Source organism: Ferruginibacter sp. SUN106 (assembly GCF_050611765.1).
Classification (GTDB): Bacteria; Bacteroidota; Bacteroidia; order Chitinophagales; family Chitinophagaceae; genus Ferruginibacter.
Genome location: NZ_JBODJC010000004.1, coordinates 691,712 through 749,382, shown reverse-complemented (window position 1 = coordinate 749,382; position 57,671 = coordinate 691,712). Strand labels below are relative to the sequence as shown.

General features: G+C 38.6%; 51 protein-coding genes (2 of these 51 running past the window's edge). 23 read left to right on the top strand and 28 right to left on the bottom strand.

The window, feature by feature from the left end; genetic code table 11:
* The 8 genes from ACQ334_RS19360 to smpB form a co-directional block, all read left to right on the top strand.
* Positions 1–729, top strand: the 3' portion of a protein-coding gene (locus ACQ334_RS19360) for a pyridoxal-phosphate dependent enzyme (RefSeq protein ID WP_430989911.1). The gene continues 627 nt to the left of window position 1, outside the view; the window shows 729 of its 1,356 coding nt (coding positions 628–1,356); the start codon falls outside the window, past its left edge; the stop codon is at positions 727–729.
* A gap of 1,462 nt (positions 730–2,191) precedes the next feature.
* Entirely contained in the window at positions 2,192–2,959 is a 768-nt protein-coding gene (locus ACQ334_RS19355) for a helical backbone metal receptor (RefSeq protein ID WP_430989910.1), read from the top strand.
* Positions 2,960–3,060: 101 nt separating this feature from the next.
* Complete coding sequence (fbaA, locus tag ACQ334_RS19350) at positions 3,061–4,128, top strand: class II fructose-bisphosphate aldolase (protein WP_430989909.1); 1,068 nt, start codon at positions 3,061–3,063, stop codon at positions 4,126–4,128.
* Between the two features lie 141 nt (positions 4,129–4,269).
* A complete protein-coding gene (gene accD / locus ACQ334_RS19345; protein WP_430989908.1) occupies positions 4,270–5,187 on the top strand; it encodes an acetyl-CoA carboxylase, carboxyltransferase subunit beta in 918 nt (305 codons plus the stop codon).
* A gap of 183 nt (positions 5,188–5,370) precedes the next feature.
* The gene (locus ACQ334_RS19340) at positions 5,371–5,991 is read left to right on the top strand and encodes a hypothetical protein (protein ID WP_430989907.1); all 621 of its coding nucleotides are present in this window, start codon (positions 5,371–5,373) and stop codon (positions 5,989–5,991) included.
* 53 nt (positions 5,992–6,044) lie between these two features.
* Complete coding sequence (locus tag ACQ334_RS19335) at positions 6,045–6,494, top strand: hypothetical protein (protein WP_430989906.1); 450 nt, start codon at positions 6,045–6,047, stop codon at positions 6,492–6,494.
* A 66-nt stretch (positions 6,495–6,560) separates the two neighbouring features.
* Positions 6,561–7,535, top strand: a complete 975-nt coding sequence (locus ACQ334_RS19330; RefSeq protein WP_430989905.1) for a lipid A deacylase LpxR family protein — start codon at positions 6,561–6,563, stop codon at positions 7,533–7,535.
* Positions 7,536–7,629: 94 nt separating this feature from the next.
* The gene (gene smpB / locus ACQ334_RS19325; RefSeq protein WP_430989904.1) at positions 7,630–8,067 is read left to right on the top strand and encodes an SsrA-binding protein SmpB; all 438 of its coding nucleotides are present in this window, start codon (positions 7,630–7,632) and stop codon (positions 8,065–8,067) included.
* Between the two features lie 97 nt (positions 8,068–8,164).
* Here smpB and ACQ334_RS19320 read toward each other — a convergent pair whose 3' ends face one another.
* The 3 genes from ACQ334_RS19320 to ACQ334_RS19310 are packed head-to-tail and all read right to left on the bottom strand — an operon-like array spanning position 8,165 to position 10,533.
* Positions 8,165–9,592 (bottom strand): L-serine ammonia-lyase, encoded by a 1,428-nt coding sequence (locus ACQ334_RS19320; RefSeq protein WP_430989903.1) that lies wholly within the window; start codon positions 9,590–9,592, stop codon positions 8,165–8,167.
* A gap of 27 nt (positions 9,593–9,619) precedes the next feature.
* Entirely contained in the window at positions 9,620–10,102 is a 483-nt protein-coding gene (locus ACQ334_RS19315) for an FKBP-type peptidyl-prolyl cis-trans isomerase (RefSeq protein ID WP_430989902.1), read from the bottom strand.
* Positions 10,103–10,128: 26 nt separating this feature from the next.
* A complete protein-coding gene (locus ACQ334_RS19310; RefSeq protein WP_430989901.1) occupies positions 10,129–10,533 on the bottom strand; it encodes a hypothetical protein in 405 nt (134 codons plus the stop codon).
* An 81-nt stretch (positions 10,534–10,614) separates the two neighbouring features.
* On the opposite strand from ACQ334_RS19310, the gene ACQ334_RS19305 reads away from it, so the two are divergent.
* From ACQ334_RS19305 to ACQ334_RS19295, 3 genes are read left to right on the top strand one after another with little or no spacing between them, the layout of a single operon-like run.
* Positions 10,615–11,520: a hypothetical protein gene (locus ACQ334_RS19305; protein ID WP_430989900.1), complete on the top strand. Its 906-nt coding sequence runs from the start codon at positions 10,615–10,617 to the stop codon at positions 11,518–11,520.
* A 21-nt stretch (positions 11,521–11,541) separates the two neighbouring features.
* Positions 11,542–12,222: a lysoplasmalogenase gene (locus ACQ334_RS19300; RefSeq protein ID WP_430989899.1), complete on the top strand. Its 681-nt coding sequence runs from the start codon at positions 11,542–11,544 to the stop codon at positions 12,220–12,222.
* Positions 12,215–12,622, top strand: coding sequence for an SET domain-containing protein (locus ACQ334_RS19295; RefSeq protein WP_430989898.1), 408 nt, complete (start codon positions 12,215–12,217; stop codon positions 12,620–12,622). Before ACQ334_RS19300 ends, ACQ334_RS19295 begins: the two co-directional genes overlap by 8 nt.
* Here the strand turns inward: ACQ334_RS19295 and ACQ334_RS19290 are convergent.
* The 5 genes from ACQ334_RS19290 to ACQ334_RS19270 form a co-directional block, all read right to left on the bottom strand.
* On the bottom strand, positions 12,619–13,140 hold the full coding sequence (locus tag ACQ334_RS19290) for a class I SAM-dependent methyltransferase (protein ID WP_430989897.1): 522 nt from the start codon (positions 13,138–13,140) through the stop codon (positions 12,619–12,621). The two genes, ACQ334_RS19295 and ACQ334_RS19290, sit on opposite strands and share 4 nt — an antisense overlap.
* Before the next feature lie 14 nt (positions 13,141–13,154).
* On the bottom strand, positions 13,155–13,856 hold the full coding sequence (locus ACQ334_RS19285) for a basic secretory protein-like protein (RefSeq protein ID WP_430989896.1): 702 nt from the start codon (positions 13,854–13,856) through the stop codon (positions 13,155–13,157).
* 124 nt (positions 13,857–13,980) lie between these two features.
* Complete coding sequence (locus tag ACQ334_RS19280; protein WP_430989895.1) at positions 13,981–14,541, bottom strand: helix-turn-helix domain-containing protein; 561 nt, start codon at positions 14,539–14,541, stop codon at positions 13,981–13,983.
* 414 nt (positions 14,542–14,955) lie between these two features.
* Positions 14,956–16,590: a chaperonin GroEL gene (gene groL, locus ACQ334_RS19275; protein ID WP_430989894.1), complete on the bottom strand. Its 1,635-nt coding sequence runs from the start codon at positions 16,588–16,590 to the stop codon at positions 14,956–14,958.
* Positions 16,591–16,734: 144 nt separating this feature from the next.
* Positions 16,735–17,019 carry a co-chaperone GroES gene (locus tag ACQ334_RS19270; RefSeq protein ID WP_430989893.1) on the bottom strand — a complete coding sequence of 95 codons (285 nt, stop codon included), beginning with the start codon at positions 17,017–17,019 and terminating at the stop codon, positions 16,735–16,737.
* Positions 17,020–17,286: 267 nt separating this feature from the next.
* On the opposite strand from ACQ334_RS19270, the gene nusB reads away from it, so the two are divergent.
* The 8 genes from nusB to ACQ334_RS19230 all read left to right on the top strand — a co-directional run bounded on the left by nusB (position 17,287) and on the right by ACQ334_RS19230 (position 26,273).
* Complete coding sequence (nusB, locus tag ACQ334_RS19265; RefSeq protein WP_430989892.1) at positions 17,287–18,219, top strand: transcription antitermination factor NusB; 933 nt, start codon at positions 17,287–17,289, stop codon at positions 18,217–18,219.
* Between the two features lie 25 nt (positions 18,220–18,244).
* Positions 18,245–18,775: a DUF1573 domain-containing protein gene (locus tag ACQ334_RS19260; RefSeq protein WP_430989891.1), complete on the top strand. Its 531-nt coding sequence runs from the start codon at positions 18,245–18,247 to the stop codon at positions 18,773–18,775.
* Positions 18,776–18,801: 26 nt separating this feature from the next.
* Positions 18,802–19,146: a preprotein translocase subunit YajC gene (gene yajC, locus ACQ334_RS19255; protein WP_430989890.1), complete on the top strand. Its 345-nt coding sequence runs from the start codon at positions 18,802–18,804 to the stop codon at positions 19,144–19,146.
* Between the two features lie 160 nt (positions 19,147–19,306).
* On the top strand, positions 19,307–19,891 hold the full coding sequence (gene coaE / locus ACQ334_RS19250; RefSeq protein WP_430989889.1) for a dephospho-CoA kinase: 585 nt from the start codon (positions 19,307–19,309) through the stop codon (positions 19,889–19,891).
* Positions 19,892–20,052: 161 nt separating this feature from the next.
* Complete coding sequence (locus tag ACQ334_RS19245; RefSeq protein ID WP_430989888.1) at positions 20,053–21,549, top strand: NAD(P)H-hydrate dehydratase; 1,497 nt, start codon at positions 20,053–20,055, stop codon at positions 21,547–21,549.
* A 153-nt stretch (positions 21,550–21,702) separates the two neighbouring features.
* Complete coding sequence (locus ACQ334_RS19240) at positions 21,703–24,141, top strand: sodium-translocating pyrophosphatase (RefSeq protein WP_430989887.1); 2,439 nt, start codon at positions 21,703–21,705, stop codon at positions 24,139–24,141.
* 257 nt (positions 24,142–24,398) lie between these two features.
* Positions 24,399–24,788, top strand: coding sequence for a BlaI/MecI/CopY family transcriptional regulator (locus ACQ334_RS19235; RefSeq protein ID WP_430989886.1), 390 nt, complete (start codon positions 24,399–24,401; stop codon positions 24,786–24,788).
* A 33-nt stretch (positions 24,789–24,821) separates the two neighbouring features.
* Complete coding sequence (locus ACQ334_RS19230; RefSeq protein ID WP_430989885.1) at positions 24,822–26,273, top strand: M56 family metallopeptidase; 1,452 nt, start codon at positions 24,822–24,824, stop codon at positions 26,271–26,273.
* 210 nt (positions 26,274–26,483) lie between these two features.
* On the opposite strand, the gene ACQ334_RS19225 is transcribed toward ACQ334_RS19230, so the two are convergent.
* From ACQ334_RS19225 to ACQ334_RS19205, 5 genes are all read right to left on the bottom strand, one after another.
* Positions 26,484–31,673 (bottom strand): PKD domain-containing protein, encoded by a 5,190-nt coding sequence (locus ACQ334_RS19225; RefSeq protein ID WP_430989884.1) that lies wholly within the window; start codon positions 31,671–31,673, stop codon positions 26,484–26,486.
* 252 nt (positions 31,674–31,925) lie between these two features.
* The gene (locus ACQ334_RS19220) at positions 31,926–32,954 is read right to left on the bottom strand and encodes a PorP/SprF family type IX secretion system membrane protein (protein WP_430989883.1); all 1,029 of its coding nucleotides are present in this window, start codon (positions 32,952–32,954) and stop codon (positions 31,926–31,928) included.
* Between the two features lie 114 nt (positions 32,955–33,068).
* Positions 33,069–39,551, bottom strand: coding sequence for a PKD domain-containing protein (locus ACQ334_RS19215; protein WP_430989882.1), 6,483 nt, complete (start codon positions 39,549–39,551; stop codon positions 33,069–33,071).
* 700 nt (positions 39,552–40,251) lie between these two features.
* The gene (locus ACQ334_RS19210) at positions 40,252–40,419 is read right to left on the bottom strand and encodes a hypothetical protein (protein ID WP_430989881.1); all 168 of its coding nucleotides are present in this window, start codon (positions 40,417–40,419) and stop codon (positions 40,252–40,254) included.
* Positions 40,420–40,892: 473 nt separating this feature from the next.
* Complete coding sequence (locus ACQ334_RS19205) at positions 40,893–42,158, bottom strand: T9SS type A sorting domain-containing protein (RefSeq protein ID WP_430989880.1); 1,266 nt, start codon at positions 42,156–42,158, stop codon at positions 40,893–40,895.
* A gap of 1,127 nt (positions 42,159–43,285) precedes the next feature.
* On the opposite strand from ACQ334_RS19205, the gene ACQ334_RS19200 reads away from it, so the two are divergent.
* The gene (locus tag ACQ334_RS19200) at positions 43,286–43,690 is read left to right on the top strand and encodes an LEA type 2 family protein (RefSeq protein WP_430989879.1); all 405 of its coding nucleotides are present in this window, start codon (positions 43,286–43,288) and stop codon (positions 43,688–43,690) included.
* 58 nt (positions 43,691–43,748) lie between these two features.
* Here the strand turns inward: ACQ334_RS19200 and ACQ334_RS19195 are convergent, their stop codons facing one another.
* Both ACQ334_RS19195 and pyrE read right to left on the bottom strand, forming a co-directional pair.
* Positions 43,749–44,117, bottom strand: coding sequence for a heavy-metal-associated domain-containing protein (locus ACQ334_RS19195; RefSeq protein WP_430989878.1), 369 nt, complete (start codon positions 44,115–44,117; stop codon positions 43,749–43,751).
* A 28-nt stretch (positions 44,118–44,145) separates the two neighbouring features.
* Positions 44,146–44,778, bottom strand: a complete 633-nt coding sequence (pyrE, locus tag ACQ334_RS19190) for an orotate phosphoribosyltransferase (RefSeq protein WP_430989877.1) — start codon at positions 44,776–44,778, stop codon at positions 44,146–44,148.
* Positions 44,779–44,821: 43 nt separating this feature from the next.
* On the opposite strand from pyrE, the gene ACQ334_RS19185 reads away from it, so the two are divergent.
* Entirely contained in the window at positions 44,822–45,451 is a 630-nt protein-coding gene (locus tag ACQ334_RS19185; protein ID WP_430989876.1) for an NUDIX hydrolase, read from the top strand.
* 46 nt (positions 45,452–45,497) lie between these two features.
* Here the strand turns inward: ACQ334_RS19185 and ACQ334_RS19180 are convergent, their stop codons facing one another.
* From ACQ334_RS19180 to ACQ334_RS19125, 12 genes are all read right to left on the bottom strand, one after another.
* Positions 45,498–45,929, bottom strand: coding sequence for a hotdog fold thioesterase (locus tag ACQ334_RS19180; RefSeq protein ID WP_430989875.1), 432 nt, complete (start codon positions 45,927–45,929; stop codon positions 45,498–45,500).
* Positions 45,929–46,408, bottom strand: a complete 480-nt coding sequence (gene coaD / locus ACQ334_RS19175; RefSeq protein ID WP_430989874.1) for a pantetheine-phosphate adenylyltransferase — start codon at positions 46,406–46,408, stop codon at positions 45,929–45,931. Before coaD ends, ACQ334_RS19180 begins: the two co-directional genes overlap by 1 nt.
* Positions 46,409–46,495: 87 nt before the next feature.
* Entirely contained in the window at positions 46,496–47,422 is a 927-nt protein-coding gene (locus tag ACQ334_RS19170) for an aspartate carbamoyltransferase catalytic subunit (protein ID WP_430989873.1), read from the bottom strand.
* A gap of 293 nt (positions 47,423–47,715) precedes the next feature.
* A complete protein-coding gene (gene pyrR, locus ACQ334_RS19165; protein ID WP_430989872.1) occupies positions 47,716–48,225 on the bottom strand; it encodes a bifunctional pyr operon transcriptional regulator/uracil phosphoribosyltransferase PyrR in 510 nt (169 codons plus the stop codon).
* 20 nt (positions 48,226–48,245) lie between these two features.
* On the bottom strand, positions 48,246–48,875 hold the full coding sequence (locus ACQ334_RS19160; RefSeq protein ID WP_430989871.1) for a GLPGLI family protein: 630 nt from the start codon (positions 48,873–48,875) through the stop codon (positions 48,246–48,248).
* Positions 48,876–48,919: 44 nt separating this feature from the next.
* Positions 48,920–49,543, bottom strand: a complete 624-nt coding sequence (locus tag ACQ334_RS19155; protein WP_430989870.1) for a GLPGLI family protein — start codon at positions 49,541–49,543, stop codon at positions 48,920–48,922.
* 10 nt (positions 49,544–49,553) lie between these two features.
* Positions 49,554–51,188: an L-glutamate gamma-semialdehyde dehydrogenase gene (pruA, locus tag ACQ334_RS19150; protein ID WP_430989869.1), complete on the bottom strand. Its 1,635-nt coding sequence runs from the start codon at positions 51,186–51,188 to the stop codon at positions 49,554–49,556.
* Positions 51,189–51,190: 2 nt separating this feature from the next.
* The gene (locus ACQ334_RS19145) at positions 51,191–51,799 is read right to left on the bottom strand and encodes a hypothetical protein (RefSeq protein ID WP_430989868.1); all 609 of its coding nucleotides are present in this window, start codon (positions 51,797–51,799) and stop codon (positions 51,191–51,193) included.
* On the bottom strand, positions 51,799–53,196 hold the full coding sequence (locus ACQ334_RS19140) for an AAA family ATPase (RefSeq protein WP_430989867.1): 1,398 nt from the start codon (positions 53,194–53,196) through the stop codon (positions 51,799–51,801). The genes ACQ334_RS19145 and ACQ334_RS19140 overlap by 1 nt, the downstream gene beginning before the upstream one ends.
* 112 nt (positions 53,197–53,308) lie before the next feature.
* Positions 53,309–54,404, bottom strand: a protein-coding gene (gene prfB / locus ACQ334_RS19135) for a peptide chain release factor 2 (protein WP_430989866.1) whose coding sequence is annotated in 2 segments (ribosomal slippage) — positions 53,309–54,343 and positions 54,345–54,404 — 1,095 coding nt in all. Because the reading frame shifts where the segments join, the coding sequence is not laid out codon by codon here.
* A 113-nt stretch (positions 54,405–54,517) separates the two neighbouring features.
* On the bottom strand, positions 54,518–55,066 hold the full coding sequence (locus ACQ334_RS19130; protein WP_430989865.1) for a YceI family protein: 549 nt from the start codon (positions 55,064–55,066) through the stop codon (positions 54,518–54,520).
* 31 nt (positions 55,067–55,097) lie between these two features.
* Complete coding sequence (locus ACQ334_RS19125) at positions 55,098–55,562, bottom strand: OB-fold protein (RefSeq protein WP_430989864.1); 465 nt, start codon at positions 55,560–55,562, stop codon at positions 55,098–55,100.
* Positions 55,563–55,813: 251 nt separating this feature from the next.
* Between ACQ334_RS19125 and ACQ334_RS19120 the strand changes: the two genes are divergently transcribed.
* Entirely contained in the window at positions 55,814–56,428 is a 615-nt protein-coding gene (locus tag ACQ334_RS19120) for a pseudouridine synthase (RefSeq protein ID WP_430989863.1), read from the top strand.
* Positions 56,429–56,542: 114 nt separating this feature from the next.
* Positions 56,543–56,821, top strand: a complete 279-nt coding sequence (locus ACQ334_RS19115; protein ID WP_430989862.1) for a hypothetical protein — start codon at positions 56,543–56,545, stop codon at positions 56,819–56,821.
* A 77-nt stretch (positions 56,822–56,898) separates the two neighbouring features.
* Here the strand turns inward: ACQ334_RS19115 and ACQ334_RS19110 are convergent, their stop codons facing one another.
* On the bottom strand, positions 56,899–57,671 hold the 3' portion of the coding sequence (locus ACQ334_RS19110) for a dienelactone hydrolase family protein (RefSeq protein WP_430989861.1). Its footprint extends 52 nt past the window's final position; the window shows 773 of its 825 coding nt (coding positions 53–825); its start codon lies off the right edge, out of view; its stop codon occupies positions 56,899–56,901.

Below are 57,671 nucleotides of genomic sequence, written 5' to 3'. Positions count from 1 at the left end.
TTATTAAAAAAATATTTTGAAACCGGGGAACTGGATCAGAAAGAAGTATACCCTTACATCAGCGAAGGTTTTGGTGAAGATTTTGTACCGGAGAATTATGATATGAGTGTAATTGATGAGTTTACAAAAGTTACGGATAAAGATGGTGCTATCATGGCCAGGCGTATTGCTAAAGAAGAAGGCTTGTTTTGCGGATACAGCGCCGGCAGCTGCTTACAAGGTGTATTGCAATTAAAAGATCAGCTTAAAAAAGATGATGTAGTAGTTGTAATATTTCATGATCATGGCAGCCGCTATGTAGGCAAAATATATAATGATCAATGGATGATGGAAAGAGGTTTTTTAGAAGTAAAAACTTTTAAAGACCTGGTTAGTGGAAGAGGTAATCAGAAATTGGTGACCATCAGCAGCAATCAGACTGTATTACAGGCAATAGAATTAATGAAGAAGTATGATATTGAAAACATTCCTGTACTGGATGGCGATAATAATATAGGCTCTATATCAGAAAGTGGTTTGTTTAATAAGATATTGAACAATGCAGAGATAAAGAATGATCTGATAAGTATAGTAATAGAAAAACCATATCCTGAAGTGGCTTTTGATACCCCTGTGGAGCGCTTAAGTACTTATATTACAAAGGAAAACGGGGCAGTTTTAAGCAAAGACGAGAGTGGTTCATATCATATTGTTACCAAATACGACATTATCCAAAGTCTTGCCAAATAATGTTAAAGGCATTTTTACGATAGGGCTCAAACCCTTGTCAATGCTGCATTGTAACAATGCAGCATTTTTCATATTTACCCCTGTTTACATATAAAAATCGTAAAACTACGATACTTTTTCACGTAGCTCTCCTATTAAAATAACAGCGCATTTACTATAGCAGCAGTAATTACAGTATGTTAAAAAAAGGGCAATAACGCTATTGTACAGCAACCGATTACATTGCATCTTTGTGTCAGAAGTTGATTGATAGGAATTAAATATCAATCATTATCCAAAAATCCTGAAGAAGCCAAAAGAATTCAATCCAATGTTTGTGAATAACCTAAAAGATCCAATATCAGTCAACTTCTAATTTTTTAAATAATAACATAAAGATCTAAACCTATAGAAAACCAAAGTCCAAAGAAAACAAAAAGCAGAATCTAAATCCTAAAGAAGAACGAGAACACAAGTATCCAATTATCCAATGCCTATGCTGTAAAAAGCGATGATGGCGAGAAAGACCGAAAGAAACCAATATCCAATGCCTATGCTGTAAAAAGCGATGATGGCGCCAAAGACCAAAGTAGACCAATATCCTAAACCTATGCTGTAAAAAGCGATGATGGTTAAAATGAAAAGACCACTGAAACCGGATTACATTATTTAAAGTTGTTCCACTAAACCTGGAGTAACGAAGTGAAGATCCAAGACAATCCTGTTTAAAACCGACTAGTGCTTGGTTGGTTCTCAAAAAACTTACTTCCATAAGTATTTGACTCGTCAAATGTTTATGGAAGTTTTTTATTTATGTAAACCGTTCTTTCTCATTGTAAAATCGTAAAACTACGTTTAAGAAATGCGTAGCTCTCCTATCCTAAAACCTGAACATCTACGATTGCAGCAGTAAATACAGTAGTGGTAAAAAAGAGCAATAACGCTCTTGTACAGCAACCGATTGCATCGCATCTTTGTGTCAGAAGTTGATTGATAGGAATTAAATATCAATCATTATATCCAACAATCCTGAAGAAGCCAAAGAAATCAATCCAATGTTTGTGAAGAACCTAAAACAAATCCAATATCAGTCAACTTCTAATTTTTTTAATTAATAGAAAACATTATAAATCTGATCCTGTAAAAGACCAAAGAGAATTCAAAGAAAACAAAATATCCAATTATCCAATGCCTATGCTGTAAAAAGCGATAATGGCGACAAAGACTAAAGCAGACCAATATCCTAAACCTATGCTGTAAAAAGCGATGATGGTTAAAATGAAAAGACCACACTGAAACCGGATTACATTATTAAAGGTGTTTCATTAACCTGGAATACCTTAAAAGATCCAAAAAGTCCCTGTTTAAACCGACTAGTGCTTGGTTGGTTCTTAAAAAACTTACTTCCATAAGTATTTGACTCTGTCAGATGATTATGGAAGTTTTTTATTTACACCAATACTTATGCTCCCTACTTTTGCATATGATCTTGCAGCCGCCTTACACACTTGCTTTTACTCCCCAACGAATTGTTTCGCTGGTACCTTCACAAACAGAGTTGCTGCATTACCTGGGCCTGGAAGAAGAAACAGTGGGCATTACCAAATTCTGCATTCATCCCAAAGAATGGTATAGGAATAAAACCAGGGTGGGCGGTACTAAAACGGTAAACCCGGCTGCTATTAAAAAATTACAGCCCCACCTCATCATTGCCAATAAAGAAGAAAATGTAAAAGAGCAGATTGAGGAACTGGCCAATGAGTACAATGTTCTGGTAACCGATGTAAACAATGTATCCGAAGCCTTGCAAATGATCAGCTGTATCGGAACACTTACCGGCAAAGACAAAGAAGCCACACAGCTAATAACAAGAATTGAAAATAATTTTTCAACGATCCATCAGCCTGCAATACCAATAAAAACCGCCTATCTTATCTGGAATAACCCTTACATGGCCGCAGGTGGAGGTACTTTCATCAATGATATGATGGATAAAGCCGGATTAAAAAACATTTTCCAGGATAATAAACGATACCCCGGAATAACAATTGCCGATTTGCAAATTGCCGGTTGCCAACTGCTAATGCTTTCCTCCGAGCCCTACCCTTTTAAACAAAAACATATTGATGAATTACAACAACATTTACCCAACACAAAAATAATTTTAGCAGATGGTGAAATGTTCAGCTGGTATGGCAGCCGCATGTTGCTGGTACCGGAATACCTGCATAGCATGAGACGTGAGTGGTGATACGTCAAACGTGAGAAGATGCAACTGCCAGCAGCGTGCCACTTACGCCTCACGATAATTCCCCACAGTTCCTTACATTTGCAAAAAATAAATCCATAATTATGAGCAAGTACGGTTCAGGCGTTTTACACGGCGCAGCATTGGAGGCTTTATACAACGATGCTAAAGACAATCAGTTTGCATTACCAGCAGTTAATGTTATTGGTACCAATTCTATCAATGCTACGTTAGAAACAGCAGCAAAAGTTAACTCCCCTGTTATTATTCAGTTCTCCAATGGCGGTGCACAGTTTATGGCCGGCAAAGGAATGCCTAACGATAAATTACAAGCCAATATTGCCGGTGGTATTTCCGGCGCTTTGCATATTCATAATGTAGCCAAATATTATGGCGTACCGGTGATTATACATACCGATCATGCGGCTAAAAAATGGTTGCCATGGGTAAGCGGATTAATAGATGCCGGAGAACAATTTTTTAAAGAAAAAGGCCAGCCGCTTTTCAGTTCGCACATGCTGGATCTTTCTGAAGAACCGATTGAAGAAAACATTGCTACTTCTGTTGAATTTTTTAAACGTATGCAGCCGCTGGGCATGAGCATTGAAATTGAACTGGGTGTTACCGGTGGTGAAGAAGATGGTGTGGACAACAGCGATGTTGACAATGAAAAATTATATACACAACCTGCACACGTTGCTTATTCCTATACCGAATTAAGTAAAGTTGGTAACCTGTTTACTGTAGCTGCGGCATTTGGTAATGTACACGGTGTTTACAAATCGGGGAATGTACAATTAACGCCAATCATTTTACACAACAGCCAGGTATATATCGAAAAAGAATTAAAGACCGGACCTAAACCAGTGTACTTTGTATTCCATGGTGGCAGCGGCTCTCCGCAGAACCAGATTCGTGAAGCCATTAGTTATGGTGCTATCAAAATGAATATTGATACCGATATGCAATGGGCTTTCTGGGAAGGTATTTTAAATAACTACAAAAAGAATGAAGCTTATCTACAAGGCCAGTTAGGTAATCCAGATGGACCGGATGCTCCAAATAAAAAGCACTACGATCCAAGAGTTTGGTTACGTAAAGGCGAAGAAAGCTTTATTAAAAGATTAGAAGTAGCTTTTGAAGATTTGAATTGTATTAACCGGAATGCATAATAAAAGTTACGGGTTTTAAAAGTTACGGTTATTTGATTGTTAGTTTGATAATAAGAGCTCAATTCTCCGCAAACAATCAAATAACACGTAACCCGTAACTCATAACTTTGTACTTTTAACTTTCAACTTTCAACTATTACTATGAGCCAGAAGAAAGAAGAAGATTTTGAACTCAATTTAACCGGCGAGGAAGGTGATTCGGAAGAAACGAAATCCAGCTGGTTCAAGCGTATAAAAAAAGGTATCCTTACTTCTACCAAAGATAAAAAGGATGCTCCGGAAGGCTTGTGGAGTAAATGCCCCAACTGCAAGTACACGTGTACGGTATCAGAGCTGAGAGAAAATAAATTTGTTTGTCCCAAATGCGAACACCATCACCGTATTGGCAGCGAAGAATATTTCGAGATCCTTTTCGACGATAATCATTATACAGAATTGTTTGCCAACATCAGGTCGAAAGACATGCTGAATTTTACCGACCTGAAGCCTTATCATAAACGCCTGGAAGAGACTTATTCCAAAACAGATATTCATGATTCAATAACTGTTGCCCATGGCAAAGTGAACGACAACGACCTTGTGGTGGCCTGTATGGATTTTGAATTTATCGGGGGTAGCCTGGGTAGTGTAATGGGAGAAAAAATAAGCCGTGCCTGCGACTATTGTATTGAGCACCACATTCCTTTTATGATCATCAATAAAAGTGGTGGTGCAAGAATGATGGAAAGTGCATTCTCGTTAATGCAGCTGGCAAAAACTTCCGGCAAACTATCTCAGTTAAGCGATCACCAGGTTCCATATATCTCTTTGTGTACCGATCCTACATTTGGAGGTACCACTGCATCTTTCGCCATGCTGGGAGATATTATTTGCGGCGAACCCGGTGCCCTTATTGGCTTTGCCGGCCCGAGGGTAATTAAAGAAACCATTAAAAAAGACCTGCCCGAAGGTTTTCAACGCAGCGAATTTTTACTGGAACATGGCTTTTTAGATTTTATTATTCCAAGAAAAGAATTGAAGGAGAAGCTGAGTACTTTGTTACTGTTGTTTAAAAGTTGATGCTTAAAAAAAATATTTTGCATCCCATTGGCTGAAGAGTTGATGGGATTTTTTTGTGAGTTTATATGAACTTCTTTTTAAAAAAAATATTGACCATTTGTTGCGCTGCATAATACAAATGCCATAAAAACAGATATCTTTAAGTAGAAAGGTTTTGTATAATTATAAATTCCTTTTCATAAAATGTTTAAATCTCTGCCTATATTTTTAATTTTTCTTTTACTGTTAACTTCCTGTAAAAGCCAAAAAGAAAAAACACCTCCATACATTTATAATCCCTGTACTAGCGGGCATGACACTACATTACATTTAGATTTTGAAAAAGATACCACAACAAAAGACTTTTATCAATTGCTTGACTTTATCGAACACAAGGGAGAATTCAGCCGCTTTGATAAAAAGCATAAAATTGATAGCAGCATACATAATTCCATGTGGCTGCAAAAATTGATATGCCAGGAAAAAGGCTTTGATTCGCCCAAAGAAACCTGGGTGTTGTATAATGTTTTTTCCATTCGGTATTATATGACTTCCAATAAACCTGTCAAAGGAGAAAAAGATTATTTCCCTAAATTCGATATAACACAATTCAATTTTACCACTGAAGCACAAAAGAATAAAGCACTTAATAAAATAAAAGAAATTGGCTGGGGCGACCCATTAAAAAAATGGAATGACTATTATATTGTGACGAGTAAAACAAGAATTATAGTATTACAATCTTATGTTGCCATTTTTTCTGAAACCAAAAACAGGTATGGTAAAATGCTACAGAAAGAATGGGCAGATAAAAACAATTACTAAATGTTCAATGAAAAATAGCATCTCTATAAACTAAATTTTATCCCCCAATGCTTATGCGTAATTTAACTTGCCTCCCTTTTTTATTACTTATAACAATCCTTCCCGGCTGTATCCAATGCATCACCGGCGGCAACCTACACGTCCGTAAGAAATATATTGGCAATGTTTGCGGCCTTGCCAATGGCATTGATATCGAAGAAATAAAAGTAGACAGCTTTAAAAATGAAGTGCCGGTTACCTATACCAAACTCCGCTCTGCTTATCTGTACAAACAAAGTAATAATCCAATGCGCCTTTATTTTGCCAGGGATTGTAAAAATGTTTTGGTGTGGGAGAAAAATAAAATTGTTGACACTTTGCATCAGCCTTTAGCATTCAATAAAAATAACTGGTACGTATTTTACAGCAGCGATGCACATATGACCATCTTTATGTTTGTAGATGCCAAAGGCAAAAGGCATTTTAAAGAAGTAGAGGGTAAATCCGGGCTCGTCAATTTCTAAAAAAGAGAGGTATGAAGACTTATAAAACTACACATCTGCCTGAACAATTTTTCCGTATGTGTAATTGTGATAAAATTCATTTTTAAAACAGGCCTGGTAATTGTATTTATTTGTTGTGCTACTGCAACAAAAGCACAACTTATAGATAACAGTTCCACTTTCAGGACTATCAACCACAACAGTTATTTCCGTTTTCATTACGACAACGATTTTTTTACCAAGTCGGATGAATATTACAGCCAGGGCATTACGCTGGATTTTGTGCACCCTGGTATAAAAAAATTTCCTCTATCAAAATTATTATGGAAGCCATATTCAACTACACCGCAGTATGGCATTACATTTAATTTATTTGGCTACACCCCCACCAGCATTGCCAGCGATAGTATTTTATATGGCGACCGTCCTTTTAATGCCAACATATCTGTAAAAACATTTTTGATACAGGTTGATCCCGTAAAACAACAACAAATATCTACTGCTTTCAGCATTGGTATAATGGGACCAAACGCTTTAGGCTACCAGATTCAGGACAATATTCACCGCTGGTTAAAAAATCCTTTGCCGCACGGCTGGCAATACCAGACAAAAAATGATATCATTCTTAATTACCAACTGAATTACGAAAAGCAATTATGGAGTGCCGGTAATCATTTTTTATTGAACGGTACTGCAGAGGCAAGAGCAGGTACTTTAAACGATAAACTCAGCGGCGGTTTTAATTTTATGGCAGGCAGCTTTAATAAAAGATTTACTCCGGTTACTTATAAAAAAAGAAAAGCCGAATATTATTTTTACGGACAAAGCCGCATGAATTTAATTGGCTACGATGCCAGCATGCATGGCGGCATTTTTAATCGCAAAAATCCTTACATCATTCCTGGCAGCGATATAACAAGAGTCACCTTTGAGGCCGATGCAGGCATAATAGTGAACTTTAAAAAGTTGTACCTCTCTTACACTCAATCTTTTCTTACCAAAGAATTCCGTACCGGCCATTACCATCGTTGGGGCGGTATAAGCGTTGGTTTTGCTTTGTAAGCGTCGGCACACTAAAGCGGCCTGAAACCTTCATATCATAAATCATAAATCAAACATCACAAATCCCTTTTATCTTTGCAAAAATTGAACAGCATTGGAAATCAGTAACCGCAAAGCATACCACGAATATTTTTTTGAAGACAAATACATTGCCGGGCTTGTATTACAAGGCACCGAGATAAAAAGTTTGCGTGCCGGTAAAGCCAGTTTTAATGATAGCTATTGCTTATTTGAAAATGGTGAACTCTTTGTAAAAAGCCTGCATATTTCCGAATATTCTTTTGGTACCTACACCAACCACGAGCCTATGCAGGAAAGAAAACTGCTGTTAAACAAACGTGAACTGCGTAAATTAGAAGGTAAGATAAAAGAGAAAGGTTATTCCATTATTCCTTTAAAAATATTTTTAACCGAAAAAGGTTTTTTTAAAATGGAGATCGGCCTGGGTAAAGGCAAAAAATTATACGATAAAAGAGAAACGATAAAAGAAAGAGAGAACGACAGGGATATTAAGAGGAAGTATGGAATTTAATAAGCTGCAAGGGAAATAGCCGCAAGGGAGAAGCAAGAGGTTTGAAATCGTATGCCCCCCTTGAAGCTTGAGGCTTGTAGCTTGACTCTTGTTCTACTCAACACTCACTCAAACTAATCGGCACGTTAACCGCCAAACCACCATCAGCAGTTTCTTTGTATTTACTATTCATATCAAGCGCAGTATCCCACATGGTTTTAATTACACCATCTAAACTTACTTTAGCATAATCAGGCGTACTTTGTAAGGCAAGCTGGCAAGCGGTGATTGCTTTTATAGCCCCCATTGTATTTCTTTCTATACAGGGAATCTGTACTAATCCGCCAATGGGATCGCAGGTTAAACCTAAGTGATGTTCCATAGCAATTTCTGCAGCCATTAAAGTCTGGCGCTGTGTACCTCCCATGCATTCAGTTAATGCAGCAGCAGCCATTGCACTGCTTACACCAATCTCTGCCTGGCAGCCACCCATAGCTGCAGATATAGTGGCGCCTTTTTTAAATATGCTGCCCACTTCAGCAGCCGTTAATAAAAATTGAATTATTTTTTCGTTGCTGTTACCATCACAAAAAGCCACATAGTATTGCAGCACCGCAGGTATCACTCCAGCTGCCCCGTTAGTAGGTGCAGTAACAACCCTTCCAAAGCTGGCATTCTCTTCATTTACTGCTAAAGCAAAGCAACTCACCCAATCTAAAATATATTTAAAATCGTTACCCCCTTGCCGTATAGTGGCCAGCCAGCTATTGTAATCGGTATAGCTACGGCCATTCATTAATTTTTTATTCAATCCTGCACCACGTCTTTTTACATTCAATCCCCCTGGCAGCATACCTTCGGTGTGGCAGCCACGATAAATGCAGGCCGTCATGGTGTTCCATATATTCAGCACTCCCGCTTTGGTATCTGCTTCTTTTCTCCAGCTGCTTTCATTTTCCAATACCACATCACTTACATTTAGCCCTGTCTTCATACACCAGTGCAGCAACTCATCTGCAGTATTTACAGGAAAGGGAAGCACTACTTCATCTGTGGTAGTACTATCTTCTCCTTCTTTTTTTACAAAACCACCACCAACAGAATAATACGTTTCTGCTATGGTATCATCGTTATGAAATTTAGCTAAAAAAGTTAAGGCGTTAGGATGAAAAGGCAAACTCTCGCTGAATAAAAATTCAATATCTTCTGCAGGATCAAAATCAATTTCATGTTTACCGGCCAGCAATATTTTTTTCATTGCTTTAATGTCATCAATCTTGGCGGTAATATTATCTACATCAAATGTAACGGGATCATCACCACTTAATCCTAATTGCACCGCCACATCAGTACCATGGCCCACACCGGTTTTAGCCAGTGAGCCATATAATAATACTTCAATGCTTTTTACATCTTGCAAAATATTTTGCCGCTGCAGGGAACTGGTAAAACGTTGTGCCGCACGCCATGGCCCCAGTGTATGGCTGCTGGATGGGCCAACACCTATCTTAAACATATCAAACACCGAAATAGCTTCGTGGCTCAATGATTATTTTTTAGGCTGCTGAAAATATTATTGCACGTCTAATAACTGTATATAAAATATCAGGATTGAATTAGCAGGTATAGAACCTACCGCATTACTGCCATAGCCTAATGATGGAGGAAGATATAAAGTGATTGTTCCCCCTTTTTTAATCAGGGGAATACCTTTTTGCCAACCTATTATTAATCCTCCCAAGACAAAGTTGATGCCACTAAGGTTTTCATCAAACTTAGTTCCATTGGTTAAATAACCTGAATATCTTACTGTAACAGAAGAACAAACTCCCGGGGTAACAGAGCCTGTACTGGGAGCCGTAATTTTATAGTAAAAACCGCTAGGGTGCAGTATAGCCGCAGGATCGTTGGCATTAACATAAGTCTGCAAAGTGGCCTGTTCAGAAGCAGGTGCCACCACTGTAGATTCTTTATACTGGCAACCTGTATCTTTCGATTTAACGCAAGAGCTCAACAAAACAACTACGGAACTAAAAACTAATAATTTCTTTATCATAATTTATAAATATTGAAAGGTTAAAGTTAAGAGATATTGGATGCCTGTAATGCTGCATCTCTCTCTTTTTTTTGTACACTTTTTAATTCCTTGTACAATTGTTCATTGTTCTCCCATTTATAATGCATACGAAAATAAGAGAAGAAAAGTATCACAATAAACACAGCCACCAATGCAGCAATAATATCTCCTGTAGAAAGCTGCATAAACTTTGCCGACCATTCGGCTGATGCAATTTCTGTTTGCTTATGCGATGCAGTAGTAAACCACGAAGGAAAAAAGATCTTTACAATACCAAAAAAGATAAGGATAGGAAGGCCAAACATAAATGCCATTGGTAAACCTGCTAAAAATTTATGGCGGAAAGTACTCTCCTTTTCACGTACTTTTTCCCAGTAAATAATGAAATTTTCCTCTTTTTCTGAAAGCATAACGCAAAACTATAGCATTGTAGCTACAAGTTTGCCATATTTTAAATATCTTGTTGGTTAATTATCCTTTAACCATCTATAATGAAGATAGAACAACTGCTGGTACAGCATTTTTATATTACCAAACAGGTTACATTACAAGGCATTGGCACTTTTACATTATCGCCCGATTTTATTATGCCTGCCGAAACGGATAAGGATATTGTATTGCCCGAAAATGCAGTTTCATTTCAATACAATCCTAAAGCAACGGAAGACGAATCGCTCATCACCTATATTGTACAACAAAGCCGCAAAATGAGGCCACTGGCTTCTGCCGACCTGGAATCTTACCTCATGCTGGCCAGCCAGTTTTTAAACATTGGCAAACCCCTGAAAATTGAAGGCATTGGCATGCTGGAAAAAAATCAGTTGGGAGAATACCAGTTTTCTCAAGGCCAGTATATTAATACCAAGGTAGAAGATGCTGAAGTAAAACTGAAAGAAAAGGTAGAAGAAAATATTTCATTTGGTAATGAATCCAGGCCGGCTGCCATAAATAAAAAACTGGTTGCTGTAATTGCTGCTATCCTTATAGTAGGGGCTATCGGTTGGGCCGTATGGTATTTTTTAAGCAACAAAAAAACAGCAGCGCCTGTTGCGGAAAATACCACAGAGCAGGTTGCCCCACCTGTTACACCGGCAATTGATACCACAAAGAAAGATACCACTGCGTTAGTACAACATAAACCTGATAGCATTGCGCCTGCAGTTACTGCTATCCCCGGTACATTTAAAGTAGTGATAAAAAAATACCCTTCTTTATTATTGGCCCAGAATGCCTATAACAGGCTTTCTAAATACGGTTATAAACTCCAGGTATATACCGCAGATTCTGTAACCTTTAAACTGGCAATGCCAATGGCTTTACCCCTTACCGATACCATTCATGCTAAAGATTCAGTAAGAATTTTATTCGGGGGCAAACCTGCAATTGATATTAAGTAAATGACGGGCTAATTTTTGCGGATGAAAAACAAGATACCAATACAATTAGCCATTCTTTTTTGGGTAGTGGTTGCCGCAGATATTATTGGCATTGCTGCTAACATTGCGGTATTGCACTTCATTGCAAAACCATTACTGATTCCTGTACTGCTGTTTCTATTGGGCACAACAAAAGCTGCGGTTCCCCGAAAGCATTTATTATTGATAGGCTTATTCTTCTCCTGGCTGGGTGATATATTTTTATTGTTGGAGAGCAGCTATAAACTCTTCTTTATTTTTGGCCTGGTTTGTTTTTTAACCACACATATTTTCTACATCATTTATTTTTTAAAGATTCAACCTGCAGCAGTTTCATTATTAAAAAAACAACCGCTTTTATTTTTATTAGTAGTCGGTTATGGCATATCGCTGGTGTATTTTTTATATCCGCATTTAAACGAATTGAAAATTCCGGTGATGGTATACGCAGCTGTTATTTGTACCATGTTGCTTTGCAGCCTGCATATCTTTTTAAAAGTGAATACACCTGCTAACATATTTTATGTAGCTGGCGCTGCTTTATTTGTACTCAGCGATTCTTTACTGGCAACAGATAAATTTTACCAACCCTTTGCCTATGCAGGCGTATGCATTATGCTTACCTATTGCGCTGCACAATTTTTTATTGTTACGGGATTTATTAAACAACTACCACATGACTAAAGCGGAATTACTGGCCGAATTAACCAACAATACTTATGTAATGCTAAAGCCCTCTCCCATCGAGGGCGTTGGCGTATTTGCCATTACTGATATCCCCAAAGGCTGCCGCAATATGTTCAGCAAGCCCGATGCCAGTGAGGAATGGATAACAGTACCTAAAACAGAAGTTGAAGCTTTGCCAGCTCATGCGCAATTTATTGTAGGCAATTATTGTTTGTATGATGAAGACAATTATTTTATACCTGGAAATGGTTTTAAAAAAATCGACCTGTCGCTTTTTTTAAACCATGCTGATATACCAAATGTAATTTCAATAAATGATGGAGATTATTTTGAAGCGGTAAGAGATATTAAAGCGGGAGAAGAATTGCTGGTAGATTACGGGGAGATCGTGGATTAATTTTTTATGATCACCGAATACATTTCTGCGCCATAAACGGAACTTTGCCTTCCGATCAATTCTATACTTAAAAAATCCTGTTGCTGAAAAAGCAGTACTAATTTATTATAATTAACAGGATAAGGCACCCATGGATTGGATTTATCAGTATCGTACTCTACAATAACAATACTCCCCTTTTCTTTTAGCAATGTTTTTAAATGGCCTGCAAAATTCTGTTGGTCGGCTACATAATGCAGTGCATTGGCCATTAATATACCATTGAGAGGTGCAGAAAATTTTGCTGTAGTAAAATCTTCCTGCAATGTTTCAATTGTAACGCCATTAAAAACACCATTTAATTTTTTTAAGCTGTCGCTGTTTTTATCAATAGCCGTTATGGTACTGCCTGTTTTTATTATTGAGGCCAATGCTTTTGTAAACAAGCCCGTGCCACAACCAAAATCTGCCCAGTGTTCTGCCTGGTCATTATTGATCTCTTTATTATCGATTAATTTTATGGCTTCAGTTAACAGCATTTTTTAAAATTCATTTACCTTATCAGCAATACTTCAACGGAGGGGTCTTTACTATACATTTCCCAAAGTGCATCTAAATTTTTACCGGTTAATTGTTCCCATATAGCATCAGTGTAAGTATGTTTTTGTAACGCCGTGTTCAATTTTACCACAATACCGGGATGTACTTTTTTCTCCAGCCAATATAAGAACCTTGCTGTAATGCGGTAACTGTTATCGTAATGTTGAGTGGGTTTATAATCAGGCATGCTCCATTTGGCCCCGGCATTATCTACACCAAATTTATTGCGTGCAAAATCTGCAATTCCTTCTGTAAGCCAGCCCGGGCCTGCACTTTCGCCGTAGTTTTGAACGATATGCATTACTTCGTGTGTTACCACATCCACATCTCCCGGATGCTTCGTCATGTAAGCAGCACTGAATACCACTCTCCCATTATCAGTAGCTGCCACACCATGATAGCTGGTATCAATAAAGAAGGTTACTTTTTTAAGTGTTTTTCTATTGTATTCTTTTGCCAGTTTTGGATACACTATAAAGAATACATCAACCAGTCTTTGCGTAAGCTGCGGCGAAAAACTACTGTCATTACCCGATACATACAATGTGTATTTGCCGTGTTTAATGGTTTGTGCCGGCTGGGCTATTAAATGATTGCAAGAAAAAAACAGGGCTATAAAAAGAACAGTATGGAGAATCTTTTTTTGAATTATCATTTATATGCTGTGTTGATTAAAGAAGAGGCTGCAATATAAAGCATAAAAATTTTCTTTTGTTTTTTGCAGTAATAATAAAACTGGAAGCTGGAGCTTCCAGATACAAAATTTCTACAGTGCTATATTACAGCTCCTGTATCGCAAGCCTCCGCTTCTTTTTCAGTTGTTTAAAATGTGTTGGTGTTAAGCCGGTAACTTTTTTAAACTGTGCCGACAAATGTGCTACGCTGCTGTAATGCATTTTATCTGCTATTTCGGTAAGTGTATCCTCTCCAAAAATGATCAGCTCTTTTATGCGTTCAATCTTCATGGCAATAACATATTGCTCAATGGTAGTAGCCTCTACTTCCGAAAAGAAATTAGCCAGGTAAGAATAGCTGTAATTTAATTTCTGGCTCAGCAGGTCAGAAAAGTTGATGATCTCTTTTTCATCTGTATTATACACATAATCCACAATCACTTTTCTTATTTTTTCAATTAATACGCCTTGTTTGGTCTCCAGCAATTCAAGCCCCACCTTTCGTATTTTTTTATTCAGTTCTTGTTTTTCTTCTTCACTCACTTCTTCTTTGGTTTCAACTTCTCCCAATTCAACTTTTACAGAGTGTATATCCATTTCTTCTAAAGCTTCTTTTACTACTACTTTGCAACTAAGGCAGGCCATATTTTTTATATACAATTTCATCTATACTTATTTTTGGGTTAAGGTAAAGTGTAAACTAACACTTTCTCCCGTTTATTCAAAAATCAAACCAAAAAGAAATAGCTGCACATTTTAACTGATCGTTTTAAGGTGTGGTAAACGTTTGCAAAACAAGGCTGGAAGCTCGAGCTTCCAGGTACAAAAAAAATCCTCTTACTTTTCAGTAAGAGGAATCAGCTTTAAAGAATTACAAAAGGATTATCTCCCCAGTAATCATCTCCCTTGCGGGACTTACACATTTTCTTGAAATAACAATACAAAAGTTTCAAACTTAATTTCATAGGTTCCTCCATTTTTAATTGTTAAACAATTGATGTATCATTTAATTTAAAATTCCCTCTTACTTTTCAGCAAAAGGGAATTTTAATTATCCATTAATTCATTATCAATTATTCATTAATACCCCATTCCACCCATATCAGGAGCACCATGGCTATGCGGCGCTTCGTCTTTAGGTTTATCAGCAATTACACATTCTGTTGTTAATAACATACCTGCAATACTTGCTGCATTTTCCAATGCTACACGGCTAACTTTAGTTGGATCGATAACACCTGCTTTAAACAGGTTTTCGTACACTTCAGTTCTTGCATTAAAACCATAATCACCTTTACCTTCTTTAATTTTCTGTACCACGATAGATCCGTCGATACCAGCATTTGAAGTTAAAGTGCGGATAGGTTCTTCCAATGCACGGCGTACAATTGCCATACCGGTTTGCTCATCAGCTATCTGGCCTTTTACTTTTGGTTCTAAAGCTTCAATAGCACGGATATAAGCAACACCACCACCTGGCACAATACCTTCTTCAACAGCAGCACGTGTTGCATGTAATGCATCATCTACCCTGTCTTTCTTTTCTTTCATTTCTACTTCGGTAGCAGCACCTACATACAATACCGCAACACCACCGGCTAATTTAGCCAGGCGTTCCTGTAATTTTTCTTTATCGTAATCAGATGTTGTATTTTCTACCTGGGCTTTAATTTGATTTACACGTGCAGTGATATCAACTTTTTTACCTTTACCACCTACAATTGTAGTATTGTCTTTATCAATAGTAATTGATGCAGCCTGGCCTAAGAAAGTTAAGTCGGCAGCTTCTAATTTATGGCCTAATTCTTCGCTGATAACTGTACCTGCAGTTAAGATAGCAATGTCTGTCAGCATTTCTTTTCTTCTGTCGCCAAAGCCCGGTGCTTTTACTGCTGCTACTTTAATAGTACCACGTAATTTATTTACTACTAGTGTTGCTAAAGCTTCACCTTCTAAGTCTTCAGCAATAATTACTAAAGGACGGCCGCTTTGCGCCACTTTTTCCAATATGCTCAGGATATCTTTCATTGCAGATATCTTCTTATCATAAATTAAAATGTAAGGGCTCTGTAATTCAGCCTGCATTTTTTCGCTGTTAGTAACAAAGTACGGAGAGATATATCCTCTGTCAAATTGCATACCTTCTACGATATCAACAGTAGTGTCCGTTCCTTTTGCTTCTTCCACAGTGATCACGCCTTCTTTACCCACTTTTACAAAAGCTTCAGCAATTAATTTACCGATAGTTTCGTCGTTGTTGGCAGAGATAGTGGCTACCTGCTGAATTTTTTTAGCATCATTACCAACTGTCTGGCTCTGGCCTTTTAAATTTTCAACTACAATAGAAACTGCTTTATCAATACCACGTTTCAAATCCATTGGGTTTGCACCGGCAGCTACCATTTTCAAACCTTCGCTGATAATAGATTGAGCTAATACAGTTGCAGTAGTAGTACCATCACCGGCAATATCTGCAGTTTTACTAGCTACTTCTTTCACCATCTGTGCGCCCATATTTTCAATAGGGTCTTCCAGTTCAATTTCTTTTGCAACAGTAACACCATCTTTAGTTACCTGTGGTGCACCAAATTTTTTCTCAATCACCACGTTGCGGCCTTTTGGGCCAAGCGTTACTTTAACTGCGTTGGCCAAAGTGTCAACGCCTTTCTTCATTTTATTTCTTGCTTCAATATCGAAGTATATCATTTTTGCCATTGTGTTATAATTTTTTTGATTTTATAAAATTGTTACTAGCTCCAAGGAGAAAAGCTACAAGGGATAAGTTTTTTACTTGTGGCTTGCAGCTGATTACTTGCGGCTTTATTTCTTGTGGCTTGTATCTAATTGCCTACAGCTTTCTTACACTATCGCAAGTATATCACTCTCTCTCATGATCAGGTAATCCTGTCCTTCCACGCTGATCTCTGTGCCTGCATATTTGCCATATAAAACAGTATCCCCTGCTTTTACAGTAACCGGTTCATCTTTTTTACCTGGGCCTGCAGCCAGTACAACTCCACGTTGTGGTTTTTCTTTTGCTGTATCAGGAATAATAATACCACCAGCAGATTTTTCTTCTGCAGCGGCTGGTTTCACAATTACCCTGTCGTGTAATGGGGTAATGCTTAACTTCTTAGTTGCCATAACTCTATTGTTTTTGATTTTGTTAAATAATTCGGTCGGCAAAGGTATGCTAATTCTATGCCATTCAAAATTTAAAGCAATGATGGCAGTTTTTCTATGGAATTGGGAATCAGGTATAAGGAATAGGCACAAATTCGGCAGTTTTAACCTGTAGAGGGCACGAATTTTTGGCAGACCCACAAAAAGAATTGGCGCCCTGTGGGAAAGCAATTCATAAATCATCCATCATAATTCATAATTCATAGTTACCTTTGCCGCCACATTATTATGATCAGCAGAAGAAATATCAGGGTAAAAGTGATGCAAACACTTTATACTATCGACAGCATGAGCGGTGAAGTAAAGCCCGGCGAACCACTTGTAATCTTAAACAAAAAGTTAGACCTCAGCCGTCACCTTTTTACTTATTTAACCTATTTTATTACAGAAGTAGCCCGCTATTCCGAAACTTCGGCTAAACACCGGGCATCTAAAAATCTGCCCAGCCAGGCCGATCTTACGGTAAATACCAAAATAGCAGGCAACGAAGTATTGTGGAAAATACTGGAACAACCCGGTTTTAATGCAGCAGTAAATGAGTTTAAATTAAAACACATTATTGATGCGGAATTATTAAAGAAGATCTACCTGCAATTAGCTGCATCAGAAGAATATAAAGAATATATAGAAGTACAGGCAAGGGATAAGAAATCTGAAAAAGAAATTTTAGAATATATTTTTGGCACACTCCTTTTACCCAACGAAGATTTTATCAGCCACCTGGAAGAATATTTTATTAACTGGGATGACGATGCCGAGATGATGGAGCAACTGGTATTAAATTTTTTACAAAAGCCCAACAGCTACGATTTTGGCCCGATATTGAGTAAAGAAAAATTAGAATTTGCCAAAAGCCTTTTGCAAACCACATTGGAAAAAAGTGAAGTTACTTTAGAACTCATCAAACCAAAATTAAAGAACTGGGATGCTGATCGTATTGCAGCTTTGGATCTGATCATTTTACAAATGGGCGTGTGTGAATTTTTATTTTTTGAAACTATTCCTACCAAAGTTACCATCAATGAATATATCGACCTGGCAAAAGAATACAGCACCGTACAAAGCGGGCAATTTGTGAATGGCCTTTTGGATAATATTCATAAAGAACTTACCCAGGAAAATAAAATTCATAAGAAGAGCCACAAAAACAGCACCTTGTAAATATCTTTGAATAAATATTTTATCAATGACAAAAAACATTTTATTTATCCTCGTTTCTGTTTTACTTTTTTCATGTGATGTAAAAAGAAAGGATAAAATTTCTGACGATTCTAATCTTGACTCTGTGCAACTGGTACAGAAAATGAAAGAAGATTCAGTGGAACTGGCTAAAAAAAGGGTGGAAGATTCTATCAAAATGGATGAGCAAAAAAAGGTTCAGGATGAAGCCATGAAAAGTACCACTACTGTACAACTGATAGATAGTGTATACAATTTTGGCACTATTACCGATGGTGAAAAAGTAGAATACAGCTATCGTTTTAAAAATACCGGCAGCAATCCATTAGTGATTTTTGAGGCCCACGCCAGTTGTGGTTGTACCGTACCGGAAAAACCCGAAAAGCCTATTCTTCCCGGAGAAACCGGCTTTTTAAAAGTGGTGTTTAACAGCAGCGGTAAAAAAGATCATGTTGAAAAAGAGATCAATGTTTCATCTAACGTAACACCTAGCTTCCCGGTATTAAAATTAATGGGCGATATTAAACCAAAGCAATAAACTAATTAACCAATAACATACATAACATGCAACTACTAAGTATTTTTTTAATGACCCCCGATCCATCAGGTAAAAGCAGCAGCACCGGCACTTTAGTGATGATGGGTGGAATGATTGCTGTATTTTATTTTTTCATGATCCGTCCGCAGGCAAAAAAAGCAAAACAACAAAAAGCATTTATTAATAACCTGCAAAAAGGCGATAAAATTGTTACCATTGCTGGTATACATGGTAAAGTAAACAAGGTAAATGACGATAACACTTTAGAAATGGAAGTGAGCCCCGGCAGTTACATTAAAATTGAACGTAGCGCTATCAGCATGGAATGGACCACCAACATTAATAAGCCTGCTGTGGAAGCAAAGAAATAATAACTGATTTCAGATTTCAGGTTTGCGATTTTAGATTTACCCAAGATTACGGCTTTCAAATCCGAAATCGTAAATTTAAAATCGCAAATTTATTTCAGGTGCATTTCAAATCCGGAATCTGATATCTGAAATCTGAAATCGCAAATTCATTTTAGGGTATATGATAAAAGTTGGCATCACCGGTGGTATTGGCAGCGGTAAAAGCACCGTGGCAAAAATATTTGAAGTGCTGGGCATACCTGTATATTATGCTGATGATGTAGGCAAACGCCTGATGAATGAAGATGAAGAACTGAAACAGAAAATCAGGCAGGCTTTTGGAGAAGCCGCTTATATAAACGGACAACTGGATAGAAAATATATTGCAGGTATTGTTTTCAATAACCCTGACCGGCTGGCTTTATTGAACAGCTTTGTGCATCCTGCAACAATTGACGATGCCGAAAAATGGATGCAGCAACAAAACACTTCTTACGCTATAAAAGAAGCCGCCATTATTTTTGAAAGCGGCGCACAGGAATACCTGGATTATGTAATTGGTGTTTACACCCCCACTCCCCTTCGTATACAACGCACCATGCAACGTGATGGCATTACCCGTGATGAAGTAATGGCAAGAATGAATAAGCAAATTGATGAAACTATTAAAATGCGGCTTTGCGATTTTGTAATAAAAAATGATGAACAGGAATTAGTGATTCCCCAGGTAATGGCTTTACACAAAAAATTACTTTCCCTGTCCTGACTTCTATGATCAATGTCTTCACTCCCATGGTCGGTGTCTTTGCTCCCATGGTCGGTGTCTTCACCGAACATTCACTCACATCACCGGTGTCTTCACCGGCCACAACTATACCACTAATCAGCATCATTCTTTTGCTCCCCATTCTTTTGTAACTTACCTGCATGAAAATTTTTGCTGCAGCACAAATAAAAAAATGGGACGCTTTTACCATTGCCAACGAACCAGTGCCTGCAATTGATTTAATGGAAAGAGCAGCCGCAAAATGCTGCGCCTGGATAATTGCACAAAATTATACGCAACAACATTTTTCTGTTTTTTGTGGTAAGGGTAATAATGGCGGCGATGGTTTAGCTATTGCCAGGATGTTAATTAAAAAAAATTACACCGTTACGGTTTACATTCTCGAATTCGGCAATATGGGCACTGCAGACTTTCAGGCTAACCTGGCAAGATTACATGAATGCAGCACCGGTATTCATTTTATACAATCACCAGAATTTTTTCCTGTAATAAATGATAACGATATAATTATTGATGCCTTGTTTGGCACAGGCTTAAATAAACCACTGGAAGGCATAAGCGCTGCATTGGTCAGCCATATTAATCAATGTAAAGCTGAAATTATCGCCATTGATCTGCCCAGTGGTTTATCGGCAGACAATTCTTCAAAAAATAATGTTGTTATAAAGGCCACTCATACCCTTTCTTTTCAAAATTATAAACTGGCATTTTTATTGCCGGAAAATGAAAGCTTTTGCGGCAATGTTCACCTGCTCAATATCGGCCTGCACAAAAAATTTGAAATGGAAGAAGCAGCTGCTTTTGAATTATCCAATCAGCAACTAATCAAATCAATTTATAAACCACGCAATAACTTTTCTCACAAAGGTAATTTTGGCCATGCCGCATTACTATGCGGAAGCCTGGGCATGATGGGTGCCGCAGTGTTAAGCGCTCAAGCATGCCTGAGAAGTGGTATCGGAAAATTAACCTGCTTCATTCCGCAATGTGGTTATGGAATTTTGCAAACCACCGTTCCTGAAGCGATGTGCAGGATTGCCGGTGAAGATCATATTACAGTGGCAGATAAAATGGAAACATTTGATGCTGCAGGTATCGGCCCGGGCATGGGTTTACTTGCCAGCCATGCCCTGCTTTTAAAAGAAATCTTTAGTAAGGTGAACAAACCAATGCTCATTGATGCGGATGCACTAAATACAATTTCATTGGATAAAACTTTGCTGGATATAATTCCACAGCATTCCATCCTTACACCACACCCCAAAGAATTTGAAAAACTCTTTGGTACAACTGAAAATAATTTTGACCGGTTGCAACTGGCTTTACAAAAATCGAAGCAGTACAATATTTACATTATATTAAAAGGCCATTTTTCATTCATCAGCACGCCCGAAGGAAAAGGCTTTTTCAACAGCACCGGTAATGCCGGTATGGCCACTGCCGGTAGTGGTGATGTACTCAGTGGAATTATTACCGGTTTGCTGGCGCAGGGGTATACTTCTTTTCAGGCTTGTTTGATGGGCACATACCTGCATGGCATGGCCGGCGATCTGGCAGCAGCCGCACTTTCGCAGGAAGCCATGATTGCCGGGGATATTACGGCACATCTTGGAGCTGCTTTTAAAACCTTGCTTTAAAAGCCAGTAATCAGCCCTTTTTCAGGGCAGAATTCATTGATAAAATCGGGCGCTAAGCTTTATCAGGCCTCACGCTGCCAATTAACCAGGCCAATATGCCTGTTTTTGAACCAATTCCCCTATTTTTGCCGTCCAAATTTCAGAACAACTACTATGGATAATTTGATCTACGCCGTTCCGGCAATGGGTGTTTTAGGACTGCTTTACACCTTATGGAAATTCAACTGGGTTAGTAAACAAGATGCAGGTAACGACCGCATGAAAGAAATCAGCACTTATATCGCTGAGGGTGCCATGGCTTTTTTAAAAGCTGAATGGAAAGTATTGGGCTACTTCGTTGTAATTGTGGGCATATTGCTGGCCGTTATGGCTGGTGCTAATCCGCACAGTCACTGGAGTATTGCAATCGCTTTTGTGTTAGGTGCTGTATTAAGTGCTACCGCAGGTTATATCGGTATGAAAGCCGCTACCAAAGCCAATGTACGCACAGCACAGGCTGCACGTACCAGTCTTGCAAAAGCATTGAACGTGTCTTTTACCGGCGGTGCCGTAATGGGTGTTGGTGTTGCAGGTTTAGCGGTATTAGGATTGGGTGGTTTATACATCGTATTAAAACATTTTTTTGCGCCCACGGCTGCTATCGATTCTGAAGAAATGGTAAGAACAATTGAAGTGCTTACCGGCTTTTCTCTAGGTGCAGAATCTATTGCCTTATTTGCCCGTGTGGGTGGTGGTATTTATACAAAAGCTGCTGATGTGGGTGCCGATTTAGTGGGTAAAGTAGAAGCTGGTATTCCTGAAGATGATCCACGTAACCCTGCAACAATTGCAGATAACGTAGGTGACAACGTAGGTGATGTTGCAGGTATGGGTGCCGATCTTTTCGGTTCTTATGTGGCAACAGTTTTAGCAACAATTGTACTGGGACAGCAAACCACAATCGTAGGTGGTACTGATATCCTGGGTGGCTTCTCTCCTATAATTTTACCAATGGTGATTGCAGGTGTTGGTATTATATTTTCTATCATCGGTACTTTGTTTGTACGCATCAGCGAAACTGCAGGTATTAATACTGCCACTGTTCAAAAAGCATTGAACATGGGTAACTGGGGTTCAATGATACTTACAGCTATTGCTGCAGCCTTTTTAGTAAACTGGTTATTACCTGAACATATGATCTTACGTGGCGTGCCTTTCACCAAATGGGGTGTTATGGGTGCTATTGCAGTAGGGTTGGCAGTAGGTGCTTTAATGAGTATTATCACTGAATACTACACCGCCATGGGCAAACGTCCGGTATTATCAATTATCCGTCAATCTTCTACCGGTCATGCTACCAATGTAATTGGTGGTTTAGCGGTTGGTATGGAAAGTACTTTTTTACCAATTTTAGTTTTAGCTGGTGGTATCTGGGGTAGTTATGAATGTGCAGGATTATACGGTGTGGCTATTGCTGCTGCTGGTATGATGGCAACAACGGCTATGCAATTAGCTATTGATGCATTCGGGCCAATTGCTGATAACGCCGGTGGTATTGCTGAAATGAGTGAATTACCAAGTGATGTTCGTGAAAAAACAGACGTACTGGATGCGGTGGGTAATACAACAGCAGCCAGTGGTAAAGGTTTTGCAATTGCTTCTGCGGCATTAACTGCACTGGCTTTATTTGCAGCCTTTGTTGGTGTGGCAGGTATCAGCGGTATTGATATTTACAAAGCAAATGTATTGGCCTGCTTATTTGTAGGCGCAATGATCCCTTTTATATTTTCTGCCTTAGCTATCCGTGCGGTAGGTGAAGCGGCAATGGCAATGGTGGAAGAAGTGCGCAGGCAGTTCCGTACCATTCCCGGTATTATGGAAGGTACTGGCAAACCAGAGTATGATAAATGTGTGGCGATCTCTACACAGGCTTCTCTTAAAAAAATGATGTTGCCAGGTGCTATTGCTATCATATCTCCGTTAATTATTGGTTTTATGCCGGGCCTTGGTGCCGAAGCATTGGGCGGCTTTTTAGCAGGTGCAACGGTTAGTGGTGTACTAATGGGAATGTTCCAGAATAATGCCGGTGGTGCATGGGATAATGCTAAAAAATCTTTTGAAAAAGGCGTGGAAATAAATGGAGAAATGTTTTACAAAAAATCTGATCCGCATAAAGCTTCTGTAACAGGTGATACTGTAGGTGATCCGTTCAAAGACACTTCAGGCCCTTCAATGAACATCCTGATCAAATTAATGAGTATAGTTTCTTTAGTAATTGCACCTACCCTTGCAACCATTCATGGCAAAGCTTCATCTAAAGAAAACGGGAAGGAAGTGATAAAAGAAATGTTGGTTACAAAAAATGATAGTACTAACACTATGAGTGTAACCGTTAGTTCAGATAAGGAAGTTATCAATACTGCTGCCGATAAATTACTTGATGCATTAGCTGCAGATAATTTGTTGAAGAAAGATAACTATACTCTATCTGTAAAAAAAGGAAAGATCACTGTTGATGGCACAGAGCTTAAAGAAGATGCAGCTGCTAAATACAAAGCATTAGTTGATGCTTTGGGTGGTGCAGATATCGAACTAAAAAATAGCCAGAAATAAAACTTTACGAAGTTTTCAAAAATATCTAATCAGAACCATTATAACCAAGAAGTCCGGATGTTTCCACATCGGGGCTTTTTTATTTTGGGTTACCCCGCAGAGATTCGCAGAAAATACAATTGCTTTATATCTGCGCATTTCTGCGATTTCTGCGGGCCATTTTTCTACGGCAAATGTTATTGTTAATAAAAAATTACATGAACGGATTTGGCATTTACGACTAAAGTCGTATTTTGCATTACGAAAACAATCGTATTATGACATTAATTAAGAACCTGAAACCTACCGAGAGTGAGCTGGAAATACTGCAGGTTTTGTGGAATGAAAAAACGGCTACTGTACGTACAGTGCACGAAGAACTGAGTAAAACCAAAGACAGTGGCTACACTACTACCCTTAAACTCATGCAGATCATGTTTGAAAAGGGCTTGGTTACCCGTGACGACAGCAGTAAAACCCATATTTATCAGCCCGCCGTTAGCAGGGAAAAAACCCAGTCACAGTTTTTAAATAAAATGATTGATACTTTATTTGCCGGTTCATCTGCCAACCTGGTATTACAGGCTTTAGGCGGCCATGATGCCAGTAATGAGGAGCTGGAAAAGATACAGGAACTCATCAATCAGCTTAAGAAAGACAACAAATAAACTAACCAACCAAAAACTAATTAACTAAATAAAATGTCGCATCTCTCTTACAGTTTCTGCATGAGTATGTTGCACAGCCTGTGGCAGGCCGGGTTATTGTTATTGGCTTATATATTGTCCGAAAAGATCTTTCAGCATAAAACCTCCCCTCTTCAAAAACGTAACTGGCTGTTTATATTACTGGTTGCGCAGCTGAGTTTTTTTGTGATCACCTTTTTAATTTACTTTTTAAATATAGAAAATACAGTTACAGAAAACCTTTTAGGTAATACTGTAACCGGAATTTTATCAGCTGACAGCATCACGCTTTTTACGCCCTGGTTATTTGCTTTGTATCTTGTAGCCATCAGCTACAAAATGATAAAAGCATTGTATGAATGGCTGCACTTTAAAAAACTCCATCTTTCTGGATTGCAAAAACCATCTATCGATCTTAAATTATTTACCATTGCAAAGGCTGATCATTTTGGTATCAAAAGAAAAGTGCAGCTATGGTTCAGCAATACTATTAATACACCGGTTACCTTTGGATTTTTTAAACCCATTATCGTTTTACCCGTTGCATTAATTAACCAGTTAAGCATTAAGCAGGCCGAAACGCTGATCCTGCATGAGTTGACACATATCAAAGCAAATGATTTCCTGTTGAACTGGGCTTTAATTATTATTGAAAATATTTTCTTCTTTAACCCGTTCATTATTACGCTGTGCACAAAATTACGCCTGGAAAGAGAAAAGTATTGCGATAGTAATGTAATTGCATTTGCATACTCTCCCATTCTATATGCAGAAACATTATTGCAGGTGCAACAGGTACAGCAATTTATTCCACAGTACCAGCTGGCAGCCGTAACCGGTAAAAAACAATTGCTGCAACGCATCCAGTTTTTTACCAATAAGAAAAATTTCACCTCCCGTAAAAAAAACAGCCTTATTTTTCCTTTACTGAGTTTTTTATTGCTTACTGTTTTTATTGCAACATTCTTTTTTCAATACCAGCTTACAGCAGTGGCAAAACCAGTGCTTGTAAATGCTATAGCGCCATTGAATAACAACAATGTCAGTGATGAGGTAACTCCCTCTTTTGTTTCTAACATTATTGAAAATCTGAATGATGAGAATCTGCAAAAAATTGAAGCAGCTGTGGAAAAACAAAAACCCATGATTGAAAAGCAGTTAAAAAAACTGCAGCCACTTATTAAATCTGTTCAGGAAAAAGCCGAAGTATTCGCACAGCAATTTGACAATATGAATGTAACCCCTGTTGCGTTCAGAGATAGCGTACCTACAAGGCAAATTATAGTTAAAGAAGAACAATCCGGTTCTAAAAATGCAGTTGTAAAAGTGTATACCGTTTCCTTCATTAATGGCCAATGGGTAATTGTTCCCGATTGGATACTGTCGGCAAAAGAAATCCCTACAGACTCATTACTGCTTCCTGTAACGGCAGATTCAGCAGTTATTAATGGAGCACACGATGAATAAGTAAGAATTTCTTTTTAGTCTGATTTTCCCTGTTTCCCAATTACATTTAATAAGTAGTAAAACAATAATGCAACTGCATTTATTCCTGCTACAACCTCAGCAAAAAACCAACAGTCATCATACTATGCCTTTCCATTGAAACTTGAGTATTGAACATTGAGCATTGAGCATTGAACATTTGTTTTCTTCTTGCAGTTATTACCCAAGTGATCATTTAACAATTGTAACATACCCCGTAACCGGCGCTCTTCCATTGCCCGGTTCAATAATGTAATAGTACGTATCAAATGGCAATGGCTTACCATTCAGTTTACCATCCCATGGCGTTTTGTATCCTTTCGATTCAAATACCAATTGCCCTGTTCTTGTAAATACCTGCACCTTATTATCAGGATAGGTATCCAGGTACTGTATCATCCAGGTTTCATTGATACCATCGCCATTGGGAGTAAATGTGTTAGGAACTTTTGGTGCTTTTAACACCTTTACAAACATGTCGTCAGATTTTTTGCAGCCGCCCCTTGCGGTAACCGTTAACCTGTAGGTAATATCATCCTGCATATTACTGGCTACAGGCGACTCAACTATTGTACTGTTTAAATAAGTAGCCGGGCTCCATAAGTATTGCAGGTCATTACCCGTAACTACAGGTTGAATAGTAATGGCTCCTCCCTGTAACACCCACCTGTCTGGCCCGGCATCTACTACCGGGTAGGGATGCACTGTAAACTGTTGCGTAAGTGTATCGCTGTTGCAGCCCTTGCTGTTTATAATAAATAAGGATACGTTATAGGTTTTTACGGAACTGTATAAATGAGGTTCCAAAGCCAGGTTACCTGAACTGCCATCGCCAAAATTCCAGTTCCATTTTACAACCGAACCATCAAGCCCGTTGGTGAGGTCCCTGAAAACAACAATATCGCCGATACATACTTCAGGTTTACTGAAATCAAATGCTGCTTTAGGTTGCGGATGAATAAAATCGATGGGATGCGAAACGGTATTCACGCAATTATTGCCGCTGGTCACTTTCAGTTGTACAGTATAAGGGCCTGTGCCGGTATAAATATGCGGTGGTGGTGTTTTGGCAACCGATGTGGTCAGATCGCCAAGATCCCAGGCATAAATAAACTGCACTTCAGATCCGTCTGCAATGGCAGATGTATTTTTAAATGATACTGAAGCATTCGGTAAACAAACGCTGGTTTCATTAAAAGTAAAATCCGCTTTCGGTATCGGGCTGATGTACACCTGCTGCGCTGTTGCAGCACTCTTACATCCGTATGCAGAAGTATTGTACATCGTAACTGTATAAGTGGCCCAACCCGGGAAAGCATGTGTGAAGGTACTGCCCGGTGCATGTGTTTCCAATGGAGAACCATCTCCAAAATTCCAGGTGCTGTTAGCCAATACCACACCCGATGGTGCTGTGGATATTTCTTTAAATGTTGCAGGAGTTCCCTCACATACAGGGCCCACAAAAATAAACCTGGCGCTTGCTGTATCCAGTACTCTAATATTTTGCCTTATACTATCCACACAGCCGGCCGCTGATGAAGTAAAAGTGTATTTTATAGAATGTACTCCAATACCTGCAACAACCGGGTTGAACAAACCTGTTGGACTAACTCCCGGTCCTGAATACACGCCGTTACCCGGTACGGCGCCAATTTCGCTGCCCTGGGTTATTTGATAGGGCGCTGCATCATAACAAATATCCGGCATTGCTGTAAACTGTACTTTAGGTGCTGCATTAACAGTTATAGTGGATAATTTATCATTTACACAAACACCACCCGAGTAAGCCCTGTAGCGGATCTGGTAGGTTTTGGTAACCTGCGAATTGGGAAGGTATAAATGTTTATATACTTTTCCTGTAAAGGGAATATTGTCTGTTTGTGGTGGACCTGCCGGAAAGTTCAGGTTATCCCAATAAATCTCCACCTTGGTAATACTACCGGGGAAAACAGTAGAGGCTTCTACAATAGCTACTGAATCATTAGCACATAATGCAGCAGCATTAGTAACGGTAAAATTAGCTTGCGGGAAACTACCATTCACAATCAGCGTTTGATTCAAGGTGTCTTTACAGCCCGTAGTGCTGGTAGCAATCAATTGAATATTGTAAGGCCCTACAGCAGTATAACTATGCGTAGGATTTTGTAAAGTGGAAGTATTGGGATTAGGCACTGTAGCATTGGGATCGCCAAAATTCCATTGCCATGCACTGATAGTTGCAGGCGCTGCCACTTTGCTGGTATCTGAAAATTGTGCATAGGTATCGCTCAGACAAACCTCGGGTGTAATAAAGCCTGCCAGCGGCCTTGCATTTATCACCACCTGTTTAATAATATTATTTACACAACCTTTACTGGTGATAACAGTAAGCTTTACACTATAAGTACCTGCCGCAGCAAAAGTATGCACAGGGCTTTGTTGGTTACTTACCGGTGATGCATCGCCAAAATCCCACTGCCAGGTACTTAAACTACCTGCATTAGCAACGGAAGCATCTGTAAAACTGATCACCCTTGTTTCGCAGCTGGGTGCGGTGTACGTATAATTTACTGTGGGCAAGGGATTGATGGTTACAGTCAATACTGCTGTATCACTATAGCAACTCATATTGGTCTTTACCCAATGCCTGATCGTTTTTACACCGGTAGTGGCATAAATATGCGTTGGGTTTTGAGTATTGTCAATTGGTGAACCATCGCCAAAATCCCAATACCATTGTGCTATCGTGTTACCGCTGCCGGTACTATTGTCCGTAAAAGTAGTTACATCGTTTAAACAGTTCTCCGGGTTTACAGTAAAGCCTGCCACTGCCTGTAAATAAATATTAGATAATACTTTCGTCACACTATCCACACAACCTGCGGCACTGGTGGTAATTAGTTTAATATTGAACGGCCCCACATTGTTATAATGGTGTGCAGGGTTGGGAAGTATAGAAGTATTATTAGGCGCACTCGGCGGGTCACCAAAATTCCACAGGTAACCAAAGCCACCGGTTGCATCTGCAATAGTACTGGTACTTATAAAATGCGCCGAATCCCAGGGCAGGCACACCCCTGCCGGTAAACTAAAATCAGAAACAGGATTAGGATGTACCTTAAATGTTTTTATAAAAGGAAGGCTTTTACAACCCGTATTGGTTTCTACAATTAAGCTATCGGTAACGGCAGGATTCCACGGGGTATAAATATGAGTGGTGTCGCTGCCATTAGTTCTCACAACACTGAATCCATCACCAAAATTCCAATACCATTTTACAAGTGTACCCGGAGCAACTAATGCAGACGTATCACTGAATGTAACAGGTTTGCCTTCGCAGATGGGACCTGACATACCGAATTTTGCAGTGGGTACGTTGGTGACCACAATTTGCTTGCTGATTGTATCACTTAAACAACCCGGTGTTGTAATATTGGTATACCGAACAGTATAAGTTCCGGCACTTGCATATTTATGTACCGGGTTTTTAACAGATGAATTATTATTAACGCCACTTGATGGTTCTCCAAAATCCCACCACCAATGATAAATGGGCTTGACCGTTACTGAATTATCAAAAAAACGAACACTATCAGTTACACAACCATTGTTAGTAAATGTAAAATTCGCCACCGGGGGATCAGAGACTTGCAGATCAAAATCAATATCCTGTTCAGAGCCACAGGTAGAAACAGTGGTTGTATAAGTTGTAATAGTAACAGGATAAACCCCTACTGTTCCAAACGAATAAAAAGTAGGCAGGTTATACCAATATAATGTTTTACCATTTACTGTGGTTGTTGAATCTGGCCCGCCCGGAACACCGGGTGTGCAGGAGGTATAATAAACAATTGGATTTGTTGGCACAGGAGGCCCGGGCAAATTGCTTAAATTCCAGCGTATCGAATCTGCACAATAAGGAAGGGATACTTTGAATTTAAAAGGAGAACCTGTACAAACTGATGGTGAAGTTTCAATACCATATTGAGTAGAAACAGCTATTTGCTGATACAGATCCTTTAAGTTGGTTCCTGCTGAGTAACCATAAGATTCTGCATTACCAAAACCATAAGCAATAGCATTGAAACCAGAATCGCAAGTTAAATGGTGAGCACCTGAAGCTAACGGTGAAGTTGAGTTCCCTGTATAATTAATACGGAGATAGGCATAGTTATTATCTTGTGGCAATACAGTCACCACAGCGTTAGGAGTAACTCCGTCAATTTTAAATGAGCTGATTCCTGTTCCTGAGTTTCGCAAAACCACATTAATAAAGTGTTGAGTAATGGCTGTATTGGCAGCAGGCTGCATAGAGTTAACGGTAACATCTGTTACTGTTTGTTCTACAGGATTCAGGTAAACCATTTCAGGGTCATGGGGATTGTTATTACTGCTACAACCCTGCGTAGAAAAATATTGTGCAACAAGTATTGGTTTATCTGCATCTACCAAATTAGTCAGGCTGCTGCTAAACTGATAATAATTATTTACAAAACTGGCAGCAGGTATGGGGGCCCCATTCAAATTAACAACAGTTGTCGGATCTGGTCTGTAAATTCTAAAAAAATTGGTGTTAATAAAAAATGATCCACTTGGATTTCCTGTAGTTGGTTTATTATTGCTGGGTATAAGTACATATTTCTTGCCCCACGTACTTGCAGGATACATTTGTTGATATAAATTATCCGAAGAGCCGGGGCTGGCGCAACCTATTGAAATTTTTCCACTGCCACAAAACACTGCAATTTTTTTACAACCAGAACCGCCTGATGCTACAGATTTTACTATACTGCCAGTTAAATCTGTAGCAGATAATACCTGGTAAATCTGCCCCTGTGTAAGATTAACTGTTTGCATTACATTAGCAGGCCAGCCACCTTTTGTTGTTTGACTGGGTGTTATTTGAATTGTAGTTGTGCCGGGTTCCACAGCTTCAACAAAAAAATAGGAATAACAATTTGCCTCATTTGCAACCTGTGTATAATTGAGTGCGTAATATTCTTTTCCCAGAGTATTGGTTGGTAAAAAAACTGTTGCACCGGAAATAGCATTTACATAAATAAATCCATAGGCAACTATAGGTTTTAAAGCAGTAATATGAATACCATGATTGTATAAGCCCTCATTAAGTAAAGCTGCAGTTCGTGGGATTGTTACAACTGTAAGTTGATTGGCGGTAACGGTAAAATTTTGGCTGAAACCAATACTCGCCACAGAAACATTACCAGTAGTATTTACATCAGAGGTAAGGTATATCTCCATTGTTTCAGCGGCTCCGGTATTAAACATTCTCACATGATTTCCATACCCCACCCAAAAATCCTTCCCTTTATTACTAAAGTCCTGGCTATAACCCGTAAAGGAAATAATAGAAATGATCAGCAGCAGTAAAAATTTTCTCATGTGTTTGGTATAACAAGCGGTGCAAAAACAAAATAACAGATCCGTTAACCGGATGCTTTCTTTGAGGGGAACGTTGGTTGAAAAGAAAAATTATTTTTCCTGGTTTAGCATAGCAAGTTGTTGGTATAAATGTACATAAAAAAAAGAAAAGCCCCAATGACGGGGCTTTTAATTAAGCTGTGCAAGAAAAAATATTTTTAAACCAATTGGAAAGTGTAATAAAAAACAACCAATTAGAAATAACTCAAATCCTTAATAACACCTCGGGCATTTCTGGCTGTACTTATTGCCGATGATAAAGCCCAGCATGATCTCATGTGTATTATTGGTGTAGCTTCTTAATCTTGATGAAGTAGCTACTTCATAAGAATAACTCACATTAAAAGTATTGGACACATTGATACCTGCCAATGCAGAATAGCCTGATATCAGGTCAGAAAAACGATAGCCGCCTCCTACCCAAACCAAATCCTGGTATTGAAATTTTACATTGGCATGCAAGCCTGCCAGTTGCGGTTGCCAGTATTGAAACATTACCGAAGGCATCATCATCACATCATCAGTTAATGAAAAACGATAGCCTGCAGTGGCAAAATAATTAGGTGTATAAGAAACGCCGTACTTATCGTTGGTAACAAATTTTGCTTTACCCGGTATAATATTCAATACCGAAATACCCACAAAATATTGTGCAGAATACAACCACAGTCCTGCTCCTATTTCCGGTTTTATTTTCTTTAATTCACCGGTGCTGATGCCGATGGCTGGGTCATTAGGATCAAGATTGGCCCACTCAATTTTAGACCGGTCCAGGTTTACACTGTTTACCCCGATATTAAAGCCTGCAGATAAAGTAGTTCTTACACTTAAAGGTTTATGATAGGCATAGGTTCCGGTGATAGACCAGCGGTTGATATAACCGGCTTTATCATTCATGGCTACTATACCAATACCATGATGAGGATCCGGTGGTGTGTATTCTTCCCATAATCTTTTTCCCCTTGGGTTTTCACCCGGCACCTGGAAGGAAGTAGCACTTGTACGCAGGTCTTCTTTGCCAATTGGTGCATGAAAACTGAAGTAGGTGGTTACCGGTGCACCATTGATACCCGTCCACTGGTTACGGCTGCTTAATTTTATATCCGCATAATTTTCAATACCGGCTACTGCAGGATTAAGGATATAATTATTTAAAATGTACTGCGTATAAAAGGGTTTTGCCTGTGCAAATGCTATCACACTACATATACAACCTGCTGCAATTAATATAATTTTTTTCATGGTTCAGCTTTTCGCTTCTTATCAGTTATAGCAATCGGTTTACAACATTTTATTTCAATAAGACACACACTGTAAGGCCATAGCTGCAAAATACTATTGCAGCTATGGCATATTTTATTTTATAATAGTTACGTAACCCGTCATAGGAGGCCTTCCGTTACCTGGTTCAATAATGTAATAGTACGTGTCAAAAGGTAATGGTTTACCATTCAGCTTACCATTCCATGGTGTTTTATATCCTTTAGATTCAAATACCAGTTGCCCTGTTCTGGTAAACACCTGTACTTTACAATTAGGATAAGTATCTAAGTAATCAATTAACCACAGTTCATTAATACCATCGCCATTAGGCGTAAAGGTATTAGGCACTTTTGGTGCTTTTAATACTTTAATAAATACATTATCTGACGGTGCTGTACATCCACCCGTTCCCGTAACGGTTAAGGTGTAAGTAATATCATTAAGAATAACATTGGCCGTTGGTGTGGCATCTGTAGTACTGCTTAAATAAGTTGCAGGACTCCATAAATACTGCAGGCCTGTACCGGTAACTACCGGTTGCATGGTATAAGAACCGCCTTCCAGTACCACTGCATCCGGCCCTGCATTTACTGTAGGATAAGGGTTAACCCTGAACTGCTGCGTTTGCACGGTACTGGTACAACCCTGGCTGTTTACGATGTACAGTTCTATATTATAGGTTTGTGCCGTAGTATAGGTATGTTGCACCTGTTGGGTGGTAGCAAATGTACCATCACCAAAACCCCAGTGCCATTGTATCACACTGCCATCAAGGCCATTGGTCTTATCAGTAACAATCACATTATCCCCGATACACACTTCCGCTTTATTAAGATCAAATGCAGCAACAGGTTGCGGATGTATAAAGTTAACCAGCTGCGTAATGGTTTTTGAACATGAGCCATTTGTTCCGGTTGCACCAATTACTGTAAGTTTTACAGTGTATGGGCCAACACCGGTGTAAATATGTGCCGGCGGAATTTTAGCAGTAGAAGTATTTAAGCCTCCGCTTGCAGGATCTCCAAAATCCCATAAATAAGTAATGGCCGAGTTATCTGCAATAGAAGAAGTATTGGTAAATGATACCGCTGCATTGGGCAAACAAACACTGCTTTGTACAAAACCAAATGCAGGCTGTGGTATTGGGTTTACCCGTACAGAAGTAACAAGATTGGTACTCTTACAACCATAGGCAGAGGTATTGAACATGGTTACATTATAACTGCCCCATGTAGGGAAGTTATGCGTAAATGTAGTACCCGGTGCATGTTGTTCTATTGGTGAACCATCCCCAAAATTCCAGGTGGTATTATTTAAGGTTACTCCCGCAGGTGCTGTTGATCCTTCTGTAAAGCTGATGGCGCTGCCATCACATACCGGTGTTACATAAGAGAATTTGGCAGAAGCGGTATCCAGAACTTTTATGGTGCTGCTCATCGTATCCATACAACCTGCCAGTGAAGTATAGGTGTATTTGATGGTATGTGTACCAATACCTGCAGTTACAGGGTTAAACAAACCTGTAGGGCTAACTCCCGGTCCGGTATAAACGCCACTTCCGGGTACACCACCAATTTCACTGGCCTGCGTTATCTGGAATGGTGCAGCATTATAACAAGCATCCGGCATTGCGTTGAACTGCACTTTTGGTACTGCGTTGATAGTGATGTCGGTTACTTTATCGTTTGTACATGATATACCTGAGAACGCACGTACCACTACCCTGTATGATTTGGTTATTGGTGCCTGGAAGTTGGGGTATTTATGTTTGTACACCGTATTCAATGCCGGAGCATTATCGGTAATAAATGTACCCGGCGCACCAAGGAAATCCCAGTATATTTCCAGCTTGGAAATAGTACCTATTCCTATTGAAGACAGGTTAACAATAGCTACTGTATCATTAACACACAATGCGCTACCGTTAGTAACAGAGAAATTGGCAACCGGTGCGCTGGCGATATTTACAGTATGTGTTATAGTATCGGCACAACCCGCCGCACTTTGAGAAATATGGGTTACAGTATAAGTACCACCTGCACTAAAAAAGTGCGTACCATTTAATGAAAGCTGTGTATTGCTGGCGCCGCTTGCAGGATCTCCAAAATCCCATTTATAACCATTTACATTAAAAGGTGCATTGGTTATAGGAGAAGTACTGGCATCGGTAAATAAAGCATTATCACTCACACAAGCCAAAGTTGGTACCGTGAAATCCGTCTTCGGTCTTTCATTGATCACCACCTGGCGGGTAAACGCTGTTGCGTTACTGCAACCATTTGGCGAAGTGGTGGCAATAAGGCCTACGGTATAAGTTCCCGGTAAAGAGAAGGTATGTGATGGGTTTTGTTGCGTAGAGGTATTGTTAGCACCACTTGCAGGATCCCCGAAATTCCAGGCCCATCCGGATAATGTACCTGCATTTGGCACTGAATTATCGGTGAAGGTGATTACCCTGGTATTACAAGATGGTGTGGAGAAATTGAAATTGGCTGCAGGCAATGGCACCACAGTGATGTTACCTCCTCTTGTTGCTTTCTGGCAGGCATTACCTGTTGTTTGAATAGTATATGGCACTGTTGCGGTAGGCGAACCGGTTATGGTAACAATATTACCTACAACAGTATAGGTTAAACCTGCCGCTGGTAAACCTGTAACAGTAACCCCGGTTGCTCCTCCATCTAAAGTGTATTTGATCTGGATAATAGGTGTACCGGAACAAACGGTCTGGTTTTCTGATCCTGATGTTAAACTCAATACATGATCAGGATTAACCGTAATTTTTCCCGGTGCCGACGGTTTAGCACATGGCCCCTGGGTGTTAACGGTATAATTATATACTACCGGCGTAGTGGAAACCACTGTCGGTGTACCCTGTATAGTTAGTGTATTGCCTGCTACTGCCCAGGTAACACCCGGAGGTAACGATCCGGTTACAGTGGCACCTGTGGCACTGCCCCCCAAAAGGTACACCACATTTGCAATGGCGTTATTCACACAAACCGTTTGGTCTGGTGTGGTTACAGCAGAGTTTAATGTAAGTGTGGCATCAGCTGTTACAGTAATAGTACCGCCAATTGGCAGCGGCACCTGGCAAGGCCCCGTGATAGTAATAGTATAGGGAGACGAGCCTACAGCTGTAGGTGTACCCGATATAGTTACTGTACCCGGGTTACCCGGTACATAAACACCATTTACACCTGCCGGTAAACCTGTTACATTAACAGCAGTTACGGCACCAAAAACCTGGTAGACAATATTGGTAGGTATGCTGTTATTAACACAAACCGTTGGCGTACTGGAACCTGAAAGTAAAGAGATGGTTGCATCAGGTGTTACATTAATAGTACCACCCAATGGTGTAGGTAACTGGCATGGGCCGGTAAGTGCAAAACTAAAAGTGTACGTTCCTCCTGCTGTAGGTGTACCGGTTATATTTATAGAACCTGGTGTGGTTCCCACCGGAGCTGTATAAACATAGTTAACTCCCGGCGGTAATGCACCCGTTAAAGTAACGCCTGTAACGGTACCTGTTACCTGGTAACTAAATGGTGCTATTGCATTATTTACACAAAGTGTTTGTGTTGCTGTACCTGCTGCTACAGAAAGTGTTGCATCAGGGTTAACAATTATAGTACCACCCATTGGAGGCGGATTGATACAAGTACTTACGGTAGATACAGAAAAACTAAAACTACCGCTTATAGTTGGTGTTCCCTGTATCGTTACCTGCTTGGTGGCAGCGTTATACGTACCTGTTACACCCGGTAATGGCGGTGTAAACAAAACGGTGCCACCCGTAGCCCCTCCGCCAATATCATAAATAATCGGAGAAAGTATAGGCGTATTGATACAAAGCGTAGGGTTAGGTGTGCCTGAACCTGCTGCTAAAGCAAGTGTGGCATTGGCTGATACATTTAAAGTTGCAGTAAGAAATACAGCCGGATCGGTACATGTACCAGTAGGCCTTACTGTTATGGTATAAGTACCTGCCGTTGGTGGTATACCTGTTATAGAATAAATACCCGTAGTAGCATTATACGCTCCGGAAAGCCCGGCCAATGCAGGCGCAATTGTAAAAGTAGCTCCCGTTCCTCCCGAACCTATAGAATAGTCAATTTGAGCAATGCCGGTATTTACACAAAGCGTTTGGTTAGCGGTACCGGCTACCGATGCCAGCGCAATGGTAGCATTGGGATTTACAGTAACTGCTGCTGTTTGGTTAGCAATAATTGTTTTACACAATGTTGAGCCCTGGTTTTTTACACTGTCTAACCTGTAATTATAGGTAGTGGCAACATTGGTAGGTACACTAATAGTATAAATATTAGTTGCACTGATAACAGGAGTTTGTGCAATATTATTAAGGCTGTAATCTAATTGATAAGGTGGCGCTCCTCCTGTTATAGTAAAAGTTACCTGGGGTGCCGGTGCCGAGTTGATACATACACTGGTTGCAGTGGTGGCGATGGTGGCATTGGGCACATCAAGTACAGTGATACTTAATTGTTTTGTGACTTCGCAACCAGTAGTGGTAGTACCTGTATAATTTACAGGGTAAGTACCAGGGGCACTAAATATATGTACCGGATTTCTTAAAGTAGATGTATTAGCAGCGCCGCTGGCTGGATCACCAAAATTCCAAAGCCACTTATATGTTGGTTTAGGAGTTTGAGGTGTTGTTTCTGTAAAGGTTACCGGCTCTAAGTAACAACCGGGTGTACTTGTACTGAAATTACCTCCCGGAGGATCATTTACCACTAAGTTAAAAGTATAGTCCTGTTCATTACCACAACCTTCACTTGAAGTACGATAAACAGTTATAGTAACTTGATAAGTTCCGGGTACAGTAAATGAGTATTGACCAGGAATTGAATACCAGGCTACTTCTTTTCCATTACGAAAATTTATTGAATCCGGTGTAACCGTCGGCGTTCCATGTGTTACTACCGGAAAGTTATTTGGACTCATAAGGTTCGTATTACTACAACTCCAACGAATAGAATCATAACGAATTTCTGTTGGTGTGGGTCCGGATGTTTTGTTGGGTAAAAATACTTTGAAACCGAAGGGAGTTCCAACACAGGTAATGGCACCACTCTCAATACTGTTTGGTGAATTTATTTCAAGACTGGTATTTAGATCTTTCACATTAGTACCAGCATTATATCCATAAGATTCCGCTGGCCCGTATCCGTAAGCTATAGCATTAAAACCTGAATCTGATTTAATAACATGCGGTATACTAACTCCTGTTGCCCCAGCAACTCTTATTATGGCATAAGAATAAGCAGGGTCTTGTGGATGAACAGCAAATGTTCCCGCAGGCAATGGAGCACCATCAAGTAGTATTGAACTGATAGCTGTACCGCCATTCGGTATTACGACATTTATATAGTGTTTTTGAGCCTTTATGGCAAAATTAGCACAGGCATCCCATCTTACTTCATTAATACTCTGTTCTACCGGACTTAAGTAAATAACCTCCGGATCTCCATCTCCCGAAGGAATAGGTCCACAAGCTACCGCGGGGTTATTCTGAGAGGGAAAGTATTGTGCAACCATTATAGGTTTATCCGCAACTATCTTTCTGAAAGTTGCACTCTGTGGTAATTCATAATAGAAGTTGCCATTAAGTGGAACTGCTATTGGTAATCCATCGACCGTTACCACTGTAGTGGGGTCAGTTACACATATCCTGTAAATATTTCCCATTGGTGCTGCCACACCTGTCGTTGATGTATAATTTGCTGATGGTACTGTTAGGAAATTTTTTCCCCATGCACTTTTTGGTAACCCCTGTACCATATAATTATCAGAAGAAGGAGTGGTTCCATTACATGCAATTGCAATCCTTCCACTACCTGAAAAAACAGCAATCCTTTTACAGCCTCCTGTACCAGATGCAATACTTTCAATTACAGAGCCAGTTAAATCAACACCATTATTGCCCGGAGTAAAACCCATTACATTATATACTTGCCCTTGTGTAAGTGTAACTGTATTTTTAGATCCTGCAGCCCAGTTTTGGGTTTGCGCACTCGGGGTTATTGAAACAACAGTAGTTCCTGTATCGACAGCAACTACGTAAAACCAGCAATTTGCTCCCCCGATATTGGAATTATTTGTAAAATTTACTGAATAATATTGTTTACCTAAAGTTGGTACGGGATATAAAACAGTAGCACCAGATACACTTGAATTATAAATATGTGCATAAGCAACAATGGGAACATCACTTGTTACGTGTATACCTTTATCGGATAAGCCTTCTGTATATAACCTGGCATCTGACCCACCCCCTTTTGGTAATGGTGGTGTCTGAAACACAGTATTTGCGGCAATGTTATTATAAGTAACACTGTAACCTAAAAGAGGAATTGAAACGGTAACGTTAGCAACCTGGTCTGTAGCAAAATACAAGACCATTTCCTGTGCATTGGCAGGAGATCCTGATAACATAACCTGGTGGTACCCATACCCAACCCAAAAGTCTTTCCCCTTGTTACTAAAATCCTGTCCAAAACCGGCAATTGAAATAATAGAAATAACTGACAGCAGTAAAAATTTTCTCATGTGTTTGGTATAAAACGTTGTTCAATTAATAAAAAAGCCCGTTTACCGGATGCTTATTAGGGGGAGAGTGTTGCTTTCGAAGGATAAAGAGAAATTCACCTATTTTCCACAGGAGAAACAGATAAGTAAATGTAAGGAAAATTAATGAAAAAAGCCCCCGGATCAGGGGCTTTTTTAGATAATATTTAATCAGCCCTGCTTATTCAGAAAAATAATAATAAAAGTAGGAATATTGAAACTTCTGCACTGTAAAACAGTTTATATTTAGAGCAGTATAATTCTTTTCAAGGGTAAACACCTGGCAATGCTATAGCAAAGCCGGGGTTACTCCGTAGTGAAGCCGGGGCAAAGTCGGGGTTACTCCGTACTGGAGCCGGGGAAATGTCGGGGTGGCCCCCGGTAAACACCCACCCCCACTCCACTTCTCATCAATAGTTTAACTGGAATTAATAGAATCAATCAGGCACATAAAAAAAGCCACATAGAAATGCGGCCTTTGTTAAGAATCTTTCGATTCTGTAACCCCCAAAGAAAACATCGTAAACCAAGCACTAACAACGTTTACTGTTCTTTTGGGGCAAATAGTAAACGCTGGTTGTTAAAATTTATTTTGCTGGTGTTAAAATTTCGTTGAAATAATCATTACTATTTGCTGATTTGCAACATAAACAGTAATAAACTATAATATCTTGTTTGTTTATTAATTTCTTTTAGTATGCATGATAACAGCTCTGCTATCCGGGCTCATTGCCCAATATGATGGCAGGGGCTGAAAATTGTATTGTACCGGAGCTTCGTTGTATTTGCCCGATAGCAGTTGCAATATATTTTTACATTGTCCGGCTAATAAGTTGATCGTTGTTTTCATAATGGTAAAATTGTTTATTAACAATGGGTTTTTATAATTTTTGTTACAACACCTTTTGCATACATGCACAGGTATTTAGTATGTAGATTCCTTGTATCCTTCCCCTCGTTGCTTACCACTACGCTATTATTTTCATTTCCCCGGGTAAGCACTTTACAAATACACTTTAAAAGCGGCACTTCATTCAGTTAAGAGGAGGTTGCCGGTAAAATACCGGCAACTCCTGTAAACCTTTGTGCTTGGTTATAAGTAGTTAAAGAAACAGCGTTAAAAAGAGCCATCAGTCGAGGTAAAGGAAGTTGCCGGTTCAGGGTAAAGAATCAGCAACTCCTCTCAGTAAACCTCTTTGTGCCTGGTTATAATTAGTTAAGTGATCGATGTAAAAGAGCAGTTAGTCGAGGTAAAGGAGGTTGCCGGTTAGGGTAAAAAAACCAGCAACTCCCTGCTGTAAACCTCTTTGTGCCTGGTTATAATTAGTTCTTGATAATTTTTTGTGTACCGGCGATCACGCCATTCATTGTTACATGTGCAACGTACATACCGGGAGCAAGCTTGCTTAATCCGTTAACCTGGATAGTATTATATCCCTTGCTGATAGTTGATTGCTGGTTAACCACCTGTTGTCCGTTACTGTTTACAACGCTTATTAAAGCAGTACCATTTTCAGTAGCTGTAAAACGAACATTCAGGTTATCTGTAAAAGGATTAGGTGATGTTTGTATAGTTACACCGTTTGCTGCCTGCATTTTTACTACCAGTGTATTAGTGTAGGTAAACTTATCATCATTATCCACTTGTTTTAAGCGGTAATAGATAACTAATTTAGATTGTACTTCAGCTGAATTATCTTTATACTGGTACATTTTTTTAGCCCCATTTTCAAAACCATCTAATACAAAAGCAATAGTGCTGAAGTTTTTACCATCAAAAGAACGTTCCACTTCAAAATGGTTGCTGTTGATCTCCTGTTCGGTGATCCATTTTAATACAACTGATTTATCAACCACTACGGCATCAAAAGCACTGTATTTTACTGCCAGCGTACCAGTTGCAGCCACATAGTTGAACCCCTTAAAGTAAATACCTTTCTGTCTCGTTGTTGCAGAAGTGGCCAGGTTTATTGCACCGGCTTTATAGGTAAAACTGCTGATGTTATTTTTAGTTAGAGTGAACATTACACTTTTAGCCGCAGTATCAACACCTGTATATTCAACACCTGCCACATTGGTAGCCAGGTATTGATTAAGCGTTTGCACCACATTTATTTGTAAAGTTCCTGTCAGGTAATTTAAAAGACTTGAAGGCCCCATGTCCAGCATATCCATTTCATGCAAAGTAGCATTACCATCAATATCCATTGCTGTTGCACGCAGGGTGTCAATAATTTTAGGATTGCCACCGCCATTTACAAACTCTATTTTAAATTCAACTAAACCGGTGCTAAGTGCCGGAATGTGAATTACAGGTGAAAAAGCCTCTGGTTTAGTAGTAGTGTTATCATCCAGGGTGGTAACAGTAGCACCACCGGTTGCACTTACAATAGTAACATAGGCATCAGTACCTGAAGCTACACTGCCAAACTTATACTTGGCGCCTACTGTTAATGCTGTACCGCTTACTAATGTTGGTGTAGAATTGAAATTGAATCCGAAGCTGTTGTCAGCTTTTGTTTGAAGAGAAGAGAAAAGTACAACTATAAATAATATAGCATACTTCATTGAAGTAAAATTAGTTTTCATTTTCTTGTGTTTGAAGTTTCAGAATTAATCTCCAGGAATTTACAGTGGTAAGTACTGCTGAACCTGGTTGGCTCTTTTTGAGGAAGATTGGGCTTCGGATTGGAAAGAATAAATAACCGAGGTAATGGTCGTCTATAATTTCATCACAAACATAACACGCTTTTTCGGAAACCGCAAGTTTTTTGCACCGTAATTTTACTGCACATTGAGGATAAACACGTATTTGTCCGTTTCTTTAGATAATTTCCACCTATTTGCGATTAAGGTATTAGACAATATCTAACATCTGAACGAAATAACTTTCGTAAACTTTTAATTACGGGCTATTTGTTGAAGAAAACTGCGTTAAAAAGCTTTTTTATTATACGCTGTTTTACTAGCATATCTACTATCTGGTAAACGTAGAATAGCGGGTTTAACTTAAGTATTAACCACTCTTGTTAACGGGCAGTCCGGCATTTTACTTAAAAAGGCACGGGCACTTTAATAACATAAAACGGGTTTCCTGGCTCTGTATTAGATTCATTTTATTTTTTCCTTTCTAATTTTGAAACATGACATTTTAGCATTATTTTGCAATACCCTTATTGTAAAATTCTCTGCTTCAAACCAGCCTTCTGATCGATGGTGGCAAGTACATTTTCATTGCGCTTACAATCTGTTCAATAACTGGGGGAAATTATCGCCAGACATGTGTTGCAATTATAAAATATATCAGGTTTAACGAAATTAAATATCATATAAAACTTATAATAAATTAATAATCAACAATTTATTACATTTTTTTTATTAAATACCAGTATATACGCCAATCATGCCCTATATCCTGATTTTAGCCTGAAATATTATGTTATTTAAAGTAAAATAAATTTTATAAAATATATAATAAACAAAAACTTACAATGTTTTTTAAACCCTAAAATTATTACCAAACAAACCCCGTTAAACTTTCTGGTGTTTTTCCACAATAACCTAATTGCTTTAGCAAAACTTTAATCCAACTTTACGGCGACTATATGCTAAACTTTATCTTACTTTGCGTAGAATCGTAAAACAGCAAATAACTTCTACTTATGTCCTTTAAATACTCCCCTCTTCTTTTGGCCTTTTCTGCAATCCTGCTATTTATGACATCTTGTCAAGAACCAAAGGAACTGGAGTACCGGGATTTTAAAAACCTGAGCTCAGAAAAGCTGGGATTTTCCACGTCTACTTTTAAGGTCGACCTGGTTTATTACAATCCCAATAATTTCGGGCTGCAGCTAAAACGCACCGACCTGGATGTTTATATCGACAGCAATTACCTTGGCCATACTGCGCAGGATTTTCAGATCAACATCCCCAGGAGAGCGGAATTTACCCTGCCCCTGAGCATTGAGGTAGATATGAAAAATGCCTACAAAAATGCCATCCCCGCCCTTTTTGGAAAAGAAGTTTTGGTAAGAGTGGTTGGAAAAGTAAAGCTTGGGAAGGCCAATGTGTACAAAAGCTTTAATGTAAACTACGAGGGTAAGCAAACATTTTCTTTCTAAAAACAAAAAAGCACCAACCCTGCGGTTGATGCTTTTTGCTACGTTTAAGCTATTTTATTTACCCTTTTGGGTTTCCGGGTTTGGGTGCTTCTGCTGGTTTTTTGCAACAAGCTGGTAATCTTTTATAGGCAAATTCCTCGGCTTCTATATCGTCTGCGTCAAAGCCAAGATTTGCAATTGCCGTTTTAATATACTCTTTATTCGTTCTGTCGGTAAGCCAGGAAACAGTGGCGGTCTTCCTTTTCAAATCCACTTTTATAGCCGTTACCCCCTCGCTTTTGCTGATAAAGAATTCGATCTGGTCTTTGCATTTATCGCAATTTTGAAGTGTTGGCAAACTTATAACAGCTTTATCTGAGGTTTTTATCTGGGCATTGCCCGCTAAAAAAAGGAAGGAAGTTGCAATTCCTAAAAATAGTTTTTTCATAAATGATGCTGATTTTGAAATAAAGTTATTAATTCCCCGACCAATTTGCCGGATCTGTACTCCAATTTAACAAGGTTTTTTGCTGATCGGCAGAAATTATTCCCTTTTCTATCGCCAGTTCAATCAGCGTAGGGTAATTGGTGAGCGACTGGTATGGTATTCCTGCAGTTTCAAAAGCTTTATCGGCAACATTAAACCCGTAAGTAAAGATGGAAACCATCCCGATTACTTCTACTTCAGCCGCTTTAAGTACATCGCATACCTGTAAACTGCTTTTCCCGGTAGAAATAAGGTCTTCAATAACCACCACTTTCAATCCCTTTTCCAAGTTTCCTTCAATCTGGTTGCCTAAACCATGCTCTTTTGGCTTTGGCCTTACATAAACGTAAGGCAGCTTTAACTGATCGGCAGCCATAGCACCCCAGGCAATACCCGCAGTTGCCACACCGGCTAAAATATCAGCATCAGGAAATTTTTCGAATATTACACTGCACATTTCGCTTTTAATAAAATCCCTGATGTAGGGAAAGGATAATACTTTGCGGTTATCGCAGTAAATCGGGCTTTTCCAGCCGCTGGCCCAGGTAAAAGGTTGTTGCGGACTTAATTTAATTGCATTAATTTGTAAGAGCTTTTCAGCAACGGCTTTTTCATTTGTCATGTTGCAAATTTGACGGTTGAAATTTAAAATTTGAAATATTATTATGCACATCAAAATATACTTTGGCGATAAACCGGTATTTCTCTGTGATGATATCAATACCGAATTGAATGAAATTCTCCATCACCCCGATGCCGTTTTTGTAGATGAGATCACTAATCCTGCTATTAAATCGTTATTACATGAAATAAAAAAAGAAGAATTTCATGCCGGCGTATTATGGAATAAAGACCTGGAGCAACTGAAAAAAGTATTCTTTAAAAACTTTACTTTGATAGAAGCCGCAGGCGGCATTGTGCAAAACACAAAGAAAGAATTGCTGTTTATTTACCGCCTGGATAAATGGGACCTGCCCAAAGGAAAAATAGAAAAAGGAGAAAAACCGGATGAAGCTGCGTTAAGAGAAGTGGAAGAAGAAACCGGTGTAACTAATTTAAAACTCAAAAAAAAGATCGGTGAAACCTACCATACCTACGCTGCATATGGAAAACATTTTTTAAAGATTACCCATTGGTATTATATGACCTGCCCGTCTGCACAAAAATTGGTACCACAAACAGAAGAAGACATTACTGCTTTAAAATGGGTGCCTACAAGGGAGATTAAAGAACCCATTGCCAATACCTATCCTTCTATAAAAGATATTTTGAAGTTTTTTTTTGATGAGCCGTAGTTCGAATTCGCCTGTGGCGAATTCGAACACGCCGCAGGTGGTGTTCTTACGGTTTTTTTAATATAGCAACCGTAAGCCTGCTGATGCACACCAGCTTTTCTCTTTCATCATGAATTTTTATATCCCATACATGCGTGGAAGCGCCTATGTGTAAAGGTATGCATGTCGCTGTAATATAACCATCTCTTACACCACGTACATGATTGGCATTTATTTCGAGGCCAACACAAATAAATTTATCCGGATCTATAACAAAATGAGATGCAACACTGCCAATGGTTTCTGCCAGTGCACAACTTGCACCGCCATGTAATAAACCATAAGGTTGTTTAGTGCGATCATCTACCGGCATTTTCATTTTAAGAAAATCATCGCCAACAGCCACCCACTCCATACCTAAATGTTCACCCATAGTTTTGGGACCCAGCGGTTGAATATCCGGTAGTGATAGTGATTTATTAAACCAGATAACCGCCATTATTTACTATTATTTTTTATAGAAAGATTTACCGGGGCTGGTAAAAATTGCGATACATCACCGCCATTGCGTAATACATCCCGTACCAATGTAGAAGCCACCGAAGTAAACTGCGGAAGACAGGTAAGAAAGATGGTTTCCACATGGCCATCCAGACTCCTGTTCATATCGGCAATAGCCTTTTCGTATTCAAAATCGTTCACGTAACGGATGCCTCTTAAAATAAAATTAGCACCAACACTTTTACAACAATCCACTGTTAATCCATCATACACCACTGCTTCTACTTTAGGATCGTCTTTATAAATTTCTCTCAGCCACTGTAATCTTTGTTCTTCGCTATACATGGGTGCTTTATTTACATTGCGGCCAATACCCACAATCAATTTATCAAACAATGGTAAAGCCCTGTCGATAATATCGATATGCCCTAAAGTTACAGGGTCAAAGGTTCCGGGAAACAAGCAAATACGAGGCATGATTGTAGATTTATGATTGTAGATTTCAGATTTATGATTTTTGGTGCCCGCAGTTCTTACAAATCTGCAATCCAAAATCTGAAATATTTATGATTTACTTCCTGAGAGCAGGTATAACACTGCCATACGCACAGCTACTCCATTTTCAACCTGCTGTAAAATGATGGATTGATTGCTATCAGCAACATCACTGTCAATTTCCACGCCCCTGTTAATAGGGCCGGGATGCATGATCACAATTTCTTTTTTCAGTCCGTCTAATAATTTTTTACTAACGCCATAAGCCAGGTTATATTCTCTTAAAGAAGAAAACAATACCTGGTTTTGCCTCTCCAGCTGAATGCGCAATACATTGGCCACATCGCACCATTCCAAAGCCTTCTTTAAATTATATTCTACTTTTACGCCCAATGCTTCGCTGATGTATTTGGGTATTAGTGTTGGCGGGCCTGCCACCATCACTTCGGCACCCATCTTTTTTAATAAATAAATATTGCTGAGTGCCACACGGGAGTGCATGATATCACCGATCAAGACAACTTTCTTTCCTTCCAGTGATCCTAATTTTTCCTGTATTGAAAAAGCATCCAGTAAAGCTTGTGTGGGATGTTCGTTGATACCGTCGCCTGCATTTACAATGGCAGCAGGGATATGTTTTGCCAGGAAATGCGGTGCTCCGCTTGCACTATGACGCATTACCACCATATCCACTTTCATGCTAAGGATATTATTTACAGTGTCCAGTAATGTTTCTCCCTTTGCGGCAGATGATCCTGACGCTGTAAAATTTATGGTATCGGCACTTAATCTCTTTTCGGCCAGTTCAAAAGATATCCTGGTACGGGTACTGTTCTCGTAAAATAAATTTACAATCGTTACATCCCGTAAGGAAGGCACTTTCTTTATTTGTCTTTGTAAAACCCCTTTAAATTCTGTGGCGGTAGATAAAATAATGGAAATATCCTGGGGAGTGAGATCTTTAATGCCTAATAAGTGTTTAGTAGATAGTTGCATTAAGCAGCGAAGTTAGTAGAAAAAATAACAGGGAACAAGAAAAACTGGGAGAGAAGCTTCAAGGGGAATAGTTACAAGGGAGAAGCATGATAATTTATAGTATAAAAGAAATTGTAACGGTATTTTAATATAAATTTTGCCCCTTGCAGCTTATTGTATAACGCACAAAAGATTGAAAAGATATTTGAAACTAAAGCTTGCCCCTTGCAGCTTTCTTTATAGCGTATAAAAGATTGAAAAGTTATTTAAAACTAAAACTTGTCCCTTGCAGCTACTTCCCTTGCAGCTTTCCTCTAATATAAAACCACTTCTTCCCTCTCCCACTCTACTTTTACTTTTTGTGAGATAACAGTATCGATGGCTTTGCCGCAATAATCCGGCTGGATGGGCAACTCCCGGTTAAACCTTCTATCTACCAATACACAAAGTTCTATTTTTTGCGGACGGCCGAAATCCTGCAAGGCATCTAATGCAGCCCTGATCGTTCTGCCTGTATATAAAACATCATCAATTAAAATTACTTTTTTGCCTTCGATAGAGAACGGAATATCTGTTTTATTAGCAACATGTAATTCATTCCTGATATCATCACGATAAAAAGTGATATCTAAAATGCCATAATGTACTTTTTCTGAAGGATACAACTTACGGATATTTTCTACCAGCAGGTTGCTCACTTTTACGCCTCTTGGCTGCAGTCCAATAAAAACCACATTGCTTAAATCGAGGTGATTTTCCAAAAGCTGATGCGCCAGCCTGGAGATGGTGAGATGTAATTGTTGTTTATCTAAGATGATTTTCAAAACAGGTCTTTTTTTGTTTATTATTGTGGCTTTTGCGGCGGATATTTTATTGCTGCGTTTTTTGGAAACACTAAAGTTACTGAAGTTAACTCAATTTTTTCCGCAATGTAATGAGAGTCATTTTGCTGATCAAAAACTTCTAAGGCAATGCCCGGCAATCCGAAAAAATCATATGGCCCAAAGCCTTTTCCTAATTCATCAGTGTGCCAAACCATTGAAGTATCATTATTGGCATTAACGGAATATGCTAATGTACAAATATGCCCCAGTATATTTTTGGTATTATTACTGAATACCCAGCTAAACTGCCTGGGCGAACTTTTAACAAGGAAATTATTATTTTTTGGCCATGCTACTTCATTAAACGCTTCTTTAGTCCGTGCATTAAATAGCAGTCCGTGATGTATTAGTTTATCACCTATAACCGGCTTTTTTTCAAACTTATCTTTTTTACTGCCATCCGGCAATATGTAGTAAAACGAAATAGAATCATTGTAAACTAACCTTGCACTCCATTTAAAATCAGTTACTCCATTCCTCTTTAAAGAATCGGCAAAGTATTTAACATGACTATAATTGATACGGTAAGTATTTTGAGCTTTTGTATTATTGCTACAATATAAAAAGCATACCAGCAATAAATATTTCATAGTTAAAAATCTTTTCTCTTTAAGTGGTAAGATATAGTTATTGTTTATTGCTGTAGTTTTTGATAGCCATACTTTTCTGCCGGCACTCTTTCAACGTTTTGCGGAAGCATAACTGTAAGTGAAGTCAATGCTATCTTTTCTGCAACGATCCGGAGATGGAAACGTTGATCTGAAGCCTCTAAAACTATACCAGGCAAACCCCAATAGTAAATAGGCCCAAAATCAGTTCCTATTCCCTCGGTATACCAAACCGTTGTAGTGTCTTTGTTTTTTTCAACAGTATATGCTTGTTTACAGGTATGCCCCAATATACTTTTGGATTGTTGTGTAAAAATCCAATTATGTTGCCTGGGGGAATCTACTAAAACGAAATAACTATTTTCAGGAAATGTTACTTCTTCTAACATTTCGTTCCTTTTTTTATCATACATCACCCCATGATGAATTAATTTATCTCCCAACACAGTAAGCTTCGCCAGTTTATCTTTTTTGTCCCGGGGCGGTATAAAATAAAAAAAAGAAAGGGAATCATTGTAAACTAACCTCGCCTTCGTTTTGAATTTATTACCATCCACTTCAGAAATAGTCTGGCGGTAATTTATGCTATAGGTATTTTGTGCTTTTACATTTTCACAAAATAAAAAGCACAGCAACAATAAATATTTCATAGCTACAAATCTATTTCTCCTGCAAAAACGGATAGCGATAATCTGTTGGCGGATTAAACGTTTCTTTGATTGTTCTGGCACTTAACCAACGGTATAAGTTTAAGATAGAACCTGCTTTATCATTAGTACCACTTGCTCTTGCTCCGCCAAAAGGTTGTTGCCCTACAACTGCTCCGGTTGGTTTATCATTAATGTAAAAATTACCTGCACTGTTGCGGAGTTTGTTAGTAGCTAATTCCACCGCATACCTGTCTTGCGCTATAACGGCACCGGTTAATGCATAAGGAGAAGTACTGTCTACTAATTTCAATGCATCTTCAAATTTATTTTCATCGTACACATATAAAGTGAGGACGGGGCCAAATAATTCTTCGCACATGGTTACGTATGCTGGATCTGTGGTTTCAATAACTGTTGGTTCAATAAAGTAACCTGCTGTTTTATCACACTTACCACCAACTAAAATTTTTGCTTTACTATCTCTTTTTCTTGCTCCTTTAATATAGCTTTCTAATTTATCAAAACTCTTTTCATCAATCACGGCATTCACAAAATTGGTAAAGTCTTCTACCGTCCCCATTTTCATGGTCTTGATCTCTGCTACTAATTTCTTCTTTACTTCCGCTGCAATATTAGATGGAATATAAGCTCTTGATGCAGCACTGCATTTTTGTCCCTGGTATTCGAATGCGCCACGGGCCAATGCGGCCACCACTACATCGGGATTAGCAGATTTATGTGCAATCACGAAATCCTTTCCACCGGTTTCACCTACAATTCTTGGATAAGATTTATACATGCTCATATTAGCACCAATCGTCTTCCACATAAAATTAAATACACCGGTGCTTCCTGTAAAGTGAATGCCTGCAAAATCAGGGTGATTAAAAATCACATCCCCTGCAACAGGCCCTTCAACAAAGACCAGGTTAATAACACCATCGGGTAAACCGGCTTCTTTTAAAATACGCATGAACATTTGTGCGCTGTATACCTGTGTATTGGCGCACTTCCATACCACCACATTACCGCACATAGCAGCAGATGTAGGCAGGTTACCGCCAATAGCAGTAAAATTAAAAGGGGTTAATGCAAATACAAATCCTTCCAGCGGACGGTATTCCATTCTATTATTCATACCAGCGCCACTGATGGGTTGCTGGCGATAGATATCACTTAAGAAATGAACATTGAAACGTAAGAAATCTATTAACTCACAGGCCGCATCAATCTCTGCCTGGAAAGCATTTTTACTTTGCCCCAACATAGTAGTGCCATTAATATAAGGACGATACTTTGTAGCCAACAGATCTGCTGCTTTTAAAAATATATTAGCACGGTTTTCCCAACTCATGTTGGCCCATTTATCTTTTGCCCTTAATGCTGCAGCAATGGCTTTTTTTACATGGCTGGCATCGCCTTCATTAAAATAACCCAATACATGTTTACGCTCATGCGGTGGATGCATGGCCACTTTTTTATTGGTACGCACTTCATCAGTACCAATGTACATGGGCACATCTATAGTTTCTTTTTTTAATTCTGCTAAAACTTCTTTTAATCTTTTTTTCTCTGCTGATCCGGGTGCATAAGAAAGTACTGGCTCGTTGGCCGGCATGGGGTAATAAAAATCTCCGTATTGCATAATTAGCTATTTAATATTTCTGATAAATCAATTTTAAATTCGTATTCAATTGCTGTAGGAAAACTAAGAATATCTTTATCTTCTAACTTAAGATACTCAATCTTCTCCTCTTGTGAAAAATTACCAATTGTATTTTTTAATCTCCTTATAGCATTATTTCGCTTTTTCAAAATTACATCTTCATTAAATCCCATATACTCAATAAATTCCTTTGCCTCTTTGTCTTCACCATCTTTTTCTACATATACGCCTTCCTTATATTCAATTTTCTCATAAAGCTTTGTAATATTTTGAAAGAATAGGTTTACAAAAAAACTTGCTCCATTATACTTTTTTGTACGATCAACTTTCATTTTACGTTGGTTTGCAAAACGAGAAACAACATAATAGTTATAATAATTATCCGCATTATTTTTTTTTGACGGATCAAAATGTTCAACTTCTGGACACAATGTACTTTCTATAAGATATTCTTCTGTATATGCACAAAACCCACATTGTTCTTTTAAAAGTAAATTCCTAAGATTTTGATTCGCCCTAGTGTTTCCCGATCTATATACCAGATTGTCTATGAATATTTGGGATTGATCTGTCTTGGTTAAAAATTTCATTATTCTGAAAAATTATACAGGTCTCCAATTTTATTAATTTCTGACGCAAGCTTAAATTTATCCTCTTTTGCACTTGCTTTTGCCAATTTGCCTTTTAATTCCACATACTTTTTTAACTGCTCTCTACCTTCAGGCCCCATTAAATCAGTTAATTCAAAATCATTAGTAAGTATATCATTAGGATCGTCACCTATAGGAGAAATTCCTCTGTGTACAGAAACAAAACCATCTTGATTCCAATCTAAAATGATTCTTTCATAAGGTTGAAATTGAGCCGCAATTATCGGATTATGAGTAGCAAAAAATAACTGAGTATTATTTTGACCACGTTTATCTACTAACACCTGATTATATGTCTCTACCAAATCAAAAAGAAAATCTGGAAACAAACTATTTTCCGGTTCATCAATCAATAAAAATCCTCTATTGATTTCTCTATTAAAATACAACGAGTAAATATGTCCTAGCCGAAAAATAAAATTTTTAATCCCCGTACTCAAATTATTATAAGGTATAATCTGCTTAGTTGAAAGTAATCGGATATATGCAATTAAATTATCTGTAAGCTGATATGGATTACTTGCTCCTTTCACATCAAATTCAAGACCTGCCTTATTCAAAATCTTATCCCACACTTTAGCAAGATGTTCAAGTATTTTTGGATTTTTGCTATCAAACTCTTTTATCAAAACATCTTTTGTCTTCTGTCTATTTTCTGGCAAATCCTCAAATTTATCCTTTTCTTCTTTTCTTCGTTGTAAATTATAGATCAATAATTTCCAAAAAACCTTTACTCGATCTGGGGACACTACTGAATAGAAAGGGAAGTCACTTGAAAGCTGTAATGCTTCATCTACGCTACTTTCTGGCACTCCATCTTTACCCATTAAATACATTAGTTCAGTTTCTGCTGGGCTATAAATCAATAAATCTTTGGCGTTATCTTGAAACAAAAATTCTTTAAGAAAATCAGTACTAAAAGTTGATTCTGTAAGTTTTTTATAATTATAAATATTATTGAAATCATTAGCTTTTTTCAATGAAAACAATTCTGAAATTAACTTAGCTTCTTCTTCTTTAGTGTAATCGCCAATATTTAGAATAAAACTATTTCTGTTGAAATGAAAAATAAGAAATCGAGTATTATGATGAAGCAATTTAAATATAATCTTTGCACCTTCAACTAAATTCGGAGTTCCATACTCTGGATTTAAAAAGCTTGTAGTGACACTTGTGAACAGCCAATTAATCATTCTCAACAACTTACTTTTCCCGGTTCCATTACTTCCAATAAAACAAATTTTATCCAATGGTTCCCCTGTTTCTGGATTAGTAAAATCAAGTTCTACATCCTGAAACTGTTCAAAATTCTTTATGTAAATTTTACAAATCTTCATTTTTTAAAGTTACAATAATACAACATAATTAAAGCTAAATTGAAATACAATTGTTGAACGGAGCGTCGCCAATGAAGCCCAATCAGGGAGATTATGTTCGTCCAAAAAAAAATTACGCACTCTGCTCCTCTTTTTCACTCATCAAATAAGCTTTAATAAATCCATCCAGTTCGCCATCCATTACAGGCCCCACATTACCTACTTCATAATCGGTACGGTGGTCTTTGATCATTTTGTAAGGATGAAAAACATAGCTGCGTATCTGGCTGCCCCATTCTATTTTTTTCTTTTTACTATTGGCGGCATCTTTTATTTCGTTGCGTCTTTGCAATTCCATTTCATACAAACGGCTTTTCAACATTTGCATGGCGAGCTCACGGTTACCCAGCTGGCTTCTATCCTGCTGACAAACCACCACAATACCGGTGGGAATATGCGTTAATTGTACTTTGGTTTCTACTTTATTTACGTTTTGTCCGCCTGCCCCACCACTTCTGCTGGTTTCCATTTTTACATCTGCAGGATTGATTTCGATATTGATGGTATCGTCTACCAGGGGATATACATTTACTGATACAAAAGAGGTATGTCTCCTGGCATTACTATCAAATGGAGAAATACGTACCAAACGATGCACACCGCTTTCTGATTTTAAAAAGCCATATGCAAACGGGCCTTCAAATTTATAGGTACAGGTTTTAATACCGGCGCCATCGCCCCATTGCCAGTCCATTTCGGTAACCGACCAGCCCTGCTTTTCTCCATACATTCTAAACATACGGGCCAGCATTTCTGCCCAGTCCTGGCTTTCCGTTCCACCTGCACCACTGTTTATCTGTAACATGGCAGGTAGTTCATCTTCCGGCTCGTTAAGCGTACTTTTAAATTCCGCTTCTTCAATCTTAGCTACAGCATTATCAAAAGCCTCTTTGGTTTCCTCTTCGGTTGCATCACCGGCTTTCCAGAATTCAAATAACACAGCAAAATCTTCTACAGCAGTATTTACTGTATAAAAAAGATTGATCCAGTATTCGTTTACTTTAGTTTCTTTTAAAATGGCCGTAGCACGGGCATTGTCGTCCCAAAAACCGGGAGAAAGGGAAAGTTGTTTGTCGTTTGCGGTTTTAGCTTCTCTGTTATCTACGTCAAAGAAATCTCTTCAAAACCGTTGTGCGATCTCTCAGAGCCTTTATTTGTTCAATTGTCATGGTGCAAAAGTAAGAAATTTATAGGTTTAGAAGTTTAGCGGTTAGATGTTTAGAAAAAAGAAATCCCGTAAACAAAACAGGGTTTGTTTACGGGACATGGTAAAAAACTTTACTTATTTAAATTCTGCTACTACAGTAATTTTAGGATCGGTAGAAACTTTGCCTGCGCCAATTGCCGCACCGTTTACACCATAATCTGCCAATGCAATAACAAAGTTAGAAGTGGTAGTAACAGTTTTACCGCTAACCACTACAGATGCAGTTGTGCTAACTGGTTTTGTTACGCCATGTATGGTAAGGTCTCCTGTAACAGTTGCACTGTAAGTACCATCTGTAGTAAATTTCACATCAGCAACATTAGTGATCTTGCCTTTAAAAGTTGCTTTCGGGAATTTGTCTGAATCCATCCACATCGGGCTGTTAAAATGCTCCTGCATTTTTGGGTTGCTGAAAGAAAAACTTTTTACAACAGATTCAAAAGCTACGGCTCCACTTTTGGTATCCAGGCTTGCTACCACAGTTTTATTATCGCCTTTTGGTAATGCATCCAATTTAGTTGTTGCATCAAAGCTGATGGTAGCTGAAGTAGTTGTTTTTTTCTTTTGTGCAATAGTTGTACCCAGTACGCTTACAAGTGCTAAGAAGAGAATTGATTTTTTCATTTGTTTGTTTGATTTTATTTGTTTTAAAAGTTTATTTATTAATGGCACAGCGTTTAAAAGTCACAAATTCTGTTGACAATATATCGCTGTAGGTACCACCGCTGCAGGAACCTTTAATAGAAACACTATCACCTTCTTTTAATTGCTTAGCTTCTGCAAGATGTTGCTGCTGAAATGCAAAAATGATATATGCCGAAGTAGCTGTATCAATCATTTTAATGTTGATAGTAGTATCTGCGGCTTCGGTTTCTGTAACTCTTCCATTAACAGTAATTATTTTTTCCGCATATTTTATGTTAGCAAGGCTGTCGCTTTTCTGAAACTCCTGCAACAGATCCATTGCGTTTACTGTAAAAGCGGCTTCACGTTTTGTAGTATCTGTAAATTTTTCTGTAAAAATAAGCCATGCGGCTATTCCTCCTGCTATTAACAAGACAATACCCCCAATTAAAATTCTTTTTATCCACGGACTCCTTTTACGTTTCGGCTCACTCATAAGTCTACTGTTTTTGTATAATAATAGCAAATATACAATGTTTAAACATCATTTATTCAACCGGACTGCAAATTTTTCAACATTTTAACGGCTGCTTGTTAATACTGTAACCCTCCTATCCTGTAACTGTTGCCTACCTTACTGGTTTACATTAGTTTTAGTTTACAAGAATTAAACCAAAGTTGCTGTAATTATTTTTTGAAGGGTTTACTTTATTGTTAAAAAACAGAACTTGCAATATAAAATTTATTATGGAGCCAGGAGTTAAACGGTACTTTGTTCTGCATAAACCTTTTAAAATGGTGTCGCAATTTATCAGCACCCATAAAGTAGGGTTATTAGGTGATCTTGATTTTAGTTTTCCTGTGGGCACACATGCTATTGGCAGACTGGATAATGATTCCGAAGGGTTACTGTTATTGACTACCAACAAAAAAGTAACCCGTTTATTATTTTTAAGCGATACTCCACATAAAAGAACATACTTAGTACAGATCAACAATGCTATAAGTGAGCAAAACCTGCAACGGCTGCAAACAGGCGTGACTTTTAAAATAAAAACCGGTATAGAGTATACCACAGCACCATGTGAGGTGAAGATTGTAGACAATCCTGAGGCCTATTGCATAATGGCAGAAAGACTAACTGCCTATATGCCATACACATGGCTTTTAATTACCATTACAGAAGGAAAGTTTCACCAGGTAAGAAAAATGATCGGCGCCATCCGTCACAAGGTTAAAAGGCTGATAAGAATAAGCATAGAAGATCTCACACTTGACAACCTGGAACCGGGAAAGGTAAGAGAGATGGGGGAAACAGAATTTTTCCGGCAATTGAAGATTGACAATTATGAAGTCAGCTAAACAAACTGACAACTTGTTAATTTTTTGCACATTTTCATTGGTTCTGTCTTTTTTTTGGTAAATGGCACCGAAATTGCAACCATATCAGTCCCTAGGTAGTCTAAAATCTTACACATGAAGTTGCAATTTTTCAAAAACGTACAGTTCACTAAATTAATCAAGGCCGAAGGCCGGTTAAGAGAGTTTAATTTCAGAAATCACTTTAGCCCTCTGCAAAAAGATATTTGTTCGGTAAACGTTACCGACGACAGGGGTAATCGTATTATTTTTGAAATGCAGAAACAAGATACCGGCTGGAAGATTGCACAAACCCAGTTGCCGGTATGGATACTGGAAAATGAAACCAATTTTCAAAAACTAATTGAAGAAGAATTAAGTACAAATACTAATTAAGAACAACAGGCACAATAAAAAACTGGTTCAGCATTTATACTGAACCAGTTTTGTTTTATAAAGACCTTTACCTTTTCTTATTTAAAGATTTTTCCGAAGAAATCTTTCATATCGTTCCATGATGTTGAATCTGCAGCAGCATTATATGCAATAGGAATTTTAAATTTTTGTCCCCATTCAGTTGCCGCCGGATTGGAGAAAGCATGTGTGGCACCTGCATATTGCTTAAATGTGTAATCAGCCCCGATAGAATCCATTTGCTTTTTAAATGTGGCCACTTCTTCAGGTTTTACAAACTGGTCATCTGCACCATGACAAACCAATATTTTTGCTTTGAGTAAATTTTTATCTGCTGGCACACCAACCAAATTACCATGAAAACTAACTACTCCATTCAGCTGCTCTCCCAATCTTGCCATATTTAAAACCATGGCACCACCAAAGCAATAACCAATAGCTGCAATTTTTGTAGTATCTGCCTGGGCATAGGTTTTTATTTTTGCTAAAGCTGCATCAAACCTGCTTTTTGCCAATGCAGGATTCTGGTAAAAAGGCGTTGCCAGTTTTCCGGCCTCGGCAGGATCGTTGCCCATTTTACCATCTCCATACATATCTACGGCAATGGCCAGGTAACCTAATCCGGCCAATTGTTTTGCACGGCTTTTTACATAATCATTCAATCCCCACCATTCATGTATAATTAAAACAACGGGGCGTTTAACTGTGGATGCAGAATCGTAAGCAACAAAGCCGGTGAGCTTTGCACTATCTGTACCGTAACTCACATCTTCTGCTTTTATAACCGGTGTTTTTGTCATTTCTTTTTCGGGTGTTGAACTGTTGTTATTGC

What these genes read in the sequence shown, in the direction of transcription:
- ACQ334_RS19355 (WP_430989910.1), top strand. Translation starts at nt 2,192, where the DNA reads ATGATCTTGCAGCCGCCTTACACACTTGCTTTTACTCCCCAACGAATT.
- fbaA (WP_430989909.1), top strand. Translation starts at nt 3,061, where the DNA reads ATGAGCAAGTACGGTTCAGGCGTTTTACACGGCGCAGCATTGGAGGCT.
- accD (WP_430989908.1), top strand. Translation starts at nt 4,270, where the DNA reads ATGAGCCAGAAGAAAGAAGAAGATTTTGAACTCAATTTAACCGGCGAG.
- ACQ334_RS19340 (WP_430989907.1), top strand. Translation starts at nt 5,371, where the DNA reads ATGTTTAAATCTCTGCCTATATTTTTAATTTTTCTTTTACTGTTAACT.
- ACQ334_RS19335 (WP_430989906.1), top strand. Translation starts at nt 6,045, where the DNA reads ATGCGTAATTTAACTTGCCTCCCTTTTTTATTACTTATAACAATCCTT.
- ACQ334_RS19315 (WP_430989902.1), bottom strand. Translation starts at nt 10,102, where the DNA reads ATGATAAAGAAATTATTAGTTTTTAGTTCCGTAGTTGTTTTGTTGAGC.
- ACQ334_RS19310 (WP_430989901.1), bottom strand. Translation starts at nt 10,533, where the DNA reads ATGCTTTCAGAAAAAGAGGAAAATTTCATTATTTACTGGGAAAAAGTA.
- ACQ334_RS19305 (WP_430989900.1), top strand. Translation starts at nt 10,615, where the DNA reads ATGAAGATAGAACAACTGCTGGTACAGCATTTTTATATTACCAAACAG.
- ACQ334_RS19300 (WP_430989899.1), top strand. Translation starts at nt 11,542, where the DNA reads ATGAAAAACAAGATACCAATACAATTAGCCATTCTTTTTTGGGTAGTG.
- ACQ334_RS19295 (WP_430989898.1), top strand. Translation starts at nt 12,215, where the DNA reads ATGACTAAAGCGGAATTACTGGCCGAATTAACCAACAATACTTATGTA.
- ACQ334_RS19290 (WP_430989897.1), bottom strand. Translation starts at nt 13,140, where the DNA reads ATGCTGTTAACTGAAGCCATAAAATTAATCGATAATAAAGAGATCAAT.
- ACQ334_RS19285 (WP_430989896.1), bottom strand. Translation starts at nt 13,856, where the DNA reads ATGATAATTCAAAAAAAGATTCTCCATACTGTTCTTTTTATAGCCCTG.
- ACQ334_RS19280 (WP_430989895.1), bottom strand. Translation starts at nt 14,541, where the DNA reads ATGAAATTGTATATAAAAAATATGGCCTGCCTTAGTTGCAAAGTAGTA.
- groL (WP_430989894.1), bottom strand. Translation starts at nt 16,590, where the DNA reads ATGGCAAAAATGATATACTTCGATATTGAAGCAAGAAATAAAATGAAG.
- ACQ334_RS19270 (WP_430989893.1), bottom strand. Translation starts at nt 17,019, where the DNA reads ATGGCAACTAAGAAGTTAAGCATTACCCCATTACACGACAGGGTAATT.
- nusB (WP_430989892.1), top strand. Translation starts at nt 17,287, where the DNA reads ATGATCAGCAGAAGAAATATCAGGGTAAAAGTGATGCAAACACTTTAT.
- ACQ334_RS19260 (WP_430989891.1), top strand. Translation starts at nt 18,245, where the DNA reads ATGACAAAAAACATTTTATTTATCCTCGTTTCTGTTTTACTTTTTTCA.
- yajC (WP_430989890.1), top strand. Translation starts at nt 18,802, where the DNA reads ATGCAACTACTAAGTATTTTTTTAATGACCCCCGATCCATCAGGTAAA.
- coaE (WP_430989889.1), top strand. Translation starts at nt 19,307, where the DNA reads ATGATAAAAGTTGGCATCACCGGTGGTATTGGCAGCGGTAAAAGCACC.
- ACQ334_RS19245 (WP_430989888.1), top strand. Translation starts at nt 20,053, where the DNA reads ATGAAAATTTTTGCTGCAGCACAAATAAAAAAATGGGACGCTTTTACC.
- ACQ334_RS19240 (WP_430989887.1), top strand. Translation starts at nt 21,703, where the DNA reads ATGGATAATTTGATCTACGCCGTTCCGGCAATGGGTGTTTTAGGACTG.
- ACQ334_RS19235 (WP_430989886.1), top strand. Translation starts at nt 24,399, where the DNA reads ATGACATTAATTAAGAACCTGAAACCTACCGAGAGTGAGCTGGAAATA.
- ACQ334_RS19230 (WP_430989885.1), top strand. Translation starts at nt 24,822, where the DNA reads ATGTCGCATCTCTCTTACAGTTTCTGCATGAGTATGTTGCACAGCCTG.
- ACQ334_RS19225 (WP_430989884.1), bottom strand. Translation starts at nt 31,673, where the DNA reads ATGAGAAAATTTTTACTGCTGCTGATCATTTCTATTATTTCCTTTACG.
- ACQ334_RS19220 (WP_430989883.1), bottom strand. Translation starts at nt 32,954, where the DNA reads ATGAAAAAAATTATATTAATTGCAGCAGGTTGTATATGTAGTGTGATA.
- ACQ334_RS19215 (WP_430989882.1), bottom strand. Translation starts at nt 39,551, where the DNA reads ATGAGAAAATTTTTACTGCTGTCAGTTATTTCTATTATTTCAATTGCC.
- ACQ334_RS19210 (WP_430989881.1), bottom strand. Translation starts at nt 40,419, where the DNA reads ATGAAAACAACGATCAACTTATTAGCCGGACAATGTAAAAATATATTG.
- ACQ334_RS19205 (WP_430989880.1), bottom strand. Translation starts at nt 42,158, where the DNA reads ATGAAAACTAATTTTACTTCAATGAAGTATGCTATATTATTTATAGTT.
- ACQ334_RS19200 (WP_430989879.1), top strand. Translation starts at nt 43,286, where the DNA reads ATGACATCTTGTCAAGAACCAAAGGAACTGGAGTACCGGGATTTTAAA.
- ACQ334_RS19195 (WP_430989878.1), bottom strand. Translation starts at nt 44,117, where the DNA reads ATGAAAAAACTATTTTTAGGAATTGCAACTTCCTTCCTTTTTTTAGCG.
- pyrE (WP_430989877.1), bottom strand. Translation starts at nt 44,778, where the DNA reads ATGACAAATGAAAAAGCCGTTGCTGAAAAGCTCTTACAAATTAATGCA.
- ACQ334_RS19185 (WP_430989876.1), top strand. Translation starts at nt 44,822, where the DNA reads ATGCACATCAAAATATACTTTGGCGATAAACCGGTATTTCTCTGTGAT.
- ACQ334_RS19180 (WP_430989875.1), bottom strand. Translation starts at nt 45,929, where the DNA reads ATGGCGGTTATCTGGTTTAATAAATCACTATCACTACCGGATATTCAA.
- coaD (WP_430989874.1), bottom strand. Translation starts at nt 46,408, where the DNA reads ATGCCTCGTATTTGCTTGTTTCCCGGAACCTTTGACCCTGTAACTTTA.
- ACQ334_RS19170 (WP_430989873.1), bottom strand. Translation starts at nt 47,422, where the DNA reads ATGCAACTATCTACTAAACACTTATTAGGCATTAAAGATCTCACTCCC.
- ACQ334_RS19160 (WP_430989871.1), bottom strand. Translation starts at nt 48,875, where the DNA reads ATGAAATATTTATTGCTGGTATGCTTTTTATATTGTAGCAATAATACA.
- ACQ334_RS19155 (WP_430989870.1), bottom strand. Translation starts at nt 49,543, where the DNA reads ATGAAATATTTATTGTTGCTGTGCTTTTTATTTTGTGAAAATGTAAAA.
- pruA (WP_430989869.1), bottom strand. Translation starts at nt 51,188, where the DNA reads ATGCAATACGGAGATTTTTATTACCCCATGCCGGCCAACGAGCCAGTA.
- ACQ334_RS19145 (WP_430989868.1), bottom strand. Translation starts at nt 51,799, where the DNA reads ATGAAATTTTTAACCAAGACAGATCAATCCCAAATATTCATAGACAAT.
- ACQ334_RS19140 (WP_430989867.1), bottom strand. Translation starts at nt 53,196, where the DNA reads ATGAAGATTTGTAAAATTTACATAAAGAATTTTGAACAGTTTCAGGAT.
- ACQ334_RS19130 (WP_430989865.1), bottom strand. Translation starts at nt 55,066, where the DNA reads ATGAAAAAATCAATTCTCTTCTTAGCACTTGTAAGCGTACTGGGTACA.
- ACQ334_RS19125 (WP_430989864.1), bottom strand. Translation starts at nt 55,562, where the DNA reads ATGAGTGAGCCGAAACGTAAAAGGAGTCCGTGGATAAAAAGAATTTTA.
- ACQ334_RS19120 (WP_430989863.1), top strand. Translation starts at nt 55,814, where the DNA reads ATGGAGCCAGGAGTTAAACGGTACTTTGTTCTGCATAAACCTTTTAAA.
- ACQ334_RS19115 (WP_430989862.1), top strand. Translation starts at nt 56,543, where the DNA reads ATGAAGTTGCAATTTTTCAAAAACGTACAGTTCACTAAATTAATCAAG.